This window comes from Corynebacterium ulcerans (genome assembly GCF_000767685.1).
Taxonomy (GTDB): Bacteria; Actinomycetota; Actinomycetes; order Mycobacteriales; family Mycobacteriaceae; genus Corynebacterium; species Corynebacterium ulcerans.
The window spans coordinates 115,344-171,651 of sequence record NZ_CP009622.1; the positions used below are offsets into that span (position 1 = coordinate 115,344).

General features: G+C 54.0%; 55 protein-coding genes and 3 tRNA genes (1 of these 58 running past the window's edge). 38 read left to right on the top strand and 20 right to left on the bottom strand.

Translation table 11 applies throughout. From position 1 onward, the window contains the following. Window positions 1-229, top strand: the end of a protein-coding gene (locus tag CULFRC11_RS00535) for a nitroreductase family protein (RefSeq protein ID WP_023634864.1). The gene continues 359 nt to the left of window position 1, outside the view; 229 of the gene's 588 nt are visible here — the last part of the coding sequence; its start codon lies beyond the left edge, outside the window; it ends in the stop codon at window positions 227-229. 82 nt (window positions 230-311) lie between these two features. Next, window positions 312-869, top strand: coding sequence for a gamma carbonic anhydrase family protein (locus tag CULFRC11_RS00540; RefSeq protein ID WP_013910521.1), 558 nt, complete (start codon window positions 312-314; stop codon window positions 867-869). A gap of 2 nt (window positions 870-871) precedes the next feature. Here the strand turns inward: CULFRC11_RS00540 and CULFRC11_RS00545 are convergent, their stop codons facing one another. Next, on the bottom strand, window positions 872-1,879 hold the full coding sequence (locus CULFRC11_RS00545) for an ROK family protein (RefSeq protein WP_023634865.1): 1,008 nt from the start codon (window positions 1,877-1,879) through the stop codon (window positions 872-874). A gap of 663 nt (window positions 1,880-2,542) precedes the next feature. On the opposite strand from CULFRC11_RS00545, the gene CULFRC11_RS00550 reads away from it, so the two are divergent. The 6 genes from CULFRC11_RS00550 to CULFRC11_RS00575 all read left to right on the top strand — a co-directional run bounded on the left by CULFRC11_RS00550 (window position 2,543) and on the right by CULFRC11_RS00575 (window position 8,694). Beyond that, a complete protein-coding gene (locus tag CULFRC11_RS00550; RefSeq protein WP_023634866.1) occupies window positions 2,543-4,018 on the top strand; it encodes a PepSY-associated TM helix domain-containing protein in 1,476 nt (491 codons plus the stop codon). A 103-nt stretch (window positions 4,019-4,121) separates the two neighbouring features. Continuing rightward, on the top strand, window positions 4,122-5,192 hold the full coding sequence (locus CULFRC11_RS00555) for a TIGR00730 family Rossman fold protein (protein ID WP_023634867.1): 1,071 nt from the start codon (window positions 4,122-4,124) through the stop codon (window positions 5,190-5,192). 110 nt (window positions 5,193-5,302) lie between these two features. Continuing rightward, window positions 5,303-6,970 carry a DUF885 domain-containing protein gene (locus CULFRC11_RS00560; RefSeq protein WP_023634868.1) on the top strand — a complete coding sequence of 556 codons (1,668 nt, stop codon included), beginning with the start codon at window positions 5,303-5,305 and terminating at the stop codon, window positions 6,968-6,970. An 87-nt stretch (window positions 6,971-7,057) separates the two neighbouring features. Next, window positions 7,058-7,474 (top strand): MarR family winged helix-turn-helix transcriptional regulator, encoded by a 417-nt coding sequence (locus CULFRC11_RS00565; protein WP_038620265.1) that lies wholly within the window; start codon window positions 7,058-7,060, stop codon window positions 7,472-7,474. Window positions 7,475-7,483: 9 nt separating this feature from the next. Continuing rightward, entirely contained in the window at window positions 7,484-7,837 is a 354-nt protein-coding gene (locus CULFRC11_RS00570; RefSeq protein ID WP_023634870.1) for a hypothetical protein, read from the top strand. Further along, window positions 7,837-8,694, top strand: a complete 858-nt coding sequence (locus CULFRC11_RS00575; RefSeq protein ID WP_023634871.1) for a hypothetical protein — start codon at window positions 7,837-7,839, stop codon at window positions 8,692-8,694. Before CULFRC11_RS00570 ends, CULFRC11_RS00575 begins: the two co-directional genes overlap by 1 nt. On the opposite strand, the gene CULFRC11_RS00580 is transcribed toward CULFRC11_RS00575, so the two are convergent. Both CULFRC11_RS00580 and CULFRC11_RS00585 read right to left on the bottom strand, forming a co-directional pair. Then, window positions 8,691-9,764 carry an AbrB family protein gene (locus CULFRC11_RS00580; protein WP_023634872.1) on the bottom strand — a complete coding sequence of 358 codons (1,074 nt, stop codon included), beginning with the start codon at window positions 9,762-9,764 and terminating at the stop codon, window positions 8,691-8,693. The genes CULFRC11_RS00575 and CULFRC11_RS00580 overlap by 4 nt on opposite strands. 61 nt (window positions 9,765-9,825) lie before the next feature. After that, window positions 9,826-10,446: a hypothetical protein gene (locus CULFRC11_RS00585; protein WP_023634873.1), complete on the bottom strand. Its 621-nt coding sequence runs from the start codon at window positions 10,444-10,446 to the stop codon at window positions 9,826-9,828. Between the two features lie 107 nt (window positions 10,447-10,553). On the opposite strand from CULFRC11_RS00585, the gene CULFRC11_RS00590 reads away from it, so the two are divergent. The 3 genes from CULFRC11_RS00590 (at window position 10,554) to CULFRC11_RS00600 (ending at window position 13,877) form a co-directional block, all read left to right on the top strand. Then, a complete protein-coding gene (locus tag CULFRC11_RS00590; RefSeq protein WP_023634874.1) occupies window positions 10,554-11,330 on the top strand; it encodes a TSUP family transporter in 777 nt (258 codons plus the stop codon). Between the two features lie 175 nt (window positions 11,331-11,505). Continuing rightward, a complete protein-coding gene (locus tag CULFRC11_RS00595; RefSeq protein ID WP_038620268.1) occupies window positions 11,506-12,324 on the top strand; it encodes a PTS sugar transporter subunit IIA in 819 nt (272 codons plus the stop codon). A gap of 11 nt (window positions 12,325-12,335) precedes the next feature. After that, a complete protein-coding gene (locus tag CULFRC11_RS00600; protein WP_038620271.1) occupies window positions 12,336-13,877 on the top strand; it encodes a PTS ascorbate transporter subunit IIC in 1,542 nt (513 codons plus the stop codon). A gap of 17 nt (window positions 13,878-13,894) precedes the next feature. On the opposite strand, the gene hrpB is transcribed toward CULFRC11_RS00600, so the two are convergent. Together hrpB and CULFRC11_RS00610 are read right to left on the bottom strand one after the other, a co-directional pair. Then, on the bottom strand, window positions 13,895-16,339 hold the full coding sequence (gene hrpB / locus CULFRC11_RS00605) for an ATP-dependent helicase HrpB (RefSeq protein ID WP_038620274.1): 2,445 nt from the start codon (window positions 16,337-16,339) through the stop codon (window positions 13,895-13,897). A gap of 13 nt (window positions 16,340-16,352) precedes the next feature. Next, complete coding sequence (locus tag CULFRC11_RS00610; protein WP_046095379.1) at window positions 16,353-17,018, bottom strand: sugar O-acetyltransferase; 666 nt, start codon at window positions 17,016-17,018, stop codon at window positions 16,353-16,355. Here CULFRC11_RS00610 and CULFRC11_RS00615 point away from each other — a divergent pair. From CULFRC11_RS00615 to CULFRC11_RS00655, 9 genes are all read left to right on the top strand, one after another. Next, window positions 17,017-17,754, top strand: coding sequence for an alpha-ketoglutarate-dependent dioxygenase AlkB (locus CULFRC11_RS00615; RefSeq protein ID WP_052099789.1), 738 nt, complete (start codon window positions 17,017-17,019; stop codon window positions 17,752-17,754). The two genes, CULFRC11_RS00610 and CULFRC11_RS00615, sit on opposite strands and share 2 nt — an antisense overlap. A 74-nt stretch (window positions 17,755-17,828) precedes the next feature. Beyond that, window positions 17,829-18,497 (top strand): DNA-3-methyladenine glycosylase I, encoded by a 669-nt coding sequence (locus tag CULFRC11_RS00620; protein WP_023634880.1) that lies wholly within the window; start codon window positions 17,829-17,831, stop codon window positions 18,495-18,497. After that, window positions 18,476-19,177 (top strand): SDR family NAD(P)-dependent oxidoreductase, encoded by a 702-nt coding sequence (locus CULFRC11_RS00625; RefSeq protein ID WP_023634881.1) that lies wholly within the window; start codon window positions 18,476-18,478, stop codon window positions 19,175-19,177. Before CULFRC11_RS00620 ends, CULFRC11_RS00625 begins: the two co-directional genes overlap by 22 nt. An 11-nt stretch (window positions 19,178-19,188) precedes the next feature. Further along, complete coding sequence (locus CULFRC11_RS00630; protein WP_023634882.1) at window positions 19,189-19,854, top strand: LysE family translocator; 666 nt, start codon at window positions 19,189-19,191, stop codon at window positions 19,852-19,854. 50 nt (window positions 19,855-19,904) lie between these two features. Then, a complete protein-coding gene (locus CULFRC11_RS00635; RefSeq protein WP_023634883.1) occupies window positions 19,905-20,234 on the top strand; it encodes a heavy metal-binding domain-containing protein in 330 nt (109 codons plus the stop codon). Between the two features lie 29 nt (window positions 20,235-20,263). Beyond that, entirely contained in the window at window positions 20,264-20,554 is a 291-nt protein-coding gene (locus CULFRC11_RS00640) for an RNA-binding S4 domain-containing protein (RefSeq protein WP_023634884.1), read from the top strand. Then, entirely contained in the window at window positions 20,554-21,378 is an 825-nt protein-coding gene (locus tag CULFRC11_RS00645; RefSeq protein WP_023634885.1) for a VOC family protein, read from the top strand. Before CULFRC11_RS00640 ends, CULFRC11_RS00645 begins: the two co-directional genes overlap by 1 nt. 4 nt (window positions 21,379-21,382) lie before the next feature. Next, on the top strand, window positions 21,383-21,679 hold the full coding sequence (locus tag CULFRC11_RS00650) for an MGMT family protein (RefSeq protein ID WP_023634886.1): 297 nt from the start codon (window positions 21,383-21,385) through the stop codon (window positions 21,677-21,679). A 45-nt stretch (window positions 21,680-21,724) separates the two neighbouring features. Further along, window positions 21,725-23,050 carry an HNH endonuclease signature motif containing protein gene (locus CULFRC11_RS00655; protein WP_023634887.1) on the top strand — a complete coding sequence of 442 codons (1,326 nt, stop codon included), beginning with the start codon at window positions 21,725-21,727 and terminating at the stop codon, window positions 23,048-23,050. Here the strand turns inward: CULFRC11_RS00655 and glpK are convergent. The 4 genes from glpK to CULFRC11_RS00675 form a co-directional block, all read right to left on the bottom strand. After that, window positions 23,047-24,573, bottom strand: coding sequence for a glycerol kinase GlpK (glpK, locus tag CULFRC11_RS00660; protein WP_014835707.1), 1,527 nt, complete (start codon window positions 24,571-24,573; stop codon window positions 23,047-23,049). The genes CULFRC11_RS00655 and glpK overlap by 4 nt on opposite strands. A 9-nt stretch (window positions 24,574-24,582) precedes the next feature. Beyond that, window positions 24,583-25,302: an MIP/aquaporin family protein gene (locus CULFRC11_RS00665; RefSeq protein ID WP_023634888.1), complete on the bottom strand. Its 720-nt coding sequence runs from the start codon at window positions 25,300-25,302 to the stop codon at window positions 24,583-24,585. A gap of 70 nt (window positions 25,303-25,372) precedes the next feature. Beyond that, window positions 25,373-26,212, bottom strand: coding sequence for an alpha/beta hydrolase (locus tag CULFRC11_RS00670; RefSeq protein ID WP_023634889.1), 840 nt, complete (start codon window positions 26,210-26,212; stop codon window positions 25,373-25,375). A 12-nt stretch (window positions 26,213-26,224) separates the two neighbouring features. Then, a complete protein-coding gene (locus CULFRC11_RS00675; protein ID WP_023634890.1) occupies window positions 26,225-28,081 on the bottom strand; it encodes a M13 family metallopeptidase in 1,857 nt (618 codons plus the stop codon). Between the two features lie 19 nt (window positions 28,082-28,100). On the opposite strand from CULFRC11_RS00675, the gene CULFRC11_RS00680 reads away from it, so the two are divergent. The 3 genes from CULFRC11_RS00680 to CULFRC11_RS00690 are packed head-to-tail and all read left to right on the top strand — an operon-like array spanning window position 28,101 to window position 30,434. After that, the gene (locus tag CULFRC11_RS00680) at window positions 28,101-28,673 is read left to right on the top strand and encodes a hypothetical protein (protein WP_023634891.1); all 573 of its coding nucleotides are present in this window, start codon (window positions 28,101-28,103) and stop codon (window positions 28,671-28,673) included. A gap of 56 nt (window positions 28,674-28,729) precedes the next feature. Further along, the gene (locus CULFRC11_RS00685) at window positions 28,730-29,569 is read left to right on the top strand and encodes a PrsW family intramembrane metalloprotease (protein WP_046096523.1); all 840 of its coding nucleotides are present in this window, start codon (window positions 28,730-28,732) and stop codon (window positions 29,567-29,569) included. Next, a complete protein-coding gene (locus CULFRC11_RS00690) occupies window positions 29,562-30,434 on the top strand; it encodes an ABC transporter substrate-binding protein (protein WP_023634893.1) in 873 nt (290 codons plus the stop codon). Before CULFRC11_RS00685 ends, CULFRC11_RS00690 begins: the two co-directional genes overlap by 8 nt. On the opposite strand, the gene CULFRC11_RS00695 is transcribed toward CULFRC11_RS00690, so the two are convergent. From CULFRC11_RS00695 to CULFRC11_RS00715, 5 genes are all read right to left on the bottom strand, one after another. After that, window positions 30,431-33,715 carry an arabinosyltransferase domain-containing protein gene (locus tag CULFRC11_RS00695; RefSeq protein ID WP_023634894.1) on the bottom strand — a complete coding sequence of 1,095 codons (3,285 nt, stop codon included), beginning with the start codon at window positions 33,713-33,715 and terminating at the stop codon, window positions 30,431-30,433. The genes CULFRC11_RS00690 and CULFRC11_RS00695 overlap by 4 nt on opposite strands. Continuing rightward, a complete protein-coding gene (locus CULFRC11_RS00700) occupies window positions 33,708-35,783 on the bottom strand; it encodes a galactan 5-O-arabinofuranosyltransferase (protein ID WP_038620277.1) in 2,076 nt (691 codons plus the stop codon). Before CULFRC11_RS00700 ends, CULFRC11_RS00695 begins: the two co-directional genes overlap by 8 nt. 153 nt (window positions 35,784-35,936) lie before the next feature. Next, on the bottom strand, window positions 35,937-36,698 hold the full coding sequence (locus CULFRC11_RS00705) for a decaprenylphospho-beta-D-erythro-pentofuranosid-2-ulose 2-reductase (protein WP_013910553.1): 762 nt from the start codon (window positions 36,696-36,698) through the stop codon (window positions 35,937-35,939). 21 nt (window positions 36,699-36,719) lie between these two features. Then, window positions 36,720-38,186, bottom strand: a complete 1,467-nt coding sequence (locus CULFRC11_RS00710; RefSeq protein ID WP_023634896.1) for a decaprenylphosphoryl-beta-D-ribose oxidase — start codon at window positions 38,184-38,186, stop codon at window positions 36,720-36,722. A gap of 93 nt (window positions 38,187-38,279) precedes the next feature. Continuing rightward, window positions 38,280-38,507, bottom strand: a complete 228-nt coding sequence (locus CULFRC11_RS00715; RefSeq protein ID WP_031269850.1) for a hypothetical protein — start codon at window positions 38,505-38,507, stop codon at window positions 38,280-38,282. 43 nt (window positions 38,508-38,550) lie between these two features. Between CULFRC11_RS00715 and CULFRC11_RS00720 the strand changes: the two genes are divergently transcribed. From CULFRC11_RS00720 to CULFRC11_RS00735, 4 genes are read left to right on the top strand one after another with little or no spacing between them, the layout of a single operon-like run. After that, entirely contained in the window at window positions 38,551-39,021 is a 471-nt protein-coding gene (locus tag CULFRC11_RS00720) for a hypothetical protein (RefSeq protein WP_031269852.1), read from the top strand. Beyond that, on the top strand, window positions 39,018-39,539 hold the full coding sequence (locus tag CULFRC11_RS00725; protein WP_023634899.1) for a hypothetical protein: 522 nt from the start codon (window positions 39,018-39,020) through the stop codon (window positions 39,537-39,539). The genes CULFRC11_RS00720 and CULFRC11_RS00725 overlap by 4 nt, the downstream gene beginning before the upstream one ends. A gap of 23 nt (window positions 39,540-39,562) precedes the next feature. After that, window positions 39,563-40,420, top strand: coding sequence for a hypothetical protein (locus CULFRC11_RS00730; protein ID WP_023634900.1), 858 nt, complete (start codon window positions 39,563-39,565; stop codon window positions 40,418-40,420). 11 nt (window positions 40,421-40,431) lie between these two features. Beyond that, entirely contained in the window at window positions 40,432-40,884 is a 453-nt protein-coding gene (locus tag CULFRC11_RS00735) for a GtrA family protein (protein ID WP_014835718.1), read from the top strand. Here CULFRC11_RS00735 and glfT1 read toward each other — a convergent pair whose 3' ends face one another. Further along, entirely contained in the window at window positions 40,885-41,787 is a 903-nt protein-coding gene (gene glfT1 / locus CULFRC11_RS00740; protein ID WP_031269855.1) for a galactofuranosyltransferase GlfT1, read from the bottom strand. 241 nt (window positions 41,788-42,028) lie between these two features. Between glfT1 and CULFRC11_RS00745 the strand changes: the two genes are divergently transcribed. The 6 genes from CULFRC11_RS00745 to CULFRC11_RS00770 all read left to right on the top strand — a co-directional run bounded on the left by CULFRC11_RS00745 (window position 42,029) and on the right by CULFRC11_RS00770 (window position 47,526). After that, on the top strand, window positions 42,029-43,000 hold the full coding sequence (locus CULFRC11_RS00745) for a metal ABC transporter substrate-binding protein (protein ID WP_023634902.1): 972 nt from the start codon (window positions 42,029-42,031) through the stop codon (window positions 42,998-43,000). 70 nt (window positions 43,001-43,070) lie between these two features. Then, window positions 43,071-43,796: a metal ABC transporter ATP-binding protein gene (locus CULFRC11_RS00750; protein WP_023634903.1), complete on the top strand. Its 726-nt coding sequence runs from the start codon at window positions 43,071-43,073 to the stop codon at window positions 43,794-43,796. Beyond that, complete coding sequence (locus CULFRC11_RS00755; RefSeq protein ID WP_023634904.1) at window positions 43,793-44,692, top strand: metal ABC transporter permease; 900 nt, start codon at window positions 43,793-43,795, stop codon at window positions 44,690-44,692. Before CULFRC11_RS00750 ends, CULFRC11_RS00755 begins: the two co-directional genes overlap by 4 nt. Further along, window positions 44,689-45,564 carry a metal ABC transporter permease gene (locus CULFRC11_RS00760; RefSeq protein WP_023634905.1) on the top strand — a complete coding sequence of 292 codons (876 nt, stop codon included), beginning with the start codon at window positions 44,689-44,691 and terminating at the stop codon, window positions 45,562-45,564. The genes CULFRC11_RS00755 and CULFRC11_RS00760 overlap by 4 nt, the downstream gene beginning before the upstream one ends. Window positions 45,565-45,683: 119 nt before the next feature. After that, complete coding sequence (locus CULFRC11_RS00765) at window positions 45,684-46,685, top strand: metal ABC transporter solute-binding protein, Zn/Mn family (RefSeq protein WP_023634906.1); 1,002 nt, start codon at window positions 45,684-45,686, stop codon at window positions 46,683-46,685. Between the two features lie 118 nt (window positions 46,686-46,803). Next, window positions 46,804-47,526: a phosphatase PAP2 family protein gene (locus tag CULFRC11_RS00770; protein WP_052099790.1), complete on the top strand. Its 723-nt coding sequence runs from the start codon at window positions 46,804-46,806 to the stop codon at window positions 47,524-47,526. A gap of 23 nt (window positions 47,527-47,549) precedes the next feature. Here the strand turns inward: CULFRC11_RS00770 and wzt are convergent, their stop codons facing one another. Together wzt and wzm are read right to left on the bottom strand one after the other, a co-directional pair. Next, window positions 47,550-48,347, bottom strand: coding sequence for a galactan export ABC transporter ATP-binding subunit Wzt/RfbE (wzt, locus tag CULFRC11_RS00775; protein ID WP_013910566.1), 798 nt, complete (start codon window positions 48,345-48,347; stop codon window positions 47,550-47,552). Between the two features lie 15 nt (window positions 48,348-48,362). After that, window positions 48,363-49,268 carry a galactan export ABC transporter permease subunit Wzm/RfbD gene (wzm, locus tag CULFRC11_RS00780; RefSeq protein ID WP_038620280.1) on the bottom strand — a complete coding sequence of 302 codons (906 nt, stop codon included), beginning with the start codon at window positions 49,266-49,268 and terminating at the stop codon, window positions 48,363-48,365. A 152-nt stretch (window positions 49,269-49,420) separates the two neighbouring features. Between wzm and CULFRC11_RS00785 the strand changes: the two genes are divergently transcribed. Further along, window positions 49,421-50,614, top strand: a complete 1,194-nt coding sequence (locus CULFRC11_RS00785; RefSeq protein ID WP_023634907.1) for an aminotransferase class V-fold PLP-dependent enzyme — start codon at window positions 49,421-49,423, stop codon at window positions 50,612-50,614. Here the strand turns inward: CULFRC11_RS00785 and CULFRC11_RS00790 are convergent. Continuing rightward, window positions 50,611-51,570, bottom strand: a complete 960-nt coding sequence (locus CULFRC11_RS00790) for an NAD(P)H-quinone oxidoreductase (RefSeq protein WP_031269858.1) — start codon at window positions 51,568-51,570, stop codon at window positions 50,611-50,613. The genes CULFRC11_RS00785 and CULFRC11_RS00790 overlap by 4 nt on opposite strands. Window positions 51,571-51,650: 80 nt before the next feature. On the opposite strand from CULFRC11_RS00790, the gene CULFRC11_RS00795 reads away from it, so the two are divergent. Further along, window positions 51,651-51,735 (top strand) — tRNA-Ser (locus CULFRC11_RS00795). A gap of 64 nt (window positions 51,736-51,799) precedes the next feature. On the opposite strand, the gene CULFRC11_RS00800 is transcribed toward CULFRC11_RS00795, so the two are convergent. Together CULFRC11_RS00800 and hisC are read right to left on the bottom strand one after the other, a co-directional pair. Then, a complete protein-coding gene (locus CULFRC11_RS00800; RefSeq protein WP_023634909.1) occupies window positions 51,800-52,177 on the bottom strand; it encodes a hypothetical protein in 378 nt (125 codons plus the stop codon). A 435-nt stretch (window positions 52,178-52,612) separates the two neighbouring features. After that, window positions 52,613-53,644, bottom strand: a complete 1,032-nt coding sequence (hisC, locus tag CULFRC11_RS00805; protein ID WP_023634910.1) for a histidinol-phosphate transaminase — start codon at window positions 53,642-53,644, stop codon at window positions 52,613-52,615. A 106-nt stretch (window positions 53,645-53,750) separates the two neighbouring features. Between hisC and CULFRC11_RS00810 the strand changes: the two genes are divergently transcribed. The 3 genes from CULFRC11_RS00810 (at window position 53,751) to CULFRC11_RS00820 (ending at window position 56,145) form a co-directional block, all read left to right on the top strand. Then, window positions 53,751-53,839: transfer RNA gene (locus CULFRC11_RS00810), tRNA-Ser, on the top strand. A 47-nt stretch (window positions 53,840-53,886) separates the two neighbouring features. Beyond that, window positions 53,887-53,958 (top strand) — tRNA-Arg (locus CULFRC11_RS00815). Window positions 53,959-54,570: 612 nt separating this feature from the next. Continuing rightward, a complete protein-coding gene (locus tag CULFRC11_RS00820; RefSeq protein WP_023634911.1) occupies window positions 54,571-56,145 on the top strand; it encodes an SLC13 family permease in 1,575 nt (524 codons plus the stop codon). The last annotated feature ends 163 nt before the right edge of the window (window positions 56,146-56,308 follow it).

The window sequence follows — 56,308 nt, forward strand, 5'->3', positions numbered from 1 at the left end:
TGCCATGCTGGTGGCGGGGTTTGCGTTGATCGCTGCCCAAGGCGAGGGACTTGCCACGTCGCCTACCACGGGGTGGGATGAAGCGAAGGTCCTTGAGGCTATAGGGTTAGCTGACCGCAGCGATCGTGCGGTGGGTCTGGTTATTGGTATGGGATACCCTGCGGAATTCCCAGCGCATCCCGGTCGGGCAGAGAGCCGTCGGGTTAACGATGGCTATGCGCGCGACTGAGTTCGTGCATGGTCACCCCCGTAGAGTAAGCGGATATATGCCCTCTTTTGTTCGACAGCATTGAGACATTAAAGGAGAATCTGTGAATTCTGGCCCGATTATTTTGCCGTTTAATGGGAAAACTCCGCGAGTTCACGAGACCGCTTTTATCGCGCCGAACGCCACCTTGATCGGCGATGTAGAGATAGCGGCGCATGCCTCTGTGTTCTATGGCTGCGTCTTAAGGGCTGACATCAACATGATTCGTGTGGGCGCGCGAACCAACGTCCAGGACAACTCAGTGCTGCATGTCGACGGCGATGCGCCGTGCATCCTCGGCGAGGACGTTACGGTAGGGCACATGGCTTTGGTGCATGGCTCAACTGTGGGCAACGGGACTCTGGTAGGCATGCACTCTGCGTTGCTTTCGCGCTCGGTTATTGGTGCGGGCAGCCTGATCGCTGCGGGAGCCGTTGTACTTGAAGGACAAGAAATACCCGCCGGGTCTCTTGCTGCTGGGGTTCCAGCTCAAGTTCGGCGGGTGCTTTCTTCCGAACAATCGGCAGGCTTCATCCCGCATGCTGGCAAGTATGTGAATGTTGCCAGCATGCACAGGGAACTCGGGATGAGCCTGAGCCTTGATCAGGTGCGCTTTAGCTAGAGCTATCTGCGTCGAGTGACTAGTCGCTTGGCAAGGCCTAATGGGTCTTCTATTAGTCGATCCATTGCAATGGCCCGAGCTGCAGCACGAGCATTATCAAGGTGGGTGGGGATCACTCGGATCTCCAACTTATCTTTTGTTCCATGGGGCGACTTGCGTAGCTCCTGGCCCACAGCGAGGGCATCTTCTGAGTTCTCAAATGCTGAGCCGGCAAGGACTATGACCTTTGGGCGCGTCTGTTCTACTAGGGCTACGGCTGAAGCTCCCAGGGAAGAGGACCCATGAATGTTCTCATCGAGAGGCAGTATCACTACCTCTTGGGGATTTTGAAGCGCTGCACCGATGGAATCGTCCGCATAAAAGATGAGTGAATTAGCGGGCGCATCGGGATTTTGTGCCTGTTGCTCAGCACCTGCAATAGCTGTAATGGCACTAGCGACGGTCACGGGAGCCGAGACGCGGTTATAGATTCGACCAGCAAGGTCTACGCCTTCCCAGCCGAGGTTTTTCGCAGTGACAAGGCCAAGGGAATTGACGTGGCCTGATGTTGCAATGCCTACGTTGGCAAGGGGGAGCTCGCTAAGCTCTGCGATTTCTCGGATAGCTATGGCTAGCGTTTCTGCATATTGATCAGCGCTCATCTGAGCGGGAACAATATCGAGGATTTTTTCCTGTATCACCACGCCGCGTGTGCTGTATGCACCTACGTATGTGGTTTTGGTTCCTACGGCTACGCCGATCTGTGCCCAGGGGGATACGGAAAGTTCGATGGGGATGGTTGGACGTCCCGGCCCGTTGGGAATAGAAAGGTCTGGTCTTTCCCGAACGAGCTTTGCCTCCATGAGCGCGGCGACGGCGCGGGTCACGGTGGGCTGGGATTTTCCGGATCCGGTGACGAGTTTAGAACGTGTTACCGGCTGGAAGTGCCTGATGAGGTGCAGGCACGATGCAGCCGGTACTGACGGCTGAGTAAAAGAAGGGGTATTCCTCAAGTGGCTGCGCGTGTGCATAATAAAAATTCTATAGCTATAGACCGCGCAGTCTAAATTATTCACCCCCTCATTGGTCGGGTTTGATAACCTGTGAGCAGCTTAAATATAGATATGAAGAGTTTAAATAGACTGACCAGTATATTTTTAACAGAATATTTAGGCCGGAGAAAAAGTGTCGCTGAGCGGTGTATTTTCAAAAACGATTTGCAAAAAAGTTTTGAGCTAAATGTTGGCATTTATGTACTGGTCTTTTCCGTGGGGGCTATGAACGCTGATAGGTAAAAGGAGAAGGTTGACCGCGAATTGGGGGATGGATACCCCCGGCTACATCTCTCAAGTGCGGGGGTCTGGGGGAAATAAGTGCAAGCATTTTTATGGCGCTAGGTGATGTATTTCTCCATGTCATGTGACGTAGGTGACATGGCACCAAACTTCGACAGGTTGAAAAAAATTTAATAAAGGTTTGAACTTTGGGAACTCTTGTCGGCTTTCACGCGACAACTACTAACGTCGCGCGGGTGCATCTCTGAGCTCGCTGGAAACGCCTCTCGTCTGTGCTCGCACTGAGATCGTTTCTTTGTAGATGCGCCCATCGCGGAGTGGAACGGATCCCCTCGCGGTACGACTGTGGCCACAGTCTGTGCGTAATCCAACTCGTGTACGAAAGCGGTATAGGAATACATGGTCACCACCGATCAAGCCCTCTCGGCAGGAAGCGCAGCAAAAGCTGCAAAACCTGGGAGTGGACGTGCCAGTGAAAACGGCGGGAAATCCCGTCATCTGCCGCGCCACCTACGCCGACTTCATTTCTTTGCGGGAATCATCTGTGCACCGCTTATCTTTGTAGCTTCTCTTACCGGCCTCGCTTATGCCTTTGCGCCGACCCTGGAGAAGGCGGTGTACTCCAGCAACATCACTGTTGAAGTCCCTGCTGATGGGAAGCAGCTCCCGATGGAAAAGATCGTGGATATTGCGACGCAGCGCCACCCTGATCAGCCTATGACCGGTATTCGGGTTGGTGAGAAAGACCAAGCAGTACGAGTACTGTTTAAGCATCCCACCAAGAGTGCAAGCTTTAGCGATGCCGTATTTGTGAACCCGTACAACGGTGAGATCACGGGAGATATGGTCCAATATGGCAACTCTGGCGCGTTGCCTTTGCGAGATTGGTTATCTCATGGGCACCGCGATCTGTGGTTGGGAGACACGGGACGCTTCTATTCGGAGTTTGCAGCTTCGTGGCTTGGGGTCTTGGCAGTGAGCGGTGTGTATCTCTGGTGGAAGCGCCAGCGGAATGGTGCCGGAAGAATCGCCTCTATGCTGAAGGTATCCGGCCGTGGACGCACGAGAAACCTGCGCTGGCACGGTGCACTGGGTACCGCCCTTGCTCTAGGCATGATCTTTTTCACCTTCACTGGCTTGACCTGGTCTTCGGTGGCTGGAACCAATATTGGCAAGGTGCGTACTGAACTGAATTGGGCCACTCCAAAAGTGACTACGTCTCTCGACGGTGCAACTGCCCCTGCGGTGAAAGATCCGCATGCCGGCCACGATCATGCTGGTCATGACCACAGCGGGCATTCCGCGACGGCAGCACCCTCAAAGCTGAGCCTTGCTGCACAATCCACAAAAGTCGCGGCTACTGCTGCCACTGAATTGCGCAGTGGAGTCACCTTGCGTCCGCCAAGCGAGGCTGGTCAGGCGTGGAGTGTTATGGAGAACCGCCAGGCATATCGTAAGGACAACAACTCCATTGCGGTTAACGGCGATACTGGTGAAGTAACCGCACGCTTGGCATTTGTGGATTGGCCTTTTGCTGCTCAAGCCACTGCATGGATGATTCAGCTGCACATGGGAACGATGCTGGGGCTTCCTAACCAGATCGTGCTGGGGTTGCTTGCGGTAGGCATCATTATTGTGGTCGTTCGTGGTTATATGTTGTGGTTCCAGCGTCGTCCGCAAGGTCAGCTCGTGGCTGATGCGCCGGGACGTGCTCGCGGTGCTGAACGTCGTTTTGGCATAGCTGGGATCCTTGCGGTGGTGGGAATGATTGCCTACGGAGTCTTCGCCCCGGTATTCGGAATTACATGCCTGGCTTTCATCGTGGGCAGTGTGATCTGGGATATGGTGCGGTCGCGTCGTCGTAAAGCAAGCTAAGCTTATCGACGCCACGCGTCGGCCACCGCTGTGAGCACCGGACATGCGCCATAAGCATATGCATTCATAGTTTTGTGGGGGAGTCACACTAGACTGATTCCCCATGAGCTTTTCCCCTCAGGATCCACTGATTTCCGGCCTGACTGTTCGTGCCATGAGTGCGGACGATACAGATGCACGTAAGACCGCACTGCTAAAAAATCTGAATCGTTTTGAGCAACGCTTTGGTGAACAGGATTGTGCGTCCGAACCTTTGCGCAATTACCTCAGTTTTGATCCTGCTCGTGGCGATATAGGTCTTCTGCTTGCTAATGACGCGGGGGAAACCGTCGGCATGATGTGGGTTGCCTTTATTAAGGGATTTGGTTTTATTAATGCCAGCGTGCCGGAACTGACGCTCTACCTTGCGGAGGAGTGGCATGGCAAGGGCGTGGGGCAATGGATGCTGGACCAGGCTGAAGAGCATGGTCGGGTTCACGGCTGGCCGGGCATTGCTGTGAACGTGGAGAAAGAAAGCCCCGCTCGACGCCTTTATGCGCGCTGCGATTACGTCACCCAAGATGGTGGATCCGTGGCAGGCAGCGTGATGCTGAAAACCCTCAGCCCGAAAATCCGGAGTGTGGCTGTGTACTGCGGTTCTGCGCATGGGGCGCGTCCCGAATACACCGCTGCGGCACGGGCTCTTGGCACTGCGCTCGCGGAACGGGGTATCACCATGGTTTATGGCGGCGGCAAACTCGGCCTGATGGGAGAGACCGCGGACGCGGCCATCGCTGCAGGCGGAGAAGTTCATGGCGTTATGCCGCAGAACCTTGTTGATTTAGAACAGGCGCACCCACGGCTAACTCGATTGGACATCACAGAATCCATCGCTGAGCGTAAAACTCGGATGGAAGATCTGGCAGATGCTTTTGTGGTTTTGCCCGGTGGGATGGGCACCATGGAAGAGATGTTTGAGGTGCTGGTCTGCCAGCAGCTTGGCCCTTATTGTGGCCCCGTGGCGCTTTTTAACGTAGAAGAGTATTGGGAACCACTGGTCAAGGCCTTCCAAGCGATGAGCGAAGAAGGATTTATTGCGCAGCGATACATTGACGCTCTTGTGGTTGCAGGTAATACGGATGAGCTCTTCGAGGGCTTTGCCAGCTGGGTCAACCCCGGCCTGAAATGGAACTAGCTGGCACGCTAAGGGCGGAGATTTTCCGCGGGTCCTTCCTTGATAAAGACGAAAATAAAATGTGTCTTGTTGCTTGGAAGGATTCGAGCTTCTAGCTAAACTAGCCAATCATGACTCACGGAAATGCGGACGTGCGGACTCCCTCGCTCCTTGATGCTTCCTGCGAAGCATTTGTTCATGATCTTGCTGCGCTATCGCCGACTGAGGCGACGGTATGGGGCATCGCGGGGCACGACGGGGAACTACAAGACTTTTCCCCGGCATACTGGGAGGCCGTGGCGGATCGTAACCGTGAGATGCTCGCGGATGTTGATGCTCTCGACGACGGCACTGATGATTGCGATGACGAAGATGATTTTGATGAGGTTGATATCGTCACCGCTGCCGTGCTGAGAGACCGGGTGTGCCTAGATTTATCGCTGCACCATAATGACGAGTTTTTAGGCCAGCTCAATAATATTGCGTCTCCGATCCAGACCATCAGGGATACTTTCCTACTGATGCCACAGGACACTGAAGAACAGCGGGAGGCCATTGCGTCTCGTTTGTCACAGGTGGGAAAGGCTCTTGCGGGATACCGTGAATCTTTGACTGTGGCGGCCTCTCATGGAAAAGTGGCGGCGATTCGTCAGATTGAGACCGTTATTGGGCAGTGTCGTGAGCTCACCCAACCAGGTTCGATGCTCGATCAACTGGGCGTGGATCCACATTCTGCCGCCGTAGTGTCTGCAAAGAAGTCCTTTGGCTCTATGGCAGAGTGGCTGAGCGATCAGTTAGCGCCGCATGCGCCTCACAACGATGCGGTGGGCCGGGAACGGTACGAACGCTTTAGCCACTTGTTTGTAGGTGATGTAGTAGATCTTGACGATGCTTATGAGTGGGGCCTTGATCGACTACAAGAGATAGTGGCCGAACAACAAAGCATCTCCGAGGAACTCTATGGGGCGGGGACTTCCGTTGCTGCTGCCATGAAGAAACTGGATGCTGAGCCGCGCTACACCATCACGGGTACGGACGCGTTGAGAGAATGGATGCAGGAGCAATCGGATAAAACTATCGCTCACCTCAACGGCGTTCACTTTGACATTCCGCAACCAGTACAGACTCTGGAAGCTTGCATTGATCCTGCAGGTGCCGGTGGCATTTTTTACACACCGCCGTCGGATGACTTTTCTCGTCCAGGTCGCATGTGGTGGTCTGTTCCGGCGGGTCAAAATACTTTTCACACGTGGCAAGAGCTGACTACCGTCTTTCACGAGTCTGTGCCAGGGCATCATCTCCAGTGTGGCCAGGCGGTTTGTGAGCGTGAGAACCTCAATCTTTGGCGCAGGATAGCCTGTTGGTGTTCAGGGCATGGCGAGGGCTGGGCGCTTTACGCTGAGCAGCTGATGGCAGACTTGGGCTATCACGATGATCTAGGTACGCGGATGGGAATGCTGGATGCACAACGCCTCCGTGCAGCCCGCGTTGTCTTAGACATTGGAATTCATCTGGGAAAGCGGACCCCAGAGGGAACAAGCGTCTGGGATGCGTCGTACGCAAAATTCTTCTTACGTGAGAACACAGCCATGGACGACCACAACCTTGCCTTTGAGCTGGATCGTTATCTGGGATGGCCGGGCCAGGCCCCCTCGTATGCTTTGGGGCAGCGCTTGTGGCAACAGCTGCGCGACCGTGCACTAAGTCAAGGGCAGACGCTTAAGCAATTCCATACTCGTGCATTGTCTTATGGATCAATCCCTATGTCTATCCTGGGAGCGCAAGTCCTGAAAGGATAGTATAGAGTCCTCTGCTGCGGAACTACTGCAGAGGACTTAAAATAATTAAGCTTGGCGTAATTTAATTGCGCGCAATATAGTTAATGCATGGCCAAAGATCACGCACTTGATGAGCTCATCTGCTTTCAGCTGTACACGGCATCCCGCCTGATGCAGCGTATATATCGCCCTTATTTTGATGACTGGGGCATTGACCTACCGCAGTACCTGGTTCTCGTCTGTCTGTGGGAACGAGATGGTAGGTCGATTGGCCAGCTTGCAGATCCGCTGAACCTGGATAGTGGAACTCTATCTCCTCTGTTGCAGCGTATGGAAGATAATGGCTTTGTCCGGCGCCAGCATGAAAAGGAAGATTACCGGCGACTACGTATTTTCCTGACCGCTAAGGGCAAACGGCTCAAACCGCTTGCTGACGCGATGCAAGAGGAGCTCATGGAGATGCTCAGACTCGACCATCAGGATCTTGCTGCTGTACACGATCTCATGAGCAAAATTAATCCGTAGGAAGCGATCATGGAAAAAGAGCAACCAAAGAAAAGTTCGCGCACGCCTTGGAACTACGGAATGATCGTGGCTTTTTTGCTCATGATTATTCTGCTACCGCCGCTGCTTCATCTTTTTGCAGGTGGCGGAGTCATACTGATGGCGTTACTACTGATGGCCTTGGTTTTGGGTTTTCTTGACGCAAAAACCTTTCGCTTTACCGCTAGCTTTCCGTTACTTGTAGGAGCGGCGTATTTCATTGCTATGCAGATGTACTTTAACGCGGGGACTTGGATCTATCTTCCCATCATGGTGATCCTCGCGTTTGTGGGCGGTGCCCTTGGAGATCCTCAGGGTATGCGCTCCTTGGGGGAGGAAGACTGATGGAGATATGGTCTTTTGAACATCCTGAACTGGGGCTTATCAGTGTGGAACGCGGTTATGATGCGGAGTTTCGGGCAGCCGATCCGGATTGGCCCGAGGAACCTTCTGAGAAAGAGATCCGCCACGTTGGCCCCAACGCGGGGTTCAAAGAACGCATAGAAGCGCTTATTCATAATCCCCCGGTCCGGTTGCAAATTAAGGTGAACGGTGAGATACGACGGCGGCTTAACGACGTCCCCTCGGGCCGAATAGCTTTGAACAAATCCGTAGACAATTCTTTAGCCATGCCGGCTATGGCAAAAGTAAACCGGAAAAAGCCGCACCTTTATGTGCATTCCACTATATTCAACGAGATTCTGGGTATTGAGTATCGTGAAGGAAGCCAGGTCATAGAGTTCACTCCACCCGTGGGGACTCGGGGGCATAAGCGCCACCAGGCGATGGAAGAAAGCAGCATAAAGCGGATCCTTTTCCCTATGATGGCAGGTCTGGGAAAGAGCGGTTGGGCAATTGCCGTGATCGTTCTGGGGCCAATAGTCAGCAGGATTGTAAAGAAACTGTTGGAGCTGTTGCCCGACTGGGACTTCTTTGATCTTCCCGAACTTCCCTCGATTGAGCTTCCTGTTCCACGGTTTCCGCAGATCACGCTTCCCGTGGTGCAGTTTCCTGATTGGGAATTACCTCATTTTGATGCCCCGTGGTGGGTTATGTTTCTTCTTGAATATAAAAAAGTGTGGATCCCCTTGGTGATCGCTGTCTTTGTGGGCATCATGGCGATCCGGAATCACAAGAAGTCTGAAGAGCAGAAGAGGCAGTGGGAGTCTGAACAGCCTGATGATCGCGATACGAGCTCCTAGGATTTTTTCCGTTGCAGTAGCTTGATAAGCGCGGGTATCCATCCGGCTAGTGCAAGAACACTCACGATTCGGATAACCTGAGTAGCCACCACGACTGAACCCGCACCGCCTTCGCTGGAGAGCGCAAGTACGGTTTCTAAGGCGCCCGGGCTGGTGGCTAAATACGCCTCGAAATAGGAAACATGCAGCACAGACATGAGAGGCCAGGCGGTCAGTGCGCAGCCTGCGATCAACACAACAACAAAGAGAATGGTGGAAGGAAGCTGAGCTGCGAATGCTTTGAGTGCAGCTAAAGAAAGCGAACCACCACAGATCCACCCGATGGAGAGAAAAGTGAAATAGCGCACAGGCTCAGGGGGAGCGAAACTCACTTCATATGGAATAAGCAGTCCGACTATGACCACCAGGAGCATCGGCCCCAGAATCGATGCTGCCGGCAGCCTTAAAAATTTACCCACCCGATGACCAACCAAAGCGATAACAACCACGATGACCAGTGCCCACCATGGCTGTGACTGCGCTGTCGCAAACACAGCATTGTTGGCGGGCGTATGAGGGAAGAGATGCGTTATCAAAGGAAGGGACACAGAGACTGCGAGGAGTCGCAGGTACTGGCTGAGCGTGACATAGCGATAGTCGGCGCCTAGGTCCTTAGCCAAGATCGGCATAATAGAGGCCCCGCCGGCCAACATGGAGAGCACCCCAGTTTCCTGGCTAATCTCAGGTTCTTTGTGGGCTAGTAATAACCCACCACCAATGCCAATCGCCAACGTCACAATGGTCACCGCGATGCTGGGTAAGACAAAGTGGGAGAGTTGGCTCAATTGCGTAGATAACAGGGGAAGAGCTGCGAGGACACCGATAAATCCGCGAGCAAAATTAAACAAGTGGCGGTTCATCGGCAACTCTTTGCCCGTCATCAGAGCCGAGGCGCCAGAGACCACAATAGCTGCGAGAATCCACGCGGCAGGAACATGGAGAAAAGCGAAGAGGAAGCCAAGCGCAACGGACCCAGGCGCCACCACAGACCAGCGGAAAACCAGATCCTTATCTGTAATGAATCGCCTCATGTGTCGAGTGCTCCTCTCTTAGAATGCACTCGACTTTAATCCCACCCTGTGGCCTGTGGCACTACCTTGAAGCTGAGACTTTTTCAAAAGAATCGCGGGTAATCCGGACTCCCGGGCCTTGGTGTTCACGTATCGTCACGCTGCCGGGTGCCGTCAGATCGATGATGGCTGCGTCGGCGGAGTACTTCTTGCCGGCGTCGAGACGCTTAAACGCGCTGCCGTCGACAGCGGCACCATCGCCAGTAGCGCTCAGCGTCAACGGTGAAAATGTGGCTTTGATCCTATTGGCCTGTGGATGATTTCCGCTCGTAGCTTTCCAGGTAATCGCATATGTGGTGGGGGAGCAATCGGCAATGACACCTGCCGGATAATCAACCACGCAAGCAAGAGTGACTTCTTTATCCAACGGCAGAAGATAGCCCCCAGCTGGGATCGGAGTAGCCGCCGGGTCTACTACTTTTTGCATGGCAGAGCTTGTCGACGGCGGGCTCGACGCAGGCTTGGGATGCTGGGTTGTTGGTGGTTGAGTTGCTGGCTGTTGGGTCGTCTGGGGGACTGTGGTTGCAGACATGCTTGAGGCATCGGCGGCTGTAGGCGTGGGCTGTGGCGGTTTATTGTGTGCACATGCGCTCACGCTAAAGAGAACTATTGCGGATAATGCTACGGTGAAGTGCTTCTTCATGGACATTCCTCCGGTTCACAAGGACCTCTGAAATAGATCACTTTTGACTATTACCGAGCGTAATATCTTCTGATGAAATTGGCAGCCATCAATAAGCGGAGGCAACGGTGGACATTACTGTAAGCGGCTGGGGGATTTTGATCGCTGGTGCCGGAATAGCTGGGTGGGTTGATGCCATGATCGGTGGCGGAGGGCTAGTGCTTATCCCGCTTATTATGGCCGTCGCGCCGGGACTTGCCCCAGTTGCCGCTATTGCTACTAATAAATTGGTGGCTGTCAGTGGAACCGCCTCAGCCGCAGTGACGATGACGCGAAAAGTAGGTGTTGATCGCTCGCTAGTACTAAAACTCGTGCCTATCGCTGCCCTGTGCTCGGGGGGTGGTGCTTTGCTGGCGGCGTCGATAAGCAAAGACGTGATGCGACCGATCGTGATCGTACTGATGCTGGTAGCCGGGATTTTTGTTGCCCTCAAACCAGAATTTGGGCAGGATGGCTCCACGAAACCTGCGAGCGCTAGGCGGCGTGGCCTTGCCGTTGTAGCGACCGGTGCTATTGCGCTTTACGACGGCATCTTTGGGCCTGGTACCGGCATGTTTTTGATCATGGCCTTTACCGCGCTGCTCTCTCAAGATTTTCTGCGGTCGGCGGCCCTGACCAAAGTGGTGAATACTGCCACCAACCTAGGGGCCCTCATCGTATTTATTGCGTCGGGTCATGTCTTGTGGTCCCTAGGAATTGTGCTGGCTGTGGCGAATATCGCTGGTGCACAACTCGGGGCCAAAACCGTGTTGGGCGGCGGGACCAAGATTCTGCGCATAGCGCTTTTGACCCTGGTAATCGTGATGAGCATCTACCTGACGGTGCAGCAGGTGCGGGGCGTATAGGACTGGCGGTGGTGGGCTTGCAGGTGTGAAGATTGTGCCGATTGCGTCGAATGCGCAAAGAGCGTGAAATTGGCAACTGACGACGCCGGGCGTAAATGCTATACATTGTCCCATCAGGTTTCTAGTGTGCACTTCTGCTGTCGCATGTGAGTGCTGAACTCCTTAGGATGTCACGATGTCAATGCTCAACGAGCTGCTTGCAGATGAATCAATAGAACTGCACGGGAAGGCGGAAACCTGGCGTGATGCCATTGCCAGCGCCGGCGCCCTTTTGGAAAAAACCGGCGCGATAACGGGCGAGTATACCGAGGCAATGATCGGCAACGTGGACACCAACGGGCCGTACATCGTCGTGGCACCAGGTTTTGCCTTTGCCCATGCTCGCCCATCCTTTGCAGTGAAGCAGACTGCGATTTCCTGGCTACGTTTGGAGCAGCCAGTTTCCTTTGGTCATCCAAAAAATGACCCCGTTGACCTGGTGGTTGCGCTTGCTGCGCACGCTGACACCGCACATACTGCCGCGATGAAAGATTTGGCGCAGTTGTTGGGTGACAAGCAGCGCAGGGAGGCACTTGATCGGGTGGAGACTGTGGCGGAATTGCGGGAGGTTTTGGATTCCGTCGCTGGTTTGAGCGCTGGTTTGAATGCTGTGTCTAAGCCTGCAGGAACGGTTACAGCTGGGGCTTCCGGTACGCAGACGACAGCACCCAAAGGAAAAATACTCACGGTGTGCGGGAACGGTCTCGGGACCTCTTTGTTCTTGAAAAACACGGTGGAGCAGGTACTCGATTATTGGAAGTGGTCCCCCTATTTTTCGGTCGAAGCTACCGACACGATTTCCGCAAAAGGGCGTGCTCATGAGGCGGATTTCATCCTGACTTCAGGGGAGATTGCAGCGACTCTCGGTGACCTAGGTGTGCCGGTCTACATTATCCAAAACTTCACTTCACCAGCAGAAATCGACTCAGCCCTGCGTCAGCTTTTCGACGTCTAACGGAGACACACATGAACGTCCTACTTTCGATTGCGGAATTTCTTGTCAACGAGATCCTTGCAGTCCCGGCATTCCTCATCGGCATCATCACAGCTGTCGGTCTCGGTGCAATGGGCCGAGGCGCCGGCAAGGTTCTTGGCGGTGCGCTGAAAGCAACGCTGGGTTTTCTTCTCATCGGCGCAGGCGCGGGCCTCGTTTCGGCTTCCTTGGCACCACTAGGAGTGATGATCCAGGGCGCTACCGGGGCGCATGGTGTGGTACCTACCAACGAGGCGATCGTGGGGATCGCTCAGGAGCACTATGGTAGCCAGGTAGCGTGGCTCATGATCCTGGGATACGCCGTATCCCTGGTGCTGGCGCGTTTCACACCACTACGCTATGTGTTCCTCACTGGTCACCATGTTCTTTTTATGGCGACGTTGTTGACCATAGTGATGGCCACTGCTGGTTTTGACTCGTGGGTGGTTATCATCCTCGGCGCTATCCTCCTTGGCATTTTGATGGTTTCCCTCCCAGCCATTGCACATCCATGGACCCGCCGGATCACGGGTGACGACTCGGTGGCGATTGGCCACTTTGGTACCGCCGGCTATGTGGCCGCAGGCGCCGTGGGCACGCTGGTGGGAGGCAAAGGAAAGAAAGCCAGTCCCTCTACTGAGGAAATGAAACTGCCTGAAGGACTCAGATTCTTACGCGATTCCATGGTGGCTACTGCACTATCGATGGCGCTGATGTATGTAGTCCTAGCAGTGCTTTTTATCCTTAGGGCTGGTCAAACTGAGGCTTTTGCTGCATTTACTGAGGGGGCTACAGGCGTCGGAAATTACCTAATGCAGTCGGTAACCCAAGGCCTGCAATTCGGCGTAGCAGTAGCCGTGATCCTCTTTGGTGTACGTACCATCCTGGGAGAGCTAGTTCCTGCTTTTCAAGGCATCGCAGAAAAAGTTGTTCCTGGAGCAATTCCTGCATTGGATTGTCCTATCGTCTTTCCGTACGCACAAAATGCTGTGCTCATAGGTTTTATCTCTTCCTTTGTTGGAGGCCTTGTCGGCTTAGCGGTGCTTTCCGTATGGCTGAACCCAGTTTTCGGAGTGGCCCTGATTCTTCCCGGCCTCGTTCCACATTTTTTCACTGGTGGCGCGGCGGGCGTTTATGGCAATGCCACCGGTGGGCGCAGAGGGGCGCTATGTGGTGCTTTTGCTAACGGGCTGCTCATCACTTTCCTTCCTGCGTTCCTCCTTGGAGTCCTTGGTACTTTCGGGGAAGCAAACACCACTTTTGGTGATGCAGACTTCGGATGGTTCGGAATACTTATCGGTGGAGCGGCCCACAGGGGACAGGCCGTGGGACTTATCCTGATTGTTCTTATCGGTATCGCAATCCTTGGGCTTGGTCTGTGGTCACAGAAAAAGCTTGTAGAGGGGCGCTGGGACCCTGCTTCGCATCGGCCAGGAGGACTCGGGTCGGCGGATACAAGTAGTCAAAACATTGATGCTTATCCCCGTATAGCCCCGCCACAAGGTGCACCAGTTCCACCACCGCCATTGGGGTAAGCCTGCTGAAGCCCGGTTTATGAGAGAGCTTTTTTAGTTTTTCCGGTGGCTAACGCGGTCGTAGGATCTTCTGGCCAGGGATGCTTGGGATAACGTCCTCGCATCTCTGAGCGGACGTGGCGGTAGGGGCCAGCCCAGAAACTACGCAAGTCATCGGTGACGGCCAGTGGTCTACCCGCCGGAGATAAAAGATGGAATTGCAGTGGTTGCCCGCAGATAATAGGGGAGTCATGCAGTCCAAAGCATTCTTGTAGTTTGACGCTGATCTTAGGTCGTTCGTCGGAATAATCAACGTTGACGCTACGACCGCTGGGCACGCGCAGGGCACTAGGTGCTAATTCCTCTAACTGCGTGGCCTCGGGCCATGGAAGCAGCCGTTGGAGCGCTGGATATATATCGATTTTGGCGATGGGCGTCCCCGATACAAGAAGATCGATCTCTGGAGCGAGCCATTCTTGCACAGCAATGGAATCGACGTCGGGCCAAGGAGTGCCGTAACAATCGAATACGTGGCGGAGTCGATTTTTCAGGGACAAAGCTTTCTCTGAAAAGCTAAAAAGAGTCAATCCCCGGGATCGTATTACCTCTGCAAGAGCTTTACGTGCGGATTCTCCTTCCAAAGCGCAAGGCGTTGAATTGAGCACGATGGCGCCTGCTCGAGTTACGCGGGTTCCTCGTAGTTTCCCTTCAACGAACGTGGCTGTGACCTCTTCGGACGTGCCAATGATCTCTAGTGCGGTGTCCTTATCGATAGCAGCCGCCGTATGAATAATCGCATGGTTTTGGACCCCTTGCGGCAAAGCGACTTCTGCGATAGCCAGCCATGATGTGCCCGATAACGATGGGATATTGCGGAGAACCGCCCTTGTACCTTTGGCCAATAAATATGATTCGCCCTCTGCCCGAGCAATGTTTTCTGGGAAAGCACGCCCAATGGCTTCACCAGGAGAAACCATTGGGGCGGACTTGTCCTGGTAGGCGTGGCGCTCGGGAGAAGAAACACCACCTTTGTGTGAAAGGAGTCTTTCTAATCTAATTTTCTCTGACTCATAGTGGCGCTGCCCAGTAAGGTTTCGGATTTCTTTGGAAACATCGCCTCGAATATGCGCGCCTAAGGCGGCGACAGTGGGGATTGCTGAAACACCGCACTCCAGGAGGGACCGTCCGAGCCGTGGGTCTGTAGGGAGCATTGTTAGTGTACGACCAAGTTCTGTGCAATGCCCTGAAGCATCCAGGGCTCCTAATCGAGTAAGCGTATCTAGTGCTTGCGCCATTGCTGCTGCCGGTGGAGCGGTAAGCAGCGGGAATCCTTTACCTTCTGGGGCGCCCCAGCTAGCTAAGAATAAGGCTGCTTGAGTGAGATCGGCGGAAGATATTTCTGGTGAGATATGGGAGCTAAAGCGAGAGAACTCTTGGGCTGAATAACACCGCAGTACGCTGCCTGGTCCCTCACGTCCAGCTCGGCCAGCTCTCTGATCTGCAGAAGATTGACTAGTGCTTACCGTGACCAGACCGTTCATTCCTCTTCCCGCATCCCGTTTAGGGACACGAGAAAGTCCTGCGTCAACGACGATTCTCACGCCAGGGACGGTAAGAGAGCTTTCTGCGATAGAAGTGGATACGACTATTCGTTGTTCAGCGGGGCGAAGAGCAGTTTCTTGCTCGGTGTTGTTCAGTTGCCCATGTAGGGGAAGAACCTTGATGTGTGTAGTAGCCTCTAGCTCAGCGCAGACGGCGGAAACCTCACGAACACCGGGTACAAAGACGAGCGCAGAATGCTCTGACTGGGACACCGCCTGTGCGGTCACTGAAGCTAGGTGGTGGATGTAGTCCCGATTAAACTCCGAGCGCCCTGGCGCAGGAAGATACTCTATGTTCACGGGGTGCGTGATTGCATCTACTGCCACAATGGGTGCTGAGCCGACAAGACGTGAAAATTTGTGCGCATCTACAGTTGCAGACATAACTGCGAGGAGTAAGTGGGGGCGCAACTCTCGGAGCTCGATGAGCATACCGAGAACCAAATCGGTATCTAGTTGTCGCTCGTGAACCTCGTCCACGATGACTGCTGAAACTCCAGGCAATTCTGGGTCTGAGATAAGGCGTCGCAGAAGCACTCCTGGAGTAACAAACTCTACGAGCTTGCCGTGCTGAGACTCTCCTCGCATACTGAAGCCCACGCGCGCGTCCTTTTTATGTGAGCCATCGAGGAACATGAGTCGATGAGCAGCTGCGCGGACAGCGACACGACGAGGCACCACCACAATGACTTTTCCCTGACTTTGGTGTCTGCTTGTATGCAGAATATTGGCAATCAGTGGCGGAACGACTGTAGTTTTTCCTGTACCTGGTGGAGCTTGGACTATCACGACACCAGAAGAGAGCAAAGCCGATTCTATCGCGGAAATCGAACCCATAACTGGAAGCCCGCTGCCAATGGAATCGAGATCAAAGAAAGTCATAGTGGGATATATGCTACTGCGTGACATCATCAGTTCTTACTGCCGATTTGAGGCCTTGGACCGGAAGCCCTGCGGCTAACTCTGATCGTTCATAACAAGATTCTGAAGGCATTCTGACAACGCGCGCGGGTTGTCCCATAGCAATGGCATAATCAGGAATGTCTTTAGAAACAATGCTGCCAGCCCCGATAACCGCATGTTGTCCGATTGAAACACCTGGTAACACAATTACTCCTGCACCTAACCAAGCATGATCGCCTATGGCAATGGGATGGGCTATTTCCCAGCCGCCTGCTCGCATCTCCGCATCATCAACGGGATGTGTGACCGTGACGAGCTGGCAATTGGGACCGATCATGGCATGGGCGCCAATGGTTACTTCAGCAGTATCAAGGATCGTCACATTGTAATTAATAAAGGCATCTTTGCCCACGGTGGTATTGCATCCGTACTCAATGGTCATCGGTTGTTTAATCGTGCAATCCTCAGATTGAGGACTCAATATGTGCATGAGTAGTTGCTTTAGTCGCTTTGAGTCCGATGGTCGTGTGTGGTTGTAGTCATACACCAACTCTGCGGTTTGGCTGGTTTGTTCTCTAATCTCAGCAGATACTGGAAGGTGCCATTTTTGTCTGCGAAGATCGTTCAAAGTGCTGTGGTTTAGAGGATCAAAGTTCATGAGCACGATTCTAAAAACTGCGTTTGACATTGCTACTACATTTGGGTGGGTGCCTACGCTTTTCGATTCTTATCCCGTACCTAGATCTCCGCAGGTAGTCAGGCCTGGAATCGTGCATCTTCCAGGTTTTCTCTCGCTCGCAGAACAGCGCGCAATGGTGGAGAAAGCGCGTGCGGTTGCGCGTCGATTAGCTGATACGCCTTTGGCAATGCACCAGCAGCAGTGGAAGACGGGGACGATGAGCGCACATCTTATGTCGTTGGGAAAACACTGGGAATATAGTTCTCATCAGTATGTATCCGAATGGCAGGGGCAGAAAGTTCCTGCCATCCCAGACAGCTTTTTGGTTCAAGCATATGAAGCTATGCGGCAGGCAGCCTGTCTCGATTCTTCTCTGACCCCGTGGGCTTCTCATTACCGTATCGATGCTGCACTTGTGAACTACTATCCGCCAGATTCGGGGATGGGGCTGCACCAAGATGCTTTCGAGGAGTCCTCAGCCCCGGTTGTTTCACTATCCATAGGAGCCACGGCGGTGTTTAGAGCAGGAAACTCGGAAAATCGGAATAAGCCCTGGCAAGACGTACTGTTATTAAGTGGCGATGCACTTGTGTTCGGCGGTCCTTCGAGGAAGATATTTCATGGTATTAAGCGTATCGACGCCGCCACTGTCCCGGACAACTGTGGGCTTGAAAAGGGGCGAATCAATATGACTTTTAGGCAGGTAGAGCTGTAGTTTTTCGCCTTGTTAGCTGGCTGAAGGGGTGGGGAGGGGGTATGAGCGTCATAGCGAGTTTATAGAGTGGCCACATGAATACCAGCAATGCACTGAAACCATTGAACACAAGCGCTGTACTTACAAAGGGGCTTGTTGTAGGTGAAGATGGGCGAGTACGCCCTGAATGGGCCGCAAAAGATCCGTTGCTCAAAGAATATTACGACTATGAATGGGGAAAACCTGTTCACACAGAATCAGGGTTATTAGAGCGCTTGTCGTTAGAGGCATTCCAATCTGGTCTCAGCTGGGCAACCGTGTTGCGCAAACGCGATGCTTTTCGCACAGAATTTTATGATTTTGATGCGGATACAGTTGCTCGTTTTACGGAGAGCGACGTCGTTCGTTTACTAGGATGCTCTGGAATTATCAGAAATCGTCGCAAGATTGAAGCTGTAATAACTAATGCGCGTGCGACGATTGCTTTGCGTGAAACTGGGGGATTAGATGCTTTTATTTGGGGATTTGCGCCTAAAGACCATCAACCGCCAGCTACGCTATCAGATACTCCCACGGTTTCTCATGACTCAAAAGCCTTAGCAAAAGCGCTGAAGAAAGCCGGTTTTACCTTTATCGGCCCAACGACGTGCTACGCGCTAAGCCAGGCTATTGGCATGATCGATGATAGGCCTGTGGGAGCATCGAAATTACTCGACGATGATCTGCATAAAGGAGTAGCGGCATGCCAAAGACCGCAATTGTAACTGGGGGCTCTTCTGGAATTGGGGAAGCCACAGCTAGAGCGTTGGCTTCCGATGGCTGGCATGTCATTGTGGCAGCACGCCGGATGGACAGATTGAACCGCATTGCATCAGAGATTGGTGGTGAGGCTATACAACTAGATGTGACTAGTGATGAGTCAGTTGCTCATTTTGCTTCCTGTATTCAACAGTGTCACCTTCTTGTTAATAATGCTGGGGGTGCGCTTGGTTTAGACCCCATAGCGGAGGCATCGATTACAGACTGGCAATGGATGTACGAAACTAACGTACTTGGCACACTCCGAGTGACCCGTGCTCTTCTTGATACGCTTCACGACGGCGCACAGATCATAAATATTAGCTCCATTGCTGGTATCGCTCCCTACGCGGGTGGTGCGGGCTATAACGCAGCAAAGTTTGGCGTTACCGCTATCAATAAAGTGATGCGCATTGAGTTTGCTCAGCGCAATCTACGGGTAACGGAAATTAATCCAGGACGAGTGAAAACGGATTTTTCGCTCATCCGTTTTCACGGTGATCAAGCTAAAGCCGATGCAGTTTATGCAGATAAACTCAATCTCACTGCAGAAGATATTGCCGAGTCCATCAGGTGGGTAGCTTCAGTCCCCGAGCATATGAACATTGATCGGATGGTCATTACTCCACGCGACCAAATCGTTTAAGAGGAGAAAGCGTGACGATAGGGGAACTTGGTGCGCTTTTTGTTGTATGGGTATGCGTACTGATTCTGCCTGGACCGGACCTGCTTCAGGTTATTCGGGTGGGGACAAAAGACCGTCGCGCTGGCGTCTGGTGTGCCATAGGAATCATGATGGGAAGCACCATATGGATTGTTGCTTCCCTTATGGGTTTATCCACGATCTTCATGGCGCAGCCCGTCCTCATGCGTCTCGTACAGATCATCGGGGGCTGCTATATTGCTTGGATTGGATTCACCTCTTTGAAATCCGGCTTTCAGGAGATGCTGAACTTGAAACATGGTCCTTTGCCGGACATGATTGTGGATAGTCTGCAGCAAAACAATGAAACTTTGACACCGTTTCATGCACTAAAAACTGGACTGGCAACCAACCTATCCAATCCCAAAGCGTTAGTGTTTTTTGCATCAGTATTTGCACAGTTCCTTCGTCCAGATATGAGTGTTGCCTGGACTATCTTTATTGCAGTCTTTCTGATCACGATTGGTCTGTGCTGGTTTATTAGCTTTGCAGTGATGGTGCGGGTATTAGCAGGAAAACTGCTAAGGAATGGTCTCTGGCTGGACATGGTTGCTGGCACATTATTCGTGATTATTTCTGCAGTTATGGTCTTTGAGGGGATTACGGGGATCGTGCAATAAAAGTAGACTAAGGGTGCTTTTCGTTTCAGTATGACAAGTTGGGAGACATCATGATTGTTACTACGACCAGTGTTGTTTCTGGCCGGGAAATTTCTGAGTACGTCCGGGTGGTGGCGGGAGAAACCATCGTCGGTATCAACGTATTCAAAGATATTACTGCTGGTTTTAGAAACCTGGTGGGTGGCAGAAGCCAGGCTTACGAAGGCGAAGTGAAAAACGCGCGCGAACAAGCCTTGGCAGAGATGGTGCAGCGTGCCATCGAGCTTGGCGCTGAAGGCGTAGTAGGCGTGGACATTGACTATCAAACTCTCGGCTCAGATAACGGAATGATGATGGTTTCTGCGACCGGTACAGCAGTGCGCTTTGCCCAAAATTACTAGGTAGTGGGCCACACGATAGACTAAGCATCATGCACGCGCAGGATGTCACCATTCGTGACCAAGAGATCAAACTAGGTCAATTTATTAAGCTCGCCAGTCTCGTAGAGACTGGCGGCATTGCGAAGGAAGTTATCGCGAACGGCGAGGTAACGGTCAACGGTACCGTGGATACTCGTCGTGGCAAGAAGCTTCGCGACGGAGACGTGGTCTGCGTAGGAACACTCTGTGCTCGCGTTAAAACCACGGCCGAAGAAGACGACTACTTTGATGAAAAGACAGCCGATGACGACTTTGACCCGGAAGTATGGAGGAACGTCTAATGCCAGCTTTCCAAGCTGCATCAGGAATGCCATATTGGATTGATCTGACGTCCAGCGATCTGCGTAAATCAACATACTTCTATGCGCAGGTATTGGGATGGGAAATCGAAGAATTTGGCCACGATTACTATTTGGCCCGGGTGCAAGGTCTCCCAGTCGCAGGATTTATTAAAAGACCAGAGGATCAGCAGCAAGCTGATACTTGGGTGACCTACTTTCTGACTGATGACATTTACGCTGAGTGCGAGAGCGTCGAAAAGCTAGGTGGTCGTGTGCTCGCAGCGCCAATGGAAGTGCGGCTCGGTCTCATGTCCATTGTCGTGGACAATTCAGGTGCGCTTTTTGGATTAATCCAGCCTGCCGGGGAAGATGCTTTTATTGCAGCTGGTGAACCAGGAACGCCAGTTTGGCATGAATTAACGTGTACAACGAACTATGCCAAAGCAGTGGAATTTTACCCCTCGTTGTTCAACTGGACCACGGCGACGATGGACTCGGATCATAATTTTGAGTACACCACAGCAGAGACTGATGGGGGCGCTTTCGCTGGGATTTTCAATGCAGAAGGACAATTTCCTCCCCAGGTGCCCAGTTTTTGGCAGACCTATCTTGGCGTCTCCAATATGGATGAAGCAGTGCGGAAAACAAAGGAATACGGCGGAGAAGTAATCCGTGAGCCATTTGCTTCAGAATTTGGCTTGATGAGCATCATTTCTGATTCAACAGGTGCCACGGTGACAATATGTGAAGTGGAAGAAGCTGCGGAAGAAGGACGTGAGTCCGATCCTCTGGAGGGGATCGATCTCAGCCAATTCGGTCTCTAAGTACATGTATGAGCTTGATGATCTCAGTTCGAGAGTCCTTGACGTGGTCGACGGAATACCCGCTGGCCACGTGCTTTCTTATGGGGATGTTGCAGAAATCGTAGGTACTGGTCCTCGACAAGTCGGGAAGATTATGGCGACGGTTGGGCACTTAACTGCTTGGTGGAGAGTCGTGAGGGCGGATGGAAGTAGTCATGTGGCTGATCGTGCAGTTAGGTACTGGGATTTAGAAAATATTGCGCACAATGGAAAAAGTGTTTCTATGAAAAAATCCCGATGGAATGGGGGTTGCATATTTTAGAAAGTTTGTTCTATACTGAAGGGGATTAGATACAGGGGGTGGGTTATGCAAAAGATATCTGAAGCTATTGATCGAATTGCAGATGATATTAATTCTTTGCGTGAGCTATTGACGGCGCCGGAGGAGATTGATTTTTTCGCCGTGGTCGATTCCTTTGTGAAATTAGAGCAAGCTTTTGCCTTTAAAGGCTATGGCGATGCTTTCGTGGCTTACTGTGCGCATATTAATAATGCAGGCGCACTCGTGGGGAGTAAAAAGTCCGTTGATTTTCTTGTTAACGGTCTAGACCTTTCCTTATCGGAAGCCCGAGACAGGCTTGCCAGGGGCATTAATCTTTTTTCTTCTCCACCAGTGGTTGCAGAAGAATGTAACAATCTGCGAGAGAATGCAGCGAAAACAAAAGTTGAGAAATTAAAGATCATTGATCGAGAGTTGCGGAGTCTCAAGGAGAATACTGAGATAGGGACCCATCGCCTGCGGGCAGAATTTATCTCGAAAGCGCAAGACATGGGTGCGGAAGCCCTTGGACAGTACATGAGAAATCGCGTGAAAGAGATTAACTGTAAGTCTGACCCGGATCCGTATGCTGCGCTTAAAAGAAGAAAACTCACCGTAAGCAAACCAGATAAAGACGGCGGGGTATACGTGAGCGGTTATTTGCCGCCGGCCACTGGTGCTTTGCTTAAATCGTTGCTCACACCTGCGAGGCGAAAAGGTGCTGCATCACCGGTTGCTCCGGAAAAAGATAAGCGAACCTGGGCACAACGGAGAGTAGATGTTTTCCACCAATGCTTAGCTCAAAATTCTTCCATGATTGCAAAACAACATGGCGGCGTAGGGACTGTGATTGTGTCTGCGACTATGGAAGAACTTGAAAAAGCTAACTTTTCCACTCGTTTTTATACAAACACAGATGTTGAGCTCTCGCCTCTAGACCTGTTGATGTTAGGCCTGAGAGATGATCTCTTTGCTTGTCTCATGAACAAACAAGGGATTCCACTGCAGCTGGGGCGGAGTAAGCGTACAGCTAGTGTCTATCAACGTTTGGCGCTGGTGGCTAGGGAGGCCGTGTGCTCGCACCCTCATTGCGAACAACCCGCTTCTAATTGCGACGTTCACCACTTGGTAGCGTGGTTTGAGGGTGGGCGCACGGACCTTGAAAATTTAACCCTATTATGCAGACACCACCACACCAGCAACAACGATAGAAGAGATTTTCGTTTTGGCGTGGGGCACTATGGGAGGGAAGCGGGGGTCGTAAAATTTTATAGACCGGGTGCTCCTCCGGAAGAGAATGAATCTCCAGCTAGGCGCAAGTCTGCGGGTTATCGGATAAGGCTGGCGGATACACCTACCCGCCAGAGTGCCTAGACCTCGTCTACGTTTTCTTCCCAGTTCAGGGAACGCTTCACTGCGCGCTTCCAGTCGTGGTAGAGCTCGTCGACCTTTTCCTGCTCCATCTTGGGTTTCCAGACGTGCAAATCGCCTTTTTGTTGGGTGAGGAACTCAAGATTCTCCCAATAACCTACAGAATAACCGGCGGCGAAAGCTGCTCCAGTAGCTGTAGTTTCCACATTTTTAGGGCGGGTAACTGGAACACCGAGAATGTCTGCCTGGAACTGCATCAGGAGTTCGTTGTAGGTCATGCCGCCATCGACACGAAGCTCAGTGAGCTCCACACCAGAGTCTGCGACCATGGCGTCTGCAACATCGCGGGTCTGGTACGCCGTAGCTTCCAAAACAGCGCGGGCTAGGTGATTGCGGTTAACAAAGCGGGTAAGTCCGACGATGACTCCGCGGGCGTCTTGTCGCCAGTATGGGGCGAAAAGTCCGGAGAAAGCTGGGACTATATAGACGCCTCCGTTGTCTTCAACGCTGCGTGCCATGTTTTCGATCATGGGAGAGTTCGGGACAAGCATGAGGTTGTCGCGCAGCCACTGGACTAGCGATCCTCCGACTGCGACCGAACCTTCCAGTGCGTAGACCGGTTTTTGCCCTTCGATTTGGAAACAAACCGTGGTGAGCAGGCCGTTTTCTGACCACTTGGGAGTGGTTCCTGTGTTGAGGAGTAAGAAGAGGCCTGTGCCGTAAGTGTTTTTTGCTTCGCCCGGGCGGAAGCAACCTTGGCCGAACATGGCGGCTTGCTGGTCGCCAAGCATTGAACGGATGGGGACCCCGGAGAGGGATCCGCGCTCACGGACCTGATGGAAATCGCCGACCGAGGGGCGTATTTCAGGGAGCATGTCCATGGGGATGCCCATGGCGTCGCAGAGGTCTTTGTCCCACTCAAGTTTTTCGATGTCCATGAGGAGGGTGCGGGAAGCATTGGTGACGTCGGTTGCGTGCAATGCTGGCGTTCCGTCATCGCCGTCGGCCCCGCCGGTGAGGTTCCATAGGAGCCATGTGTCGATGGTGCCAAAGAGCAGTTCGCCTGCTTCTGCGCGTTCGCGGGCGCCGTCAACGTTATCTAGGATCCATTTGATTTTGGGTCCGGCGGGATAGGAATTGATGAGGAGGCCGGTCTTGCGGTACCAGCGGTCGGCGCCTTCGTCGCCAGCGAGCTCTTTGCAGATTGTAGTGGTGCGAGTGTCCTGCCACACGATGGCGTTGTATACGGGCTCGCCGGTCTTTTTGTCCCAAACTACTGTGGTTTCGCGCTGGTTGGTAATGCCTAAGGCGGCTATGTCCTTGGCAGAGAGATCACTGTCGGCCAGGGCGGTGCCTACTGCGCGGCGGGTATTGTCCCAGATTTCGATGGCATCGTGTTCCACCCAGCCTTTTTGCGGGAAGATTTGCTCATGTTCGTATTGGCCGACGGAGACTTGGTTGCCGTCGTGATCAAAGATGATGCAGCGGGTTGAAGTAGTGCCTTGATCGATGGCTGCTATGTACATGATTACTCCTTACAGTAGGCCTGCGGCGATGGCAGCAAGCATAGGTGCGACGATCGGAACCCATGCATAAGACCAGTTTGCGCTGCCTTTGTCTTTGATTGGAAGGATGAATGCGTACGCTATGCGTGGCCCGAGATCGCGTGCCGGATTGATCGCATATGCGGTGGGGGAGCCTAGGGAGAGTCCGATGGAAATCACGATGAACGCAACGGCGAAGTATTTGAGTGGTCCAACGTCTCCGGAAGGGCCGAAAGCGATGAAGGCTAGAAGCACGAAGGTTGCGATGAACTCGGTGACTGCGTTCCAGAAATTATTCGGATGCGCCGGGTTGGTAAAGAAGATGCCGCCAGTGGTTTTGTTGCCGCCGGGGTTTCCGTCTTCGTCGTAGTTGTTGGCGTCGAAAAGCTGCTTAAACGCTGCCCAGCAAAGGAATGCGCCGAAGATACCGCCGAGCAGTTGGCCTGCAAAGTACCAGGGGACCAGATTCCAAGCGACACTGCCTTTGATGGCGAGCATGAGTGTTACTGCAGGGTTTAGATGTCCGCCAGATGGGTCAGCGATGCTGGCGCCGGCAAAGACGGCCAAACCCCAGCCAAAGGCTATGGCGAGCCAGCCTGCATTGCGTCCCGCCGATGTGCGGAGGGTGACCAATGCGCAGATGCCATTACCCATCAAGAGCAGGATGGTTGTTCCAAAAAACTCCCAATATAGATATTCAACTCCAGTCATTTTTGTCCTTTGGTAGTAGGTGACTAAAGATCGTACAGAATAAGACAAGGAAAAATTTATGTGTTTTTAATCACTGTAGGAAATCTGCTACGTCTTTTACTCGTTCGCGCATGACTTCCGGAGTAGCTACTCGGTGTTCGGAGACATACTCTTTGATAGAAGCCTGCGCCTCCGCCCACGGGTAGCGATCAGCGACGGAATCCTGTGTGGCCACCTGCAAGAAAGTGGGCGGGAAAGTCTGTGGGAATTCTGCGTCGCGTAAGTGAGCGGGGAGGTGATCAAGCGTGAGGTGCGGAAACGTGAGGGCTTGCGCATTCCACAAATCGCTGGTGAGAGCGGCTAATGCGGCCCCGGAGGAGTATCCCCAAGCAACAAGACGCGGCGGATTCATGCTACGCACCCACTGGGCAGCCTGACGCACCGCAGCGACTACTTCGGAGAGTGAGTGTTCTGGTAGAAGCGGGTAGTCAAGATCGAGGAAGGTGATGCCGGACAGGTTGGCCACGGCTGCGACCTCTGGGCGCCAGGAGTTTTCCAAGGCGACTCCCGAGCCTTTCCACCAACCGCCAGGGTGGAGTGAAATGCCCCATACTCCGGTTGGGTGTGCGGGGCGGATGATCTGAGCGTTGGGCATGTCTTCGGTGGTTACACCGTCGCTAAAAGCGACGCCCGGCGTGGTGTGATCCAGCGCGGAACCAAGCATCAGCATGGAAGCATGGGTGATGCGGTCGGCGAGGCGGGCGTCGTAAGTGTCCAGCACATGGGGGTCAGAGGGGGAGTCCGACCAAGGGGGATTCATTGCAGGGCGTTCATAATGGGCCGCTATGTATGTGGAAAGCTGCTCCAATTGTTGTTCGGGTGTCAGTTTCCGATCTTTGCCGCCGACTTCAAATTCATCCATGCGGCCCATGGTACGCCGGGGTTACCAGATCGCGACGCGTTTTTCTGGTGCGATCCACATAGGGGAATCTTCTGGCACGTCAAAGGCCTGATAGAACTCGGCGATGTTGCTTGCAATGACGTTACAGCGGAACTCTGCTGGTGAATGTGGGTCTATGGCTAGGTATTGTTCTGCGAGTTCGGGGCGAATCGCCGTGCGCCAGATGCGAGCCCAGGATAAGAAGAAGCGTTGGAGATCGGCTTCTTCTCCCTGGTCGGCGGCGTAGCGTTGATAAGCAACCACGGCAATGCCTAGACCGCCGAGGTCCCCGATGTTTTCTCCGAGCGTGAATTTGCCGTTAACGCCGACGGATTCCTTGAGGACGGAGGGGACGAGCCCGTGGAATTGTTCGACAAGCTGCGAGGTAAGGCGCGTGAACGCCTCGCGGTCCTCCTCTGTCCACCAGGAGTGAAGATTGCCGTCGCCGTCGTACTGGCTGCCTTGGTCGTCAAAGCCGTGACCAATCTCATGGCCGATGACCGCGCCGATCGCACCAAAATTTTCTGCGGTGTTTGCTTCGGAGTAGAACGGTGCTCGCAAGATGGCGGCAGGGAAGGTGATGTCGTTGACCACCGGATTATAAAAAGCGTTTACGGTTTGTGGCGTGGTGACCCACTCGGAGCGATCTGCGGGTTTGCCCAGCTTGGAGAGCTCGTAGTCATGGACAAAAGCGGAACCGGTGCGGACGTTGCTCAGCAGGTCTTGGCCAGATTCGGAGAAATCTAGATCGCCGTAGTCACGCCAGGTGTCGGGATAGCCGATCTTAGCGTTGAATTTCTCTAGTTTTTCCAGCGCGCGCTTGCGGGTTACCGGGGTCATCCACTCAAGATTCTGAATGCGTTCCCGGTATGCAGCGATGAGGTAGTCCACTAAAATCGCCATGTCTTTTTTGGAGGACGCCGGGAAGTGTTTTTGAACAAAGAGCTGACCGATTTCTTCACCAACAAAGCTTTCTGCAAGGCCCACGGCGCGCTTCCAGCGGTCGCGCTGTTCAGTGGCTCCAGAAAGGGTAGTACCAAAGAAAGCGAAGTCTGCGCGCGAGATTTCGGGGGTGAGAACGCCTGCGCGAGCGTGGAGGATATGCCAGGTAGTAAGCAGCTTCCAATCGTCGATACGCTGGGACAATAGAGCGTCTATGTGCTCCAAGTAGGAGGGCATCATCGCGATCACACGGGATTCAGGAAGCTTGGCCGCGCGCAGGAGCGTTGCGACGTTCCCCGGAAGCTCAGAAAACTCAGTTGGGTTAAAGGTTTTTAGCGCATCGCGAGTGCTCACCACATCCCAGTGCCCCTGAGCGATGTCCTTTTCTAAAGCAACGATGCGATCTGCTGCCTCCTCGGCGGATAAACCACCGAGCCGCTGTGGATTGAGGAACTTCAGCATCGTGGCGACGTGGGACGTGTATGCCTTGAGGACCTCTGGGTGTTCCCGATAATAAGCCTCATCAGGGAGGCCAAGTCCCGACTGCACGATGTAGGCCACAGCATCGCTACCAGCGGAATCTTTGGCTACCCAGAAGCTTACGGGGCCGGTGACACCGAGGCGATCCAGCGTGCCTAATGCAGTAGTCAGATCGCTTGTTTCTAGGAGATCTAGGTCCTCATCAATAGCGGATATGCCGGCGGATTCAATTCCGGGAACATCCATGAAAGAAGCATAAAGCTTTCCGGCCCGTGAGTCTGAAGATTTAACTAGCTCATGGACATCGATCTCTGCCTGATCACGCAAGCCATGGAAGGTTCCGTCCACGCCTCGGTCGTCGGGGATGACATGAGTATCTAGCCATTCACCATTAACAAAACGGTACAAATCTTTCATTACAAGTTGCTGAGAAGTCATGGTCCCCAGGATATATCGAATGTTCGATGAAGAAGGTAGTTTGAACAGTATGTCTTACTTCCAGTTCCGGCCTGCGATGTCGGCAAAATCCTGGTGGCTTATCGCTGCGTTAGTCACTCTGCTTCTTGCCCTCCCCGCCGTGCTCAATGCCGTTGTTCCCAGCATTGATCTCAAACTGAAAAACGTGACCTTAGGGGAAGCGGATAGCATTGAGCTTCCGGTGCTGCTCGATGATGGCGCGCGCTTGCAATGCAAAGAAGAAATGTCCGATTTGTTTCAGCCTCAATGGAATTGTGAAGGTACAAAAATTAATTCCATGGTGGTAAAAGGCAGCACGGATCAAGACCACACGCTGAGGCGAATGATGCGTTTTAATGCTTTGAGCCCGCTGCCGGAAAACGCAGAGATATTCCGTGAGGGGAATATCAGAATAGTCGAAGGTTCTGATGACCAAATTGGACTAAGCCTAGCGGTGCAGGGAGACGACGGTGAGCAAAACACTTTGTTTGTTCTTGTCGAAGGTCCGGATGCGGGCAATGCCGTGCAACTCATTGTGAACAATTTTCAAAACTATAGGGGAGTCACCGCGTGAGTACTTTGGTAGGTCCTGTAAAACCAGCCGCCCATCCAACGTCTATTTCTTGGGTGATGTGGGCGATCATCGCCATATCCACTCCGGTGTCTCTCTTCTTTTTGGGAGTTTATATATTGCTCTCCCCCAGTGGGGCGGCTGTAGGTCTGCTGTGCGGAGCTGCATACCTGATCGTGGGAACCTTGATATTTCGGGTGTCGCCCATGTGGCCTAAAGCGGGTTGGAAGTGGTACTTGACCTCCCTCGGGTGGGGCGCGTGCTCTTCTTTTGCCTTGGTTATGGCCTCGGCACAGCCCATTATTGATTTGACGGACAAGCTGGGCTGGAAGGTCGTGAGTGCTTCCTTTGGGGGAGCATATCCTGAGGAGATCTCCAAAGCGCTTGGTGTTCTCCTTATCCTGTTTACTTTCTCCAAGATCAGCCGCCCTTGGCATGGTTTTGTTACCGGTGGAATGGTTGGCTTGGGGTTCGAAGTCTTTGAGAACTTGATGTATGGGGTTATCGGAGGGATGACGGACGCAAACTCCGATGCGCCTGGAGCACTATTTTCTTGGGGATTACGGAGCGTTGCCGGCCCCGGGCTTCATGTCTTTTTCACAGCAATAGCTGGGTATGGAATCGGCCTAGCCGTGTTTACGTATGGTTGGGATCGAGTCCGTCGTTTTCAAGTAGCGGGCGTTGCTTTGCTAGTAGCCTTTGTTTTTCATTTCTGCTGGAATCTCACGTGGGAAGGAAACCTTGCGGCTATCATCAACGTGATCGCGGTATCGGTGTTCCTCTATCCTCTCGTTATTTATCTGTGGATTAGATGTCACAGAGATGCTGCGGCTGACCTCGGCGTGATTCGCATGACCTCGCCATTAACGTTAGTAAGCCAAGTGAGGAACGATGAATAAACGCATTGCAGTACTGGGAGTCGCGATGTGCCTAACGGCTTGTGGCTCTCTCGAATCTATTGACGGTGGCCGGGATTCTGACGGGATCGTTGTCGGATCTCAGGCGTATTATTCCAACGAAGTCATCGCTGAGATCTATGCGCAAGCGCTGGAAAAAGCTGGGCATAAAGTGGACCGTCAGTTCCAGATCGGGCAGCGGGAAGTTTATATGGCTGAGGTAGAAAACGGATCCATAGATGTATTCCCTGAATACTCAGGTCCGTTGTTGCAGTATTGGAAACCAGATACCGCAGCCCGGCTGCCAGAAGACGTCTATGCGGAATTACAATCCGCTCTTCCAGACAAGTTGCAGGTGTTAAACCAGGCAGAAGCCTCCGACCAAGATTCCTATGTTGTTACTAAGGAATATTCGGAGGAACATGGGGTGACGTCTATTCAGGATCTTAGAAAGGTCCAGAACATAACCTTGGGAGCTAACTCTGAGGCAGAGGATCGCCCTAACGGTCCCAAAGGCCTCAAGAGCGTGTATGGAGTGGATGCCGCCTTTACTCCTATCGAGGATTCCGGCGGGCCACTAACAGTCAAAGCACTCAAAGATGGCGATATTCAACTGGCGATCATCTATAGTGCAGACCCATCCATTGCCGCGAATAACCTGGTGAGCCTCAAGGACCCCAAAGGACAGTTTCTTTCTTCACGCGTAGTGCCACTAGCCAGCAAGAAATTAGACGCAGATGCCGTGGCAGTACTTAATGAAGTGAACGCAAAACTAACCACCCAGGATTTGATCCAACTCAATACGCGTTCTGTGACAGAACAGCTGCCTAGTGCGCTGATTGCCAAAGAATGGCTAAAAGCGCACTAGTGGTCAGTGTTGATATTCATCGGTCCGGGGTACCAGAGGCCTGATCGCGTCACTACTTCTGTGGTGACGGTAGCCAGATCCGGTTCCTTGCCCTGCGAGTTGGGGCGAGGGTGGTAAACCTCGATGGATCCCCAATCGCGCTGCCAGTCGTTCTTGGAATAACTCGGAAGCTGGTAGTTATAGTTCACGGCTTCCGCGATTCCGGTCACGCCACCACCGAAGTAGTCCTGGAAGGAAGCGCCAGAAGCGCGTCCTTCTGCGTCGGCGGAGATACGGAACTGAGGGATCTCTGCCACGCCTGCGTAGTGGTTAAAGGTGCGCTGGCAGGGGAACTGTAGCGGTACTGCCCAGTCGAGTAATCCGGGAGTGTCTGCGGTGTAGACGTCGTTAAGCGTCTCAAGCGTAGGTACGCGGGGCGGCGTAAACGCTAGCCATTCGTCGGGGCTGAGGTTGCCGTCCGTGGCATGGATGCGAATAACGTTGGCTTCCGCAGGAAGCTCTGAAAGCGGAAGTCGCAGGTTGCGCCATTTGAGATCAGGGCCGATGTCAATCATCTGCTTTTCTCCGAGCATCGTGACCTTGCCATCTGAGGCAGTGCCGTACTCAATGAGCAGTTTCTGTCCTTCTTTTTTGACTCCGTCCAGATCGAGGTGCTCGATACTTCCGGCAGCAGAAACCGCGATGATAGGGGCAGACTCGCTGCGTTCTGGCAGTTTGTACCAATCCGAGACGGCCTCAGCATAGTGTTGGTCACCGCTGGTCCACGAGCCCAGAACTGGTACGCGCGTGTAATCCAAATTAAAGGGGAGCTGTGCAGTAGAACCATTTACACCCACAGCTGCGCGGTGCTCTTTACCTTCAGTGTTAGTTTCGCCAGTATCCGTGCTGTTTGCGGTTCCGGCAGTGCTAGAGGAGGACTTGTTTTCTTCTGTGTAGGCCTCGGAGGAAATGTGGTTGGGATCGAATGCTCGATTCTTACCAAAGGTGAGTGATTCGCCCAGGGTGCTGTGTAGCGGCTGGAGGAAGGACTCGTTGGTGTTTGACTCCACGAGGACGTCGTTGGCGAGGTTGCAGGTATTGCCCGCAGCCGCGCGCAGGTTGCCTAAGCCAACAGAATAGGCAGGGTACTGCGAAATGAATCCTTTACCCAGAGACGCCATAGAGAACGCTACGGCGAGGACACTGAGTATCGCAATCGGAGCAGCCGCCAGGCCTTCAAAGCGCTGTTTGCGGAAAGCTACAGGAGCATCGCCGCGTTCTTCCGCCACGTCCTTTTTAAAGGACTGCAAAACGCCGATGGCTAACACGATGAGTGAAATAAGCAGCATCACGGTAGATGCTTCGATCTCATGGATCTGAATCGTCTTATCCCACCACGGCACGCTGTAGCTAGACGTGTACCACCAGCCGTTCGTGCCGGAGAGGGCGAAGGCGAAGACGAAGAGTATTCCGCCCGTGAGAAGGGTGCGTGATCGCGGAGAACGCAACGCCATGTGCGAGAGCGCGACCGCGCCAACGCCAGCGAGGGCCGCTGCGATACCAGCCCATACGCCGAAGTGGTGAGTCCACTTGGTAGGCGTGAACATCATGAAGAACAGCGTTCCGACCATGACGAGCAGCAGGCGGAAGACCGGTCCCTTGTTGCTGCCAGGAACCTTTCCGTTTCGTAGGATCGACGTGATCACGAGCGCGACAGAGACGAAGGTGAAGAAAACGCCGACTCTTCTGGCAAAAGAACCGTCCACGGTTTGTTGCATAAGAACCTGATAACGAGCGAACTCGTTGTACCAGCTTAACGACGGTCCCGTCTCCGAGCGGACATGAATAGACTCGAAGACGTTCATCAGGGTTTGGTCACCGAAAACAGCCACCAACACTGCGGTTCCGGCAGCGGCAAAAGGTGCGACCATGGCCGCGATGCTGAAGGCAGGTTTGCCTCCTAAGAGCGGGATCCTGCGGTAGATAATGCGGATCAAGTAGGACAAACCAGCGAGCAAGCAGGCAACGGCCATGAGACCCGTAGGGCCGCATGCAAGGGTGAACGCAGCCAGAAGGGTTCCCACGGCAGCCGGGAGGAGGCGCTCAGTCTTGATGGCGACCTCGAAGGAAAGCCATGTGAGCAGAGTGCCAGCAGCGATGATCGGTTCTGGACGCAGACCGTTGTTATACGCCAGCCAGAAGGCAAGGAATACAAAGGCCGTGGTCCATTGAGAGACGCGTCGTCCAGCAATTTTTTCTCCCAGACGCGGAAGAACCTCGCGGGAAAGTGCGAACCACACGATAAGACCGGAGATCAGGGAAGGAAGTCGCATCCAGATAGAAGATGTGGAGACATGCGACATGAGGCCCAGGAGATCGTAGTATGGTGCTCCGAAGGGAGATTCTGGGACACCAAACCAACGGTAATAATTGGCCATATAGTCAGCGTGTGCTGCGATTCGGCCCATGGTGAGGATAAAGCCGTCATCGGAGGTGTTGGCACCGATGAAATACCAGAAGCCTAGGATCGCAACGACAATGGCATCAAGTCCACGAGGGCGCCAAGCGCCGGGCTGGAGGAAACGCACTTTTTTGTTGTCTTGCAGATCCAGTAGCCCCAAGCAGACAAGCGCAATCACGGTCATGATCCCGCCCAGCCACATAGTTGCGTACTTTGCCGTGGTGGGGGAAGTAGTGAAGCGGGAGTTAATCTCTACGTCGGCTTTAAGACTGCTGAGAGCGCTCGCTGCCTGAGATTCGAGTTCAGAGTACAGACCCGTGAGCTGTGGGCGTTTGTCTTCATCTATAGAGCCGCTGTGCTCACCGACGGAAGCGGTGGTTGCGTCCTTGGTAGAAGAGACGGCGATTGTGGCGTCGGCAGGCAGTTTCTTGAGTTCATCTGCAGTGAGTTCAAAGACCAGCTCGCCACGGGATGTTATCTGGATTCCGCCGTCGGAAGAGCGCACAAAGAGGCCACGAGCTGCAGCATCTTCGCTGTCCTCAGGCAGGGTTCCCACGATGAGGCTCTGTCCCGGGCGGAGTTTTTCAGAAGCGCTAATCGGAATAGTTGCGTTAAATTCCTGAGGGGAGTAGCTCATCAACGGCGCGTTAACGCTATTGAGAGTTCCGTTTTGTGGCCAGGACAGAGATGACTGCACTTGATTGACTGGCATAAACGGCGTCAAGAGGAAGAACAAAAAGCCAAGAACGCCTGATAAAACCGCTAAAAGCTTGAGCGTTCTCACTGGATTCTGCGAAACTGAACTAGACACGGAATTCGAGTCTACGGCATGCTTATCCACGGGTCACCACCACAAATGGTCCTACCTGATTGACCTTCCACGGGGTGTCTTTACCAGTGAAGACCTCAGGATTGATCTTTACTCCGCGGAAACGGACGTTGGGATTATTGGGGTAGATGTCCTCAGCAAGGTCAAAGTTCCAACCACTTGAGTTTTCTGCCGTAGCATCGGCGCGGAAAATAAACGCCTCTGGTGCCTTCCACGGAGTAGAGTGCAGCGCCTCGTCGAAGGCTTGCGGGTCCTTGAGCTGTTGCCAGCTATCCATTGCCCACTGCTCTATTTTCTTATTTCGCTCGTTAAACTCGCCGAGGGGATTTGCATAATGCGAGGTAAAGGCCTGGAAACCACGGTAGGGGTAGTAGGCCATAAAGTTCATTTCATCCGTGAGGACCACAGTCTCACGGGGAATGGAGCCTTTTTCCCGCAGAATGGCGTCGATACTTGCATAGTATTGCGTGGCATCTGCAGGGTAGCGGTCGGCACGCTCGCCGTTTCCATCTGTGCTGGAATAAGCGTGATCGATGGAGTGGGAGTTCTTGGCCGGAATATCCTGCGCATATTTGATGCCGCCGAGAGCGACGACAATAGCAATGACCATCGTGATCTGGCGTGAAGTGCTAGGAGAGAACTGAACAGGGTAGAGACGATGGATTCCCACGAGGCGGAAATCTGCTATGGCCAGTACGCCTGCGGTTGCCAAGATGATCGTAATAACCGGGTCCAGGCGGAAACCGAAGAGTGTCGAGCCCGTGAGTGTGACGGCCATGGATGCGATGACCCAGATATAAGAAACCACAACGGCAACGCCTAGTGAGTTGATATCCGGATCCGCAGCCCGAGCCAGTAGGTAGATCAGGCCTAGCATGCAGAGGACTCCTATGATGCTGGCTGCAAACATAGGCAGTGGGATTTCCGTGCCCTCAACGGGAAGGAAGTGAGAAGCTGTGGCGCCTGAGGTGTGTTTACCGCTCAACAGGAACGTAAAGTACGGGCCCCAGGCGATAGCAGCGATGGCCATGGAGGAAACGCCGATGAGAACGATACGCCCGATGGGTTTCCACGAGCGCAGGATCAACGCCGAAATAACACCGCTGATGGCGATCAAACTCAAAGCAATAATCGCTGTGTAAAGGGTGTACATGGACGCGGAAATGCCCAAGTAAAAAATGATTGCCAGGATAGCGCTTTTGCGTCCCGACAAGGCACGACGACCAATAATAACTGCGGCGGGTATGCCCATTGCAATAACACATGCGTAAGGCTCTTCTGCGCACATGACGAGCGCAACGGTGGTGGTCACTAAGGCGATGCCAGTGGCTACGGGCAAGCTGCCGACAATACGCTGCCACACCGGTACGAGGAGACAGCCAGCCATGCTGAGAGAAATAAGCGAATACGGCTGGAATACTTCCCAACCGGGCAAGCCAAGGAGCGCGCCCAGTCGTCCACCGAACCAGAACCACGCGCCGGGGTAGTAAGCCGGAAGGTCGATGTAGTTCATATCGGTGAGATGCCAGGAGTCTGTCAGCCGCGTCATGTATTGGGTGCGGAAAACCTGGTCGACGGTCAGCCCGTCGAGGTAGAGCTTGGTCGGGGACAGCGGTATCCCGAGGGAAGCCACTATGAGACCAGCTGGTGACAGATAAGTTACGGCATAGGTGAGCCAAGTAAACCAGCGAGGGCGCTTTTGGTTTGTCTTCTCATAATGAACCCACCAGATCATGAGCGCTGTGACCGCAATGACAACAAAGAGAGTGCAGACAGTGGCCAGTGCGCGTGTAACTAAAGAAGGTCCGAATGCTGGGAGATTGACCTGCTTAAGTATGAACCAAGAGATGAGCGTAAAGAGGCCACCTCCCAGGATCGCGGCGGCTATTCCGAACAGCGTATGTGGAGCATCCTGAATATCGGGAGTGTAGTCAAAGTCGTAACTCTTATCCCGTGGATTGGCCTTATCCGGGTGCTTGAGCATCACCGGAAAAGGATCGCTGGCTGCAGCGGAGGTGTGCGGCGCTTCCGAGTCGTCTTTCGGCGGTTGGGAATCTGCGTTGCGGGCACGATTGATCATAGAGAACAGTGTGTCACATGCTCTTAAGACCTTTAAGAAGTGTCGTTGATATTCTTGCCGGTGACAGCGACTTTAGTGACGATCATCACTGATTTTGTTGTTAAAGTGCGCCGAAACGTAAAAGCCGCCGTGCGGCGCACGGCGGCTAGAAAGTTAGAACGGTAGCTTTCGGAAGATCGTCTGTGGGATGAACTTGAAAGCAAGCGAGACATATTCGAACAACGGGTGAACGAAGATGGAGCTCTTGCCGGACAGCACTGCCTGGACAGTAGCCTTGGCCACGTCCTCGCGATCCACTGTCAGCGGAGCCTCTCCTGCATCGGCAGACATCTTGGTGCGTACCTGGCCGGGGCGCACGACAAGGACGTTAACGCCGTGGTCGCGAAGAGCCTCGCCGAGGTTGACGTAGAATCCGTCCATACCAGCCTTCGATGCGCCATAAACGAAGTTAGAGCGGCGAACACGCTGGCCTGCAACAGAAGACAGAGCGACGATAGTGCCGTGTCCCTGGGCCTTGAATTTCTCTGCGAGAAGCACACCAACGGACACCGGTGCGGTGTAGTTGGTCTCAGCGCTTGCCACAGCCTTGGCCTGGTCTTGCCAGAGTTCTTCCTGATCACCGAGGGTGCCGAAGGCGACAATGGCTACGTCGACATCTCCCACGAGGAATGCCTGGTCGATGACATCAGCGTGAGTATCAAAAGCGGTTGCGTCGAAGTCGATGACCTCAACAGCGGATGCTCCAGCGGACTCGATGGCCTTCACGGCGGCGTCGATACGCGGGGAGTCCTTGCGCGCGGCAAGGGTAACGTGCGCAGGACCGTGAGTAAGGAACTCGTTCACGATGGCTAGGCCGATCTCGGACGTGCCACCGAGAAGGAGAATGTTTTGGGCTTTGCCCACTGCGTTCAGCATAGGAATCTTTCTTTCGGCGGATTAGTGCAGCTCGAGGCGGCGGGACATGTCGGAAGCGAAGACGCCGGTGGGGTCGATCGCATTACGTGTCTTGAGCCAGCCTTCCATGCCCGGGTACATCGAGTGGAAATTCTCGGCGCTGGTGCGGGACTCTTTGGCCAGGTAAAGGCGTCCACCGAACTCCATGACGCGACGGTCGAGATCATCGAGGAACTTGCCCAGGCCTGGCTTAATTGGGAAGTCTACACAGACGTTCCAGCCTGGCATCGGGTAACTCAACGGTGCGCGGTTGCCCTCTCCGAAGAGCTTGAACACGTTGAGAGCAGAGTAATGGCCGGAACGCTGGATATCACGGACGATATCCTTGAACGGTTCGACGGCCTCACGCGGAACGACGAACTGGTACTGCAGGAAGCCCTTGGAACCGTAACCACGGTTCCACTCGCCGATGAGGTCGAGCGGCTGGTAGAACTGGGTAAGGTTTTGCACCTTATTCTTGTAGGTACCGGACTTGAGCCACCACAGTTCACCGATCGCCATCATTGACAGCTTGTTCATGGTGAAGGACGGGAAAATGTCCGGCACTGTTACCAGCTGCGGAGCATTGAACTTCAGCGGGTCCTTAGCCAACTTGGGAGAGAGCTCTTCTAGTTGAGCAAGAGTTGCCAGCGAACCACGCGAAATGGCGGCACGGCCGAGCTTGGGCTCTGGGCTGATGGCATCGAACCATGCAGAAGAATAAGTGAAGTTGGACTCGGATCCGTCGGAGTGGAATTCCACGGTTTCATCGAGGTTAGCGGTGAGGTCACCGTCTGCAATGAAGTACGCAGTCTCAGTCTTGGTCATGCGGATCTTCGCACGGACAATGATGCCGGTGAGGCCCATGCCACCAACGGTTGCCCAGAAGATAGAGCCATCTGGGTCGTCTGCGGAGCCCTCTGGCTCAAGGTGCAGGATGCGGCCATCGGCAACTAGTAGCTCCATGGAGGTGACGTGATCGCCAAAAGAGCCAGCTGAGTGGTGGTTCTTTCCGTGGATGTCTGGACCAATAGCGCCGCCAATGGTGACCTGGCGAGTGCCAGGCAGAACAGGAACCCACAGCCCGTAGGGGAGAGCTGCCTTCATCAACTGGTCAAGGGTAACGCCGCCGTCGACATCGACGATGGCGGTCTCTGGATCAATAGAGTGGATCTTGTTCAAAGGCTGCATATCAATGACAAGACCGCCAGCATTTTGTGCAGGGTCGCCGTAGGAGCGACCCATGCCGCGAGGAATTACGCCACGGCGGAGATAGTCTGGCTTGGAGTCATTTTGCTCGGCGACTTGGCGCACGGCCTTGACGATGGTCTCCAAATCTGGAGTTGCGAGGACCTCTGCGGTCGTGGGGGCAGTGCGTCCCCAGCCGGTGAGTTTCATGGCTTCTGTGTGTAAGGCTCCGGAGACACCGCTCGAAGCTGCGGTGCTGGACGTGCCCTTGGCGCTCGTCATCGTCTAACCACCGTACCCGTTTACTTCCGAATGTGACCACGTCTAAGCGTGCTGGAAAGGGTGGTTTTCCTCACTAAAACGCGTTTAAGGTGTTTAGAGGTCCATCATGTCTCGGATTTCCTGAGGGAGCTCTTCCTGCGATGTGATCTGAGGGCCATCGTATTCTTCAAGGATTTGGTAGACCCGCACTCGGGAAGCACTATCCAGCATAGGGATCTCTTCAGCCATGAGCAGTGTCATGCGCGAATCCATGGGAGTATTTGTCTGCTCCGCAGCGATATGCGTTTCCACGGCCTTCTTTTTCTTGAGGAATCCAAACATAGAAGTCACTGTACCTCCTGTGGGTTTCGCTACTCTGGAGTATATGAAGGACACCACTACTGAGCAGCGTGCCAGAAACGCAAACCCCTTAGATGACACCATGACAGGCCGTATCTCCCAGGCCATGGCGGTAGGACTAGTCACAGCTTTGCCGGATTATGTGCACAATAAAGCATGCCGATGGGTTATTAACACTGTCATTCTCGGTTCCTTATTAAGCGTTGCATTGTACGCAAACACACAAGATGAAGATCCGGACAATGACCCCGACGTGATTGCTGCGCGTGTGCGCGAAAAGTTGGAGGGAGATGAGCCTAAAGAATTTGGTCCGGTTGCTACGTGGACTGCTTTTGCGTTGCTACTGCTGGTGTTCATCGGGATCAATAAAGTAGACCGAACGATCAACAAAAAGGTCGTTGCATTTTTGCGTCGGCGCGGTGTTTCCAAGCCTCATACGCTCCTCGGGGTTCTCGGGGCAGCGCTGGTTTTCGTTTCTTCCGGAGACTCGCAGTGATTAGCATTATCGACGTCCTCGGGGAGGCTCCGGATCACACCGTCGTGCTTTGGCACGTGCATACGGACCCCAACTATCCCACTAGTCTTATGTCCGGGGCATGGATGCTTGGGGCGGGGGAAGCTACGCCCGTCGATAGGCTTCCGGACCTGCTTGTAGGAACAATGGCCCTTCCCCTGAACGATAAAGCTCGCGCATTAGTAGACGTCGAATGTATCGATCTTGACGACGTTGCAGGAGCAGTTCAGGCAGGGCTCGATGCCATCAAGAAGGAAGCTGCACGAGCAAAAACGGAGAACGAGAAACTCGTCGTCCCGCGTTTTGAGGCCCTCGCGGACATCTCTCCGGAGGATTTCCGTGACGCATATCGGGGAGAGCCTCAGGCGCGGGATGCCTGGATGATGGCCAGCGCAGTAGCTGGCTGGATGCAACAATGGCTCGACATAGAATCTGTGCGCAGAAGCCGTGCGTATCTCAAGGAAGCGTTTGGTTCTGACCCTCGGCCGTTACCGCTCTGATAAAAATCGCTACGCTGGGCAATGTGATACGGCGTAACGGAGTGATCTCGATAAACGAGGCACGTCTGCGCCGTGTACAGACTGTTGCTCGACGCAGACGAGCCCGGGTAATACTTTTACAGCTTAAGGTTATCGATGCAGCCGGGGGACTGCATCGAGTTATCGGTGTGAGGGACACGCTGAAGCTTGCGGGGGTCGCTGAGGTTATCAAGACGTGTTTTGGTTTTGATTCCGCCTCACCACAATCCTTTTATCGCTGTGGCGAGCAGGTATCGATGAACGACTGCCTTCACGCGCACGTTGCTGCGATTCGCGCCGGGCAGCTCGAATACGACTGGGGACTGTGGCGAGTACGCCTTTCAATTCTGGGGACATCGTCCCGTGAATCTTCCACTCCAGAGGCCTTGTGCTTGGGAGGAAGCGGGAACCTCTATGAACCGGATGCACCAGTGGACACGGCCCGGATCAATATGGCTATTGGAGGACTGTCTCACGCGCATGAGGAAGTTGTCTCCATTATTCAACGCACCCAGGAAACTGGGCTGATTCCGCTCCTTCAGGCGCTAGGGCTTGAAGACGAGCCACATCACGCGGTGCCCGGTCTGCATGCTCTGCCTGTGGAGCAATCGCGTCAGGCGCGGGATGCATGGTGGTCATGCGTGATTGGGATGGCGTGCCTGGGCGGTGAAGACTTGGGATTGCGGGTGGCCGGACAGCTTATGCGGAAGCTGGGCTGGGGAGAAAACCTGACGGACGAGCGGATTCGTGAGTTATGCGGGGCGTCGATAAGCAAGCTAGAAGCGCTCGGTGGTTGTGGTGCTCACGCGCTATCTGCTGTGGAAAGAATTGATATCTACCGGGAATTGCTTCGGAAGAGGTAAAATCGCGCCTCGTGGCTAATTCCAACACCGGCGCAAATGACGCTCCCAACGTGACTATCCGTCCCTCCTCGGAGAGCGTGGCATCTCAAGGCATTAAGTTCATCATCTCCGGAGGAATCTCCGCAGTCGTAGACCTCGGATTGACTTATCTATGCCAGATCGTCTTTGGGTTCTCGGCTGCAGGTGGACGCACCATTGGCTTTATTTTTGGCACGATTACTGCTTACCTGATCAACCGACGCTGGACCTTCCAGGCTGAGGCGTCGACCAAGCGATTCTTGCAGGTGGCTGCGCTGTATACGATTACTTACTTTGTTAACGTGGGCGGGCATGCGCTGCTCTTCTCGCTTATGACTCATTACGGGTTGAGCGAGCGGATTGCCCTCGTTATTGCTTTCGTGATCTCGCAGGGGACAGCTACCGTGATTAACTTCTTTGTTCAGCGCATCTTTATCTTTAAGTAGCTAAGGCCGTTCAAAACGCTCCGAGCGGCCCATGCGGTGGAGTTTGAGCCATTGCACAAATCCTCGAGGATCTTTGCGCTGGATAAGGAAGAACCATCCAAAGCGCGCATACTCCTGGGGGAGAAGCCGGCGCATGCCGGGTTGGTTCATGAGGTACCCGCGGTTGCGGTAGGTGAAGAATCGTTTTCCCTCGTTATCGGGATACTGCGTGTGCATACGGCCACCAAGAATCGGCTTGAACTCATCCGAGCCGTCCGGGTGGAGATATGCGGCGGTGAGGCAGGTGCCAAACTTGAGCCCGGAGCGCACCAGGCGGCGATGATATTCGACTTCATCGCCTCGAATAAACAGACGCAGATCGGGGACACCGATGCGCTGCATGGCATCGGCAGAGATCAAAGCGCCGTTGAAGAGCGAGGCGATGCCTGCCAAAAAGTCCTCGCTGCCGAGCTCACTACGGAACCTGCGCCAGGTGGTGCCACGGCGCAGCGGGAAGGCCAACTGGTCGGGTTTTTCTGCGTTGCAAACGACGGGGGAGACCTGATCAAGCTGGTACTTTTCCGCTACGCGTAAGAGCGTTGCCAGAACGTTTTCGTCTTCCGGCTGGCCGTCGTCGTCGGCGCACCAGACTGCGTCGGCTCCTAATCGCAGTGCTGTGAGAAAGCCAAGAGCAAACCCGCCAGCGCCGCCTAGATTATGTTTGCTTCCTAAGTAGACGGCGCGCTCGCTGGCGATATCTGTGACTAAGCTTTCGACGGCGGGGTCGTCACCATTATCTACAACGATGATGTGATCCACGGGATGCGTCTGTTGCGCAACGATCTTCAAGGAATTCTGCAACAGTTCGACGCGGTTGTGGGTAACAATGACAGCCGCGATGCGACCAGTAGAAGCGATAGGCATGGGTTTTATTGTGGCATAGTCTGCGCGGGGCGAGGGGACCGTGTCGAGTGCTGTGATGGAATTGCCCAATTTTGGTTGTGATATGTACCTCTAGGCTATTGGCATTGAATTGAAAAACGGCATGTTGGGTTGGTTATTTTCAGCTTCTGGCGAGGTGTTTTATAAGGGTTGGGAAAACTAACTAAGGGTAAGCAAAGAAAAAGCTATCCGGCAGTGCAGAACGGTAATAGGATCCGTACTCATGACTAAGGAATTCTCTCGCTATGGCCGGCGCGGTTTTCTCCGTGCGGCGGTCTCCACACTCACGGCACTGACGTTAATAAGCGGGCTCAGCGCGTGCTCCAGCGAAAAGACTAACGAAGCAAAAACCGGCGCCCTTTCCGTCTTTGCTACCACTGGTTATATCGGCGATGCCGTGAAAAATATTGCCCCCGACGCCGATGTGACTGTGATGGTGGGGCCTGGCGGCGACCCACACACCTATCAGCCCACCACGCAGGATATTTCCAAGATTAAGACTTCCAATGTTGTCCTCTGGTCAGGATTGCATATGGAAGCCAAAATGCTGGACGAGCTGGCTGCACAGGGGGACCGACAAGCAGCGGTGGCGGAAGCGATACCGGAATCTGAGCGTCTTGAATGGCCTGAGCTCGGCGATAACGGTGAAAAGCTCTGGGACCCGCACGTATGGAACTCCACGGGAAATTGGAAGTACGTTGTGGATGCGATCGTGAAGAAGCTCTCCGAGGTAGACAAAGAAAACGCGGAGACCTACAAAAAGAATGCTGAAACGTATAAAAAGCAGATCGATGAGACCGCGGCCTATGTCAAGGAGCAAATCGACGCCATCCCTGCGGAAAAGCGCATCTTGATTACTGGACACGATGCCTTCAACTATTTTGGCAAGCAGTTCGGCTTGGAGATCCACGCCACGGATTTTGTTACCTCGGAGTCGGAGATGTCTCCTACTGAGTTGGCAGAACTGGGTACGTTCATCGCAGAAAAGAAAATACCGACGATCTTCCAGGATAATTTGGCCAACCCTCAAGCTATTAACTCGCTGAAAGAGACAGTGAAAGCAAAAGGCTGGAACGTTGAGGTCTCGGATAAAGAGCTTTATGCGGATTCCCTCGGAGAATCGGCTCCCACCGATACTTATCTGGGTGTTTTAAAGTACAACGCTGATGCTATTAAGGCGGCTCTGACCAAGTAGTTGGAGACAGTAAAGTAGCAGTCGGTAGTGATTTTCACTCGCATGTGGTGATTGAGGATAGAGGGGCAACGTGACCAATCTAGTGGGACCGGCACTGACAATGGCGGGTATCAGCGTGAGCTATGGGCCGACAGTGGCCTTGGAAAACGCAAGTATTGAGGTTCCCGCCGGTGCCGTGATGGGTTTTATTGGACCCAACGGGGCAGGGAAATCCACACTTATCAAATCTGCGATCGATCTCGTAGATCATGATGGTGAGGTCTCCTTCTTTGGCCAACCTCTTTCTCACGTGCGCGATCGCGTTGCGTATATGCCCCAATCTGCTGACGTGGACTGGGACTATCCCATCACGGTGGAGCAGGTGGTGGGTATGGGCCTCTATTCCCGCGTGGGGTGGTTCAAGCGTCTCACCAGCGCGCATCGGGAGGAGGTTCGGCATGCCCTTGAACGGGTGGGTATCGCTGATCTGGCTAAGCGCCATATCTCCGAGCTGTCTGGCGGCCAGCGCCGCCGGGTCTTTGTGGCAAGGATTCTGGTGCAAAATCCCGACATCTTCCTGTTGGATGAGCCTTTCGCCGGTGTCGACGCCGCCAGCGAACGCGTGATCCGCGATGTCTTGCATGGTTTATGTGAGGCTGGAAAATCGGTGGTTATCGTCCATCATGATTTGTCTACCGTGGCAGAGCTTTGTGATCACGTGACCGTTATCAATCGGCGGATCGTGGCAACCGGAACTGTAGAAGAAGCGTTTACCAGGGAGACCGTGAACGCTGCATTTGGCCTGGGGCTGCTATGAGCATTATTGATTTTCTTGCCGAGTTCTCCTACCGGCGGGTGGTGTGGGGAACGCTGCTCATTGGCTTGTGCTCAGGGGCAATGGGAACGTTTTTGTACCTGCGCAGACAGTCCATGATGAGTGACGTGATCGGTCATTCTGCGACTCCCGGTGTAATGGGTGCTTTTCTTTTCTTTGCCACCACGCCGTGGCTAAGCGAGTCACAGCTGCTCGCTGACTGGGGTATCGATGCCCGCTCGATGCCCGTGATCACCATCGGAGCAATGATCACGGGGTTGGCTTCGGCGGTGTTGGCTAATGCGGTCGCTGAGAGCACTCGTATTGGCATTGACTCAACGATGGCGGTCATGCTCTCACTGTTCCTGGGTGGTGGCCTGATAGTGCTTCAGGTGATCCAACGTGGTCATATTCGAGGCAAGGGCGGAATTGAAGAGCTGATGTTTGGCAACGCAGCCACATTGACTAACTTGGATGTAAAGACCCTGCTTGTGGTGGCCATAGCGATTCTGCTGCTGATGGTCATTCTGTGGCGGCCTTTTACGCTGGTCACTTTTGACCCAGTTTTGGCGCAGGTCTCGGGCATGCCGCGATGGATATCGCATGTGCTTTTCTTATTGGTCGTGGTTGCGATTGTGATTGGGGTCAAAGCGGTCGGCCTGATTTTAATGATCGCCTTTGCTGTGTTTCCTCCAGCGGCTGCGCGTCAGTGGACTCGGACGGTAGGGCAGATGGTTGTGGTGTCTGGCTTGATCGGCGCGGTGTCTGCAATTGTCGGCTCATACATCTCTATTTCCGCAGGTAAAGTGCCTACGGGTCCGGTGATCGTCTTGGTGCTTGCGGCCTTTGTGATCGTGGCCCTTGTGGCTTCCCCTCGTCGCGTGGCGGTGGTCCGATGAGTTTCGCAGCATCTGTCTCTGTGTTGGCGCTCGTCGTGTCTTTGACCGCGGCGATCCCCGGTATCGTGCTGGTGTTGCGTCGGCAAGCTATGCTTTCCGACGCCCTCTCTCACGCCGTTTTGCCCGGCATCGCGGTGGCGGCGCTTTGGACCGCGTCCCCGGACGACCCGCTCTTGCTGGTGGGCGCGACGTTAAGCGGCGTTGCGGTGATTGCTCTCACCGAGTGGATTCGTGACCGGAAGAAGGTTACGGAAGACAGCGCGACTGGCCTGGTGTTCCCAGCATTCTTTGCCATTGGTGTCATCCTCATCTCTACGCGCTTTAATACCTCGACGATCTCGGAACACACCGTGCTGGTCGGAGACCTCAACATTGCAGCGCTGAATCACTGGGTGGCGTGGGGAATCGATTTTGGCCCGAAGAGCGCATGGACGATAGGCATAGTGGGGCTCGTTGCATTGGCCGTTGTCGTGTTGGCGCGTAGACCCCTGATGATTTCTACTTTTGACCCCACCTTTGCCGTAACGGTGGGGATTCGGACTCGTTTGTTGAATTACCTGGTCATGGTGTTGGTATCTCTGACCATTGTGGTGGTTTTTGATGCTGCTGGCGCGGTTTTGGCCGTGGCGTTGATGATTGTCCCAGCTGCAGCAGCGCTGATGGTCACCCGCTCACAGACGGTAATGGTGGTGGTGACATTGGTGATCGCCGCGGCCAGCTCGCAGGTTGGTTTTTGGGTGGCCTATCGGATCGATGCCGCAACGTCTCCGACGATGGCCTTTGTGGATGGTCTCATTTTTCTTGCCCTCTGGGTCGGTGTTCGTGTGCTGCGCAAACGCAAAGAGGCTCGCATCCGCGCGGACGTTGTTTAGCCTGCCCATTCACACACATGAGGGAGACTTATTGAAAAATAAAACTGATTATGTGCAGCTCGCTGAAGATAGGTATTTTCATTTAGCGGGGTAAAAATTTCTGTTCCTATAGTGGCTGTATGAATCGCTCATTTTTCCGAAACGCAGGTGCCGTCATTGCAGTAGTGGGCTTGCTAGCCACTTCTGCATGCGCTGCCGAAAACAAAGAAGCAGCACCGGCGAAGGATAGCTCTTCTCTGAAGATCTTTGCCACCACCGGATACATCGGAGACGCCGTTAAAAATGTGGCTCCCGACGCGAACCTTACCGTGATGGTGGGACCTGGCGGCGATCCTCATACCTACCAGCCTTCCACCTCGGATGTGAAGGCTATGCAGGAAGCCGACGTGGTGTTCTGGTCCGGCTTGGGTATGGAAGCCAACATGATTGACCAGCTTAAAGGCCTGGGAGACAAGCAAATCGCGCTGGCTGAGCAGATTCCAGAGAATATGCTGTTGCCGTGGGATGAAGATGGTGACCATGAACATGACGACGAGCACGATCATGAGGGACATGACCACGAGGGTCACGATCATGGGGCTTGGGATCCGCATGTATGGAATTCCACGGATAACTGGAAACTCGTCGTCGATCAGATAGTAAAGAAGATGTCTGCGGCAGATCCCGACAAAGCCGATACCTACAAGTCCAACGGCGCAGACTACAACAAGAAGATCGACGAGACTCAAGCTTATGTGCAGGAAAAGATCAACACGATCCCTGTTGACCAGCGCACATTAGTTTCTGGCCATGATGCCTTCCGTTACTTTGGCAAGCAGTTTGGCTTAGAAATTAAGGCGACTGACTTTGTGACTTCGGATGCGCAAAGGTCTGCTTCTGAGCTGAACGACCTAGCCGAGTTCATCGTGGAGCACAAAGTTCCAGTCATTTTCCAAGACGCCTCCGCGAATCCACAGGCAGTAAAGTCCCTGGAAGAAAACGTGGCAGCTAAGGGCGGAAAAGTTACTGTCAGTAGCGCAGAACTCTACAGTGACTCACTCGGCGCCACAGCGCCTGCGGATACCTACACCGGCGCGCTGCGCTACAACGCGGACACTATTGCGGCCGCTTACAAGAGCTAATGAGAGAAAACTTCCCGGCGGTCCGCTGGGAAGTTGTGCTATTTGTCCACGGTTTTCCCATAGTGTTTGGAGGAAACGCACAGAAGCGGGGAGTACATCTCTTGGAGTGGAAAAAACAATGGCAGCGGAAACTCACGTAGTACCGCCCTCTCGCCCGTGGGGCGAAGCAATAAGTGCGCAGCGATGGTGGATTGCGGTTCTCGGAGTTCTCACTGTGGTGATCATGGGCTTTATAATTAAGCCGATAACCAGCGATCTTTTTATCACCCAAGCCATGAACGACCAACGAAAAGGCGCTGTTGGGACCCTCGTGGATGCTCTTTACTATGGCCTGGAGCCCGCCTATGCGCTGGTAATCACGCTGGTTGTTTCTGCGTTCGTAGGCCTTGCGTGCAAACAAGTCCGGATAGGGCTGCAATGCGCAGTGGCCATTGCGGTCACATGGGTGCCCGTAGTCTTTGTCAAGATGCTTATCGAGCGACCTCGGCCCAGCTCAGAGATGCTTTCCAATCCCATCCCCGTGACTCCGGGAGATTGGTCGTTCCCCAGCGGGCACACGACGTATGTGACGGCCTTGGCAATGATGCTGATGCTTACCGTAGGGGCGCGGCTGCCGTTGGTTCTACGGGCCCTTTTCGTGCTTTGCGCTGCCCTAGGTATCGCCGGTGTGGTGCTGACCATGGGAGTGCATTACCCCACGGATGTGATAGCTGCGGTTATCTGGAGTACTACGGTAGCGCCTCTCGTGTGGAACCTGCTCGATAACGTGGGGCGCCGGGTTAGTCGTTGTGAGAACGCTAGCGGTCGCATCGCTGAGAAAACCCCAGGACAGATTTTCTAGCGTTCTCAAAAACGACAAGAAACCTACTTGCTGGACTCTTCGCGGATGCGCTTTTGCAGGCGCCTCACGTGGTCTGCGGCCCCTTTGCCCTCATAAGCCTCTACGACGTCGTCGACGGCACCTGCCTGCCTGACCGTTCCGTGGTCGATCCAGAGCGCGGAGTCGCAGAGCTGAACGAGGAAGTCGTTAGAGTGCGATGCGAAGACGAGGATGCCGGATCGTTGTACGAGGTCGGAGAGGCGTTCGCGGGCTTTCGCCATGAAGGCGGCGTCGACGGCGCCGATGCCTTCATCGAGAAGCAAAATTTCGGGCTCAATCGAGGTGACTACCCCGAGAGCAAGACGAATACGCATACCAGTGGAGTATGTGCGTAGCGGCATGGCCAGGTAATCGCCTAGTTCGGTGAACTCGGCGATTTCATCCATTTTTTGCTTCATCTGCTTGCGCGTCTGCCCCAGGAACAGGCCGCGGATCACGATGTTTTCAAACCCCGAGATCTCCGGGTCCATGCCAACGCCGAGGTCAAAGACAGGGGCGACGCGCCCGCGGACATGAGCTGAGCCGCGTGTGGGCTCATAAATGCCGGAGAGTAGCCGGAGCAGTGTGGATTTACCGGCGCCGTTGTGGCCTACGAGGCCGATGCGGTCGCCTTCTTTGAGATGCAGGTTGACGTCGCGAAGCGCCTCCACGACCACGGTGTTGTCTTTGTTGCGTCCGATAGCACCGCCGGCAGCGCCGAGGAAGGCTTTCTTCATGGAACGCGACTTGGCGTCGAAAATGGGGAAGTCGACGCAGGCGTTATAGGTATCAATGGAAACCATGGTGTTGTACTCCTTCTATACCCAGTAGCTCACACGGAAGCGCCACTGCTTCATTGCAAGCATGGCTAGGAAAGTGCCCACGACGGTGCATCCGATGACAACGTACCAGTTCAATGGGTTGATGGGGGCGCCGATCAGGGGGGCGCGAACAACCTCCATGTAGTGATAAAGGGGGTTGAGCATAGCTAGTTTGGCGCGTTCGGAAACAGCTCCGCCTTGTGCGTAGAGGGTCTGCGTGGTCCACACAATGGGGGTGACGTAGAACAGGAGCTGCGTGAGGGCCTCAAGAAGAGGGGAAAAGTCACGGTAGCGGGTAGCGATGATGCCAAAGAACATGGACACCCATACGCCGTTGACCACGAGCAATGCGATGGCCGGGATTCCTAGGAGGATGTCCCAGCCCAAAGGGCGTGGGAACACGAGCATCAGGATGAACCAAATCACCATGTTATGGAAGAGGAAGAGCGTTTGCTTCCATACCAGCCGGTACACGTGTACTGAAAGGGCAGAGGGGAGTTGTTTGATCAGCCCCTCATTGGTGATAAAGACTTCGGAGCCTTCTTTGATGCATCCGGAAATGAAGTTCCACATGATAAGACCCACGGTGACGTGGGGGAGGAACTCGGCGACAGGGATCTTGAACAGCACAGAGTAAAGCAACCCGAGGGCAAGGGCCATGACACCAGTGGCGATGGTGATCCATAATGGGCCTAGGACGCTTCGGCGGTAGCGTTGCTTAATGTCTTGCCATCCGAGCTGTAGCCAGAGCTCGTGTTGCTTGAATCCGCGGACGAGATCAGACCATGCGGCTGCCAAGGTTTTGGACCGCGATGGCTTGGGGTCAACGTCGTCCACATGCGTGATACGAGCGATCATCGACTCGAGACTCTCGGGATTATTTACTTTGGTCTGTTCCTGCACGAATACCTACCCTAGCTGGGTTGGTGCGCGGAATGAATCCGGCAGGCATAATAAGTGAGTTCGTTGGGATGAAATTAGCAGTTGTTTCCGTTGCAGTGGTGTTGCTTTGCGTATTTTTTAAGCGATGCTCTGGAACTTTCAGGGAGTGAGAGATGGCGTTTGATGTAGCTCGTGTGAGAGGTGCTTACACCTCCGTGAGCGGTACGTGGACTTATCTCAATGCACAAGAGCAACCGCAAATCCCGGAACGGGTGTCGTCTGCCGTTTCCCGAGGTTTTCGCAGTGCACCACTGGCAGCAGAAATAGAGCGGGGTGGGGGATCGCATGCTCTATTACAGCGTGCGGGGCGTTTTATTGCCGACGATCACCTGTATTCGGCGCGGATGGCAATTGCAGATATGACGGGAACGTCACCGGAAGCTGTGCTTCTTGGCCCGAGCCTTGATGTGCTTTTTGCCCGGCTGTCTCGCGCGTTGCGGCCGTTGCTGCGGCGTGGATCTTCCGCTGTGTTTTCACGCACAGATTCCTGTGGCCTTGACCTTGATGCAGAAATACGTTGGGCGGAGCCGGATCTGGGCACAGGTGAGGTGCCTGCGTGGCAGTTTGCCAAGCTTGTCGATGGCAGCACCCGCGTCGTTGCGCTCTCCGCCGCGAGCCGCCAAGTAGGAACGATTAACCCCGTTCTAGAGATCGCGGAGCATGTGCATGATTCCTCCCGCGCGTGGGTGCTTGTCGACGCCACCCCACTCGCCGGACATCGCCCCATCACTCTGGAAGCCCTAGGCGCGGACATCATAAGCGTGGACTGCGTTGCCTTTGGTGGCCCCCAAGTCGCCGCCCTGGCATTCCGCGACACCATGATGTTCCCCCGCATAGACATGGAAGCTTTTGATACGCCTGTTGCCGCTGGTCTTGCCGCTGGTGTGCCCGCAGCCGTAGACCACCTTGCAGACCTCGACGAAGACGCACGCGGAACCCGCCGCTATCGCCTGGCACAGGGCGTGGAGTCCGCAGCAAACTATCTGGGGTGGCTGGGGACCTACCTTGTGGATTCCATTGAGTCGCTTCCCAACACCCACGTCTTCGGCGTGACCGGTGAAGCCGCCGCGGGGTCAGATGTGGACCGGATCCCACACGCGACTTTCTGCATCAACGGTGTTCCAGCCGACATGATCCAGCAACGGCTGATAAACAATGGGCTGGTGACCACGGTAGCCGAGCCAGACCCCCTCCTGACAGCAATGGGAATTGGTGACACCAAGGGGGCCATCTCCGTGGGACTAGGGCCCTACAACACGGTCGCGGATGTGGATCAGCTTATTCGCGTTGTGGCGAGCTTGGCCTAGCTGGTGGCGTCGGCAAGCAATACAAGCGTGCCGGACACCTCGCCGGAATCCAGCAGCTCATGGGCTTTCTGAGCCTCCGACAGCGGCATCGCGGCATGAATGCGGTGAACGATTCTGCCAGATTCCAGCAACGGCCAGATATTCTTCACCGTGTCAGCGACTATCCGAGCCTTATCCGAGCGGTCGCGCGCACGCAAAGCGGTGGCCGAGATCGTCCCGCGTTTGCTCAGCAACCGGCCGATATTCAGTTCGCCCTTCACCCCGCCCTGCATTCCGATGGTGACCTGGTGCCCATCCATGGCTAGCGCACGGACATTCTGGTCAAGATACTTGGCTCCCATGATGTCCAAGATGCGGTCGCACTTGTTCTTGAGAATCTCCGCGAAATCCTGCTCACGATAATTGATCAGGATGTCCGCGCCGAGCTCGCGACACACCTCAAGCTTTTCCGCGGAACCCGCCGTGACCGCTACCGTGGCGCCGATATGTTTAGCCATCTGAATAGCAAACGTGCCGATTCCGCCGGCACCGCCATGAATGAGGATCGTGTGCTCCGGCTTGAGACCAGTCAGCATGCCGATATTCGACCACACGGTACACGCGACCTCAACGATCGCCGCGGCCTCGGCAAAGGAATAACCAGTAGGAATCGGCATGAGTTGTCCCTCAGGAACCACAGCGAGCTCCGCATAGCCGCCACCAGCCAAAAGACAGGCGACCTTGTCGCCCTTCTTCCACGAAGTATCGCCTGGATCTTCCACAACGCCAGCGCACTCAAGTCCCAGAATCTCCGACTCTCCGGGAGGTGGCGGGTAATGTCCCGCAGCCTGTAGTAGGTCTGCGCGGTTAACCCCGCTGGCCTTAACCCGAATCAGGGCGCAACCAGATTCTAGCTGCGGATCGGCGACGTCTTGATACGACAATTGCTTGTTCTCATCGATGATGATTGCCTTCATATCCACCCACTTTAAAGAAATTCGCCTACTTCGGGTAGACTCCTTAACTTGTTGGCACGCGTTAAGCGCGCGAACACGATGGAGATGTGGCAGAGCGGCCGAATGCACTGGTCTTGAAAACCAGCGATGGGAAACCATCCCAGGGTTCAAATCCCTGCGTCTCCGCCGGTAGTGAAACCGCAGGTTGTGAGTGACCTGCGGTTTCTTCTTTTTGCTACTTAACCCAGAGCTAAGCGGTAGCGAGGTTCTTCGCAGTCTGATGGGTGACGCCGAGTAGTTGGCCGATGTCTCGATATGTGAGTCCTTGATCGTGAAGCGCTTTGGCCGTGGAACGCATAGATGCTGTCGCCTCTTCCTGTGCTTTTGCTGCACGGCTACGCAGATCAAGAGCTTCTGCCACCTGTGACTCGATGTCGCCCACAACGACGACGTTGATGGTGGCGGTTTCAGGGTGGGGCTCTATTTCGGGGAAAAGTTTCAGAGCATCACGTACCATGTCTGGGATCTGGTCGAGGCGGCGAGTTTGGGTAAGGATGCTGGGGCGTTCTTCTAGCTGAACCCCCCACCAGCCTTCCTCTCGGAAGGCTTTGGCGGTGTATGTGGTCATGTTCCTATTCGATTTCTGGTTGTTTGCCGATTTCTTTGCGTCAGGGGAGTGGGCCATTTTTTACACTGGCCCAAAATATTTTCTTGAGCTGCTGTGATTGTGTTATGAATCGTGCCCAGTGTGGACGTTTGGTAGCAGGACGTCCATTGCCCGAATGGTGGTTTTGATTTTGTAGCGTTGCCCTAGCATTTCTGCTTGGTATAAGGCCATGCTCGTGCACGCGGGGCACAACGTGAGATCATGGCCACGGTAAAGACCTGAGGGTTGCGCCCGAGGGGTGCGTAGTGAGTTTTGCGCGCCGGGGTGTTTCCTGTTCACTTATGGCACGTATATGGCACGCGCCGGAGGGGGTAATTCTTGCGTCTCCGCCAAAGATGAAACCCCAGTCCTCTCGTTGAGGCTAGGGTTTCATGCTGCTACTTGCCTACACCGCTGCTATGAGAAACTTGCATTCCAGGCAGCAAGAAGGCGATCGGTTTCCTCGCTATTGGTCACGGTGATTCGGACCCCCTCAGGGAATGCGCGGACGATCACGTCATGGTTGCGGAGCTGCTCAGCTATTTCCATGGGGGATTCTGGGCGGGAATCGGCGGGGATCCACACAAAGTTGGCTTGAGAGTGGCCTGCACCAACATGGTCAGCTACGCGGTCGCGATTGGTCACGACCTCTTCAGTGCGTTCCATGAGCTCGTCGAGGTTTTCTAATGAGGCGATTGCACCCGCCTGAGCAACGGCGTTCACGCCGAAGGGGAGAGCGACTTTATTGAGCGCTTCAATGAGGCGAGGGGAGCCAAAAGCGTAACCGATTCTAATGCCTGCCAAACCAAAAGCTTTAGAGAAGGTTCGGAGGCCTACGAGGTTGGGGTAGGCGTCGATAAGCTCTGTAGCAAGAGGCGTATCCTCTGCGCGGACGTACTCGATATAGGCCTCATCAAGCGCGACAAGCACATTGCTTGGGACCTTGTTCATGAACGCTAGGAATGCGTCTTGAGAGATGAGGGTGCCCGTTGGGTTATTGGGGTTGCATACGAAAATGAGCCGAGTATTTTCCGTGATGGCTGCGGCCATGGCGTCAAGATCGTTGAAGCCCTCTTTAAGTGGTACGGCTACCGGCGTAGCGCCAGTCACATGCACAAAGATGGGGTAGGCCTCAAAGCTGCGCCAAGGGAAAATCACCTCATCGCCTGGCCCGGCGGAAATCTGAACTAATTGCTGGCAGAGAGCGGAAGAACCGCAGCCCACTGCCACTTGTTGGGTACCTAAACCGAGATGCTCAGCCAGACGTTTTCTAATCTCCTCAGCGCCCATGTCGGGGTAACGATTAACGGTGGTAGCGGCTTTTGCCATTGCCTCCGCTGCGCCAGGAAGCGGGCCGAAAGCGACCTCGTTGCTAGAAAGCTTTAACGTATGGTCTGCATGGTGCCCTGGAACGTACGTGGGAATTTGTGCTAAGTCTTCTCGGATCATGGCGTTAGTTTATCCCTTGGCTAGGAATTTCGTTCACTGGCCTTGCGTTTTGTTTAAAACGCCGTTCGCGATTAGTATTGGGCGAGATTCTTTAAACGGAATCGCTGGAGACGTGCCAGAGCGGCCGAATGGGGCTCCCTGCTAAGGAGTTGACTTGTTTGCGCAGGTCCGGAGGTTCAAATCCTCTCGTCTCCGCTCACTCTCACTTCGGTGGGAGCGTTTCACCGGGCCTGGTGGAACTTGCGCCCGTAGCTCAACGGATAGAGCATCTGACTACGGATCAGAAGGTTGGGGGTTCGAATCCTCCGGGCGCACGATTAAAACCCCAGCTCACAGTATGTGTGGGCTGGGGTTTCTTTGTGTTCCTGGGATCGCCTGGGTGCTTGCCTTTTGGGGCTAAGGGGCAAAATGTGTGCTTAAAGCAAAGGACTTTTATCCCGCCTTTTGTCCTCTTCTTCTTACCCGTTTGTCGTTTTTGAGAACGCAGCATGTCCTCGTCTTGGCGTTTTGTAGCTGGACAACCTCTAGCGTTCTCAAAAACGACACAAGGTCTAGCCACAGGGCCTAGCCGCAAGCCCTAACCCTGTGCTTGTGGCAGCGCCCACTATAACGTTCATTTGGGGTTATCCTTCCTGCCTGTTTTTGTCGCAGAAAACCTCCACTTATGTGTTATCTAGCGAGCATTCCCCATTATGGGGGAGTGCCGAACCTATGCAAGTGTGGTATTTGTGCAGGTGAAGCGATTTTTACGGATTCGTCTTGGAATTTTTGGGAAAGACTTCCCTTATAGGGGGTAAAGATTGCGGCTTGTCACTGTAGATTACTGAGTGTCTTTCTTCACATCACCGTGATAATCGTGCACCCAGATGGTGGAGAAGCTGATCATTTTGCACTGAATGTGCGCGAACTAGCTGGAAAGTGAGTCCGTGAGTACCCCCATTACACATGAGTCTTCAGAACACGCGTTGGCTGAAGACGCAGAAGTCCGCGATCAAAGTGAACGCCGTCGCCAGATTATTGGCCTTTTTGTCGGTCTGGCGTTGGCAGCGTTGGTGTATCTGATTTTCCCTGAGTCTTCTGTAGACGTGGTGAGCTCTGCAGATTCTAAGGGTTCCTATACTCACGGTGCATTGAGGATTACAGCCGCTATTGCGGTTTTGATGGGGGCGTGGTGGATGACTGAAGCCATTCCTCTGGCGGCTACGGCTCTGGTGCCGCTGGTTGCGTTCCCTTTGCTGCAGGTCATTGAGTTTTCTAAGATCTCGGCACCGTATGCCTCGCCAACGATTTTCTTGTTCATGGGTGGGTTTATCTTGGCGCTCGGGATGCAGCGTTGGAATCTGCACCGTCGTCTGGCTTTGAGCGTGGTGCTGCTGGTTGGTACTAAGCCCAAACAGCTTGTCGCTGGCTTTATGCTGGCGACTGGGTTCTTATCTATGTGGGTGTCTAACACCGCAACGGCCGTAGTGATGCTTCCCATTGGCGTTTCTGTTCTTCAACTCACTGCGGAATCTGTTGGCGGAATGCGTGCGCAGAAGAAGTTTGCCACGGGCCTGATGCTGGCCATCGCCTATTCTGCTTCGATCGGCTCATTGGGAACGATCATTGGTACGCCTCCGAATGCGCTGCTGGTGGCGTACATGGCGGAAAACCATGATGTTCACATTGGGTTTGGCACGTGGATGCTCGTAGGTGTGCCGCTTGCCTTGGTGTATATGGTCATCGCGTGGTTCATCTTGGTGACCGTATTTAAGCCGGAAGTGGACACGATTCCTGGTGGTCGAGAGATGATCAAGGAAGAGCTGCACAAGATGGGCCGGATGAAGTTTGGTGAAGCCGCCACAGCTGTCATCTTCGCGGGTGCAGCCCTTGCATGGGTTTTTGTTCCGCTGGTTATTAAGTGGATGGGATGGAAGGTCTCCATTGCAGATGCTGTGATCGGTTTGGTTGCCTCGATGCTGCTGTTCCTGATCCCTGCGGATCGTAAGACGGGTATCCGTTTGATGGATTGGAAGACAGCTAATGAGCTTCCTTGGGATGTGCTGTTGTTGTTCGGTGGCGGCTTGGCATTGTCCAAGATGTTCTCGGAGTCGGGATTGTCTCTGTGGATTGGTGAGACAGCTAAGGGTCTGGGAGTCTTGCCGTTGATCTTGCTCATCGGCGCTATTGCTGCGCTGGTGCTCATCCTCACGGAATTTACGTCCAATACTGCAACTGCGGCGACCTTCCTGCCGATTATGGCCGGTGTGGCAGTGGGCATTGGGCTGAATGCGAATGGTGATCAGAATATTCTTCTGCTCACTATCCCGGTTGCGCTCTCAGCGACCTGTGCGTTTATGCTTCCGGTGGCAACCCCACCCAACGCAATCGCGTATAGCTCTGGCTTTGTAAAGATCGGCGACATGGTTAAGGGTGGCGTGTGGTTGAACTTGATCGGAATCATTCTGGTTACTTTGGTGACCTACTTCTTGGCGATCCCGGTTTTTGACATAGTTCTTTAACCGACTAAACACCCAGTACGGCACCGAATGTCTTGTGATGTTCGGTGCTTTTGCGTGACTGAACTTTGCCCCCAATAAGGGTCGAAAATCCTGTAAAACAGCAGTTGTCTGACGTTAAAATCACTAAATTGTTCCCAAGGAGTTGGGTGGCGGGTTATTGTAA

Bases quoted from the DNA above. Each gene is read 5' to 3' on its own strand.
- CULFRC11_RS00555 (WP_023634867.1), top strand. From the start codon at position 4,122: ATGAGCTTTTCCCCTCAGGATCCACTGATTTCCGGCCTGACTGTTCGT.
- CULFRC11_RS00770 (WP_052099790.1), top strand. From the start codon at position 46,804: ATGGCAGCGGAAACTCACGTAGTACCGCCCTCTCGCCCGTGGGGCGAA.
- CULFRC11_RS00675 (WP_023634890.1), bottom strand. From the start codon at position 28,081: ATGACTTCTCAGCAACTTGTAATGAAAGATTTGTACCGTTTTGTTAAT.
- CULFRC11_RS00645 (WP_023634885.1), top strand. From the start codon at position 20,554: ATGCCAGCTTTCCAAGCTGCATCAGGAATGCCATATTGGATTGATCTG.
- CULFRC11_RS00625 (WP_023634881.1), top strand. From the start codon at position 18,476: ATGCCAAAGACCGCAATTGTAACTGGGGGCTCTTCTGGAATTGGGGAA.
- CULFRC11_RS00765 (WP_023634906.1), top strand. From the start codon at position 45,684: ATGAATCGCTCATTTTTCCGAAACGCAGGTGCCGTCATTGCAGTAGTG.
- CULFRC11_RS00665 (WP_023634888.1), bottom strand. From the start codon at position 25,302: ATGACTGGAGTTGAATATCTATATTGGGAGTTTTTTGGAACAACCATC.
- CULFRC11_RS00575 (WP_023634871.1), top strand. From the start codon at position 7,837: ATGGAGATATGGTCTTTTGAACATCCTGAACTGGGGCTTATCAGTGTG.
- CULFRC11_RS00580 (WP_023634872.1), bottom strand. From the start codon at position 9,764: ATGAGGCGATTCATTACAGATAAGGATCTGGTTTTCCGCTGGTCTGTG.
- CULFRC11_RS00600 (WP_038620271.1), top strand. From the start codon at position 12,336: ATGAACGTCCTACTTTCGATTGCGGAATTTCTTGTCAACGAGATCCTT.
- CULFRC11_RS00710 (WP_023634896.1), bottom strand. From the start codon at position 38,186: ATGACGAGCGCCAAGGGCACGTCCAGCACCGCAGCTTCGAGCGGTGTC.
- CULFRC11_RS00565 (WP_038620265.1), top strand. From the start codon at position 7,058: ATGGCCAAAGATCACGCACTTGATGAGCTCATCTGCTTTCAGCTGTAC.
- CULFRC11_RS00745 (WP_023634902.1), top strand. From the start codon at position 42,029: ATGACTAAGGAATTCTCTCGCTATGGCCGGCGCGGTTTTCTCCGTGCG.
- CULFRC11_RS00560 (WP_023634868.1), top strand. From the start codon at position 5,303: ATGACTCACGGAAATGCGGACGTGCGGACTCCCTCGCTCCTTGATGCT.
- wzt (WP_013910566.1), bottom strand. From the start codon at position 48,347: ATGGTTTCCATTGATACCTATAACGCCTGCGTCGACTTCCCCATTTTC.
- CULFRC11_RS00690 (WP_023634893.1), top strand. From the start codon at position 29,562: ATGAATAAACGCATTGCAGTACTGGGAGTCGCGATGTGCCTAACGGCT.
- hrpB (WP_038620274.1), bottom strand. From the start codon at position 16,339: ATGACTTTCTTTGATCTCGATTCCATTGGCAGCGGGCTTCCAGTTATG.
- CULFRC11_RS00685 (WP_046096523.1), top strand. From the start codon at position 28,730: ATGTGGGCGATCATCGCCATATCCACTCCGGTGTCTCTCTTCTTTTTG.
- CULFRC11_RS00760 (WP_023634905.1), top strand. From the start codon at position 44,689: ATGAGTTTCGCAGCATCTGTCTCTGTGTTGGCGCTCGTCGTGTCTTTG.
- CULFRC11_RS00720 (WP_031269852.1), top strand. From the start codon at position 38,551: ATGAAGGACACCACTACTGAGCAGCGTGCCAGAAACGCAAACCCCTTA.
- CULFRC11_RS00650 (WP_023634886.1), top strand. From the start codon at position 21,383: ATGTATGAGCTTGATGATCTCAGTTCGAGAGTCCTTGACGTGGTCGAC.
- CULFRC11_RS00655 (WP_023634887.1), top strand. From the start codon at position 21,725: ATGCAAAAGATATCTGAAGCTATTGATCGAATTGCAGATGATATTAAT.
- glpK (WP_014835707.1), bottom strand. From the start codon at position 24,573: ATGTACATAGCAGCCATCGATCAAGGCACTACTTCAACCCGCTGCATC.
- CULFRC11_RS00640 (WP_023634884.1), top strand. From the start codon at position 20,264: ATGCACGCGCAGGATGTCACCATTCGTGACCAAGAGATCAAACTAGGT.
- CULFRC11_RS00585 (WP_023634873.1), bottom strand. From the start codon at position 10,446: ATGAAGAAGCACTTCACCGTAGCATTATCCGCAATAGTTCTCTTTAGC.
- CULFRC11_RS00705 (WP_013910553.1), bottom strand. From the start codon at position 36,698: ATGCTGAACGCAGTGGGCAAAGCCCAAAACATTCTCCTTCTCGGTGGC.
- CULFRC11_RS00790 (WP_031269858.1), bottom strand. From the start codon at position 51,570: ATGAAGGCAATCATCATCGATGAGAACAAGCAATTGTCGTATCAAGAC.
- CULFRC11_RS00615 (WP_052099789.1), top strand. From the start codon at position 17,017: ATGAGCACGATTCTAAAAACTGCGTTTGACATTGCTACTACATTTGGG.
- CULFRC11_RS00670 (WP_023634889.1), bottom strand. From the start codon at position 26,212: ATGGGCCGCATGGATGAATTTGAAGTCGGCGGCAAAGATCGGAAACTG.
- CULFRC11_RS00620 (WP_023634880.1), top strand. From the start codon at position 17,829: ATGAATACCAGCAATGCACTGAAACCATTGAACACAAGCGCTGTACTT.
- CULFRC11_RS00610 (WP_046095379.1), bottom strand. From the start codon at position 17,018: ATGAACTTTGATCCTCTAAACCACAGCACTTTGAACGATCTTCGCAGA.
- glfT1 (WP_031269855.1), bottom strand. From the start codon at position 41,787: ATGCCTATCGCTTCTACTGGTCGCATCGCGGCTGTCATTGTTACCCAC.
- CULFRC11_RS00755 (WP_023634904.1), top strand. From the start codon at position 43,793: ATGAGCATTATTGATTTTCTTGCCGAGTTCTCCTACCGGCGGGTGGTG.
- CULFRC11_RS00715 (WP_031269850.1), bottom strand. From the start codon at position 38,507: ATGTTTGGATTCCTCAAGAAAAAGAAGGCCGTGGAAACGCATATCGCT.
- CULFRC11_RS00680 (WP_023634891.1), top strand. From the start codon at position 28,101: ATGTTCGATGAAGAAGGTAGTTTGAACAGTATGTCTTACTTCCAGTTC.
- CULFRC11_RS00800 (WP_023634909.1), bottom strand. From the start codon at position 52,177: ATGACCACATACACCGCCAAAGCCTTCCGAGAGGAAGGCTGGTGGGGG.
- CULFRC11_RS00785 (WP_023634907.1), top strand. From the start codon at position 49,421: ATGGCGTTTGATGTAGCTCGTGTGAGAGGTGCTTACACCTCCGTGAGC.
- CULFRC11_RS00595 (WP_038620268.1), top strand. From the start codon at position 11,506: ATGTCAATGCTCAACGAGCTGCTTGCAGATGAATCAATAGAACTGCAC.
- CULFRC11_RS00570 (WP_023634870.1), top strand. From the start codon at position 7,484: ATGGAAAAAGAGCAACCAAAGAAAAGTTCGCGCACGCCTTGGAACTAC.
- CULFRC11_RS00550 (WP_023634866.1), top strand. From the start codon at position 2,543: ATGGTCACCACCGATCAAGCCCTCTCGGCAGGAAGCGCAGCAAAAGCT.
- hisC (WP_023634910.1), bottom strand. From the start codon at position 53,644: ATGATCCGAGAAGACTTAGCACAAATTCCCACGTACGTTCCAGGGCAC.
- CULFRC11_RS00700 (WP_038620277.1), bottom strand. From the start codon at position 35,783: ATGATCAATCGTGCCCGCAACGCAGATTCCCAACCGCCGAAAGACGAC.
- CULFRC11_RS00635 (WP_023634883.1), top strand. From the start codon at position 19,905: ATGATTGTTACTACGACCAGTGTTGTTTCTGGCCGGGAAATTTCTGAG.
- CULFRC11_RS00545 (WP_023634865.1), bottom strand. From the start codon at position 1,879: ATGCACACGCGCAGCCACTTGAGGAATACCCCTTCTTTTACTCAGCCG.